General features: G+C 57.2%; 54 protein-coding genes and 1 pseudogene. 27 read left to right on the top strand and 28 right to left on the bottom strand.

What is annotated here, in order from left to right; genetic code table 11:
- On the top strand, window positions 1–359 hold a 359-nt coding region (locus tag M2305_RS15885), incomplete at its 5' end, for a VOC family protein (protein WP_264650014.1).
- A gap of 316 nt (window positions 360–675) precedes the next feature.
- On the opposite strand, the gene M2305_RS15880 is transcribed toward M2305_RS15885, so the two are convergent.
- Complete coding sequence (locus M2305_RS15880; RefSeq protein WP_264650013.1) at window positions 676–1,065, bottom strand: PIN domain-containing protein; 390 nt, start codon at window positions 1,063–1,065, stop codon at window positions 676–678.
- A complete protein-coding gene (locus tag M2305_RS15875; protein WP_264650012.1) occupies window positions 1,065–1,331 on the bottom strand; it encodes an AbrB/MazE/SpoVT family DNA-binding domain-containing protein in 267 nt (88 codons plus the stop codon). The genes M2305_RS15880 and M2305_RS15875 overlap by 1 nt, the downstream gene beginning before the upstream one ends.
- Window positions 1,332–1,539: 208 nt before the next feature.
- Here M2305_RS15875 and M2305_RS15870 point away from each other — a divergent pair, with 208 nt between their 5' ends.
- The gene (locus tag M2305_RS15870; RefSeq protein ID WP_064275330.1) at window positions 1,540–2,133 is read left to right on the top strand and encodes a recombinase family protein; all 594 of its coding nucleotides are present in this window, start codon (window positions 1,540–1,542) and stop codon (window positions 2,131–2,133) included.
- A gap of 325 nt (window positions 2,134–2,458) precedes the next feature.
- On the opposite strand, the gene M2305_RS15865 is transcribed toward M2305_RS15870, so the two are convergent.
- Entirely contained in the window at window positions 2,459–3,061 is a 603-nt protein-coding gene (locus M2305_RS15865) for a TetR/AcrR family transcriptional regulator (RefSeq protein ID WP_064275329.1), read from the bottom strand.
- A gap of 320 nt (window positions 3,062–3,381) precedes the next feature.
- Between M2305_RS15865 and M2305_RS15860 the strand changes: the two genes are divergently transcribed.
- From M2305_RS15860 to M2305_RS15835, 6 genes are all read left to right on the top strand, one after another.
- Complete coding sequence (locus M2305_RS15860; RefSeq protein ID WP_064275328.1) at window positions 3,382–4,068, top strand: type 1 glutamine amidotransferase domain-containing protein; 687 nt, start codon at window positions 3,382–3,384, stop codon at window positions 4,066–4,068.
- Complete coding sequence (locus M2305_RS15855) at window positions 4,065–4,373, top strand: DUF1330 domain-containing protein (protein ID WP_064275327.1); 309 nt, start codon at window positions 4,065–4,067, stop codon at window positions 4,371–4,373. Before M2305_RS15860 ends, M2305_RS15855 begins: the two co-directional genes overlap by 4 nt.
- Before the next feature lie 16 nt (window positions 4,374–4,389).
- Window positions 4,390–4,527, top strand: coding sequence for a hypothetical protein (locus M2305_RS15850; RefSeq protein ID WP_157091241.1), 138 nt, complete (start codon window positions 4,390–4,392; stop codon window positions 4,525–4,527).
- Window positions 4,528–4,589: 62 nt separating this feature from the next.
- Entirely contained in the window at window positions 4,590–6,044 is a 1,455-nt protein-coding gene (locus tag M2305_RS15845) for an aldehyde dehydrogenase family protein (RefSeq protein ID WP_253490648.1), read from the top strand.
- Window positions 6,045–6,140: 96 nt separating this feature from the next.
- Window positions 6,141–6,758: an FMN-dependent NADH-azoreductase gene (locus M2305_RS15840; RefSeq protein WP_064275325.1), complete on the top strand. Its 618-nt coding sequence runs from the start codon at window positions 6,141–6,143 to the stop codon at window positions 6,756–6,758.
- 45 nt (window positions 6,759–6,803) lie between these two features.
- Window positions 6,804–8,207, top strand: coding sequence for an NAD-dependent succinate-semialdehyde dehydrogenase (locus tag M2305_RS15835; RefSeq protein WP_064275324.1), 1,404 nt, complete (start codon window positions 6,804–6,806; stop codon window positions 8,205–8,207).
- 240 nt (window positions 8,208–8,447) lie between these two features.
- Here the strand turns inward: M2305_RS15835 and M2305_RS15830 are convergent, their stop codons facing one another.
- The 3 genes and pseudogenes from M2305_RS15830 to M2305_RS15820 form a co-directional block, all read right to left on the bottom strand.
- Window positions 8,448–8,579, bottom strand: a complete 132-nt coding sequence (locus M2305_RS15830; RefSeq protein ID WP_256445922.1) for a hypothetical protein — start codon at window positions 8,577–8,579, stop codon at window positions 8,448–8,450.
- Window positions 8,580–8,669: 90 nt separating this feature from the next.
- Window positions 8,670–9,857: pseudogene (locus M2305_RS15825) on the bottom strand (IS3 family transposase).
- Between the two features lie 428 nt (window positions 9,858–10,285).
- On the bottom strand, window positions 10,286–11,017 hold the full coding sequence (locus tag M2305_RS15820; protein ID WP_064275322.1) for an SDR family oxidoreductase: 732 nt from the start codon (window positions 11,015–11,017) through the stop codon (window positions 10,286–10,288).
- Window positions 11,018–11,158: 141 nt separating this feature from the next.
- On the opposite strand from M2305_RS15820, the gene M2305_RS15815 reads away from it, so the two are divergent.
- Entirely contained in the window at window positions 11,159–11,743 is a 585-nt protein-coding gene (locus tag M2305_RS15815; RefSeq protein ID WP_211579060.1) for a TetR/AcrR family transcriptional regulator, read from the top strand.
- A gap of 126 nt (window positions 11,744–11,869) precedes the next feature.
- On the opposite strand, the gene M2305_RS15810 is transcribed toward M2305_RS15815, so the two are convergent.
- Together M2305_RS15810 and M2305_RS15805 are read right to left on the bottom strand one after the other, a co-directional pair.
- A complete protein-coding gene (locus M2305_RS15810) occupies window positions 11,870–12,682 on the bottom strand; it encodes an SDR family NAD(P)-dependent oxidoreductase (protein ID WP_063905439.1) in 813 nt (270 codons plus the stop codon).
- Between the two features lie 39 nt (window positions 12,683–12,721).
- Window positions 12,722–13,699 (bottom strand): NAD-dependent epimerase/dehydratase family protein, encoded by a 978-nt coding sequence (locus M2305_RS15805; protein ID WP_064275321.1) that lies wholly within the window; start codon window positions 13,697–13,699, stop codon window positions 12,722–12,724.
- A gap of 107 nt (window positions 13,700–13,806) precedes the next feature.
- Between M2305_RS15805 and M2305_RS15800 the strand changes: the two genes are divergently transcribed.
- Both M2305_RS15800 and M2305_RS15795 read left to right on the top strand, forming a co-directional pair.
- Complete coding sequence (locus tag M2305_RS15800) at window positions 13,807–14,433, top strand: TetR/AcrR family transcriptional regulator (protein ID WP_063905441.1); 627 nt, start codon at window positions 13,807–13,809, stop codon at window positions 14,431–14,433.
- Between the two features lies 1 nt (window position 14,434).
- Window positions 14,435–15,421 carry an MBL fold metallo-hydrolase gene (locus M2305_RS15795; protein ID WP_063905442.1) on the top strand — a complete coding sequence of 329 codons (987 nt, stop codon included), beginning with the start codon at window positions 14,435–14,437 and terminating at the stop codon, window positions 15,419–15,421.
- 4 nt (window positions 15,422–15,425) lie between these two features.
- Here the strand turns inward: M2305_RS15795 and M2305_RS15790 are convergent, their stop codons facing one another.
- The gene (locus tag M2305_RS15790) at window positions 15,426–16,031 is read right to left on the bottom strand and encodes a TetR/AcrR family transcriptional regulator (RefSeq protein WP_063905443.1); all 606 of its coding nucleotides are present in this window, start codon (window positions 16,029–16,031) and stop codon (window positions 15,426–15,428) included.
- Between the two features lie 69 nt (window positions 16,032–16,100).
- Here M2305_RS15790 and M2305_RS15785 point away from each other — a divergent pair, with 69 nt between their 5' ends.
- Window positions 16,101–16,895, top strand: coding sequence for an inositol monophosphatase family protein (locus tag M2305_RS15785; RefSeq protein ID WP_063905444.1), 795 nt, complete (start codon window positions 16,101–16,103; stop codon window positions 16,893–16,895).
- Between the two features lie 14 nt (window positions 16,896–16,909).
- On the top strand, window positions 16,910–17,545 hold the full coding sequence (locus M2305_RS15780) for an NADPH-dependent F420 reductase (protein ID WP_211499412.1): 636 nt from the start codon (window positions 16,910–16,912) through the stop codon (window positions 17,543–17,545).
- Window positions 17,546–17,713: 168 nt separating this feature from the next.
- Here M2305_RS15780 and M2305_RS15775 read toward each other — a convergent pair whose 3' ends face one another.
- From M2305_RS15775 to M2305_RS15750, 6 genes are all read right to left on the bottom strand, one after another.
- Window positions 17,714–18,418 carry an IS6 family transposase gene (locus tag M2305_RS15775; RefSeq protein WP_211499413.1) on the bottom strand — a complete coding sequence of 235 codons (705 nt, stop codon included), beginning with the start codon at window positions 18,416–18,418 and terminating at the stop codon, window positions 17,714–17,716.
- A 100-nt stretch (window positions 18,419–18,518) separates the two neighbouring features.
- Window positions 18,519–19,301, bottom strand: a complete 783-nt coding sequence (locus M2305_RS15770) for a molybdopterin-dependent oxidoreductase (protein ID WP_211499414.1) — start codon at window positions 19,299–19,301, stop codon at window positions 18,519–18,521.
- On the bottom strand, window positions 19,294–19,953 hold the full coding sequence (locus tag M2305_RS15765; protein ID WP_211499415.1) for a cytochrome b/b6 domain-containing protein: 660 nt from the start codon (window positions 19,951–19,953) through the stop codon (window positions 19,294–19,296). The genes M2305_RS15770 and M2305_RS15765 overlap by 8 nt, the downstream gene beginning before the upstream one ends.
- Before the next feature lie 23 nt (window positions 19,954–19,976).
- The gene (locus M2305_RS15760) at window positions 19,977–20,639 is read right to left on the bottom strand and encodes a hypothetical protein (protein ID WP_211499416.1); all 663 of its coding nucleotides are present in this window, start codon (window positions 20,637–20,639) and stop codon (window positions 19,977–19,979) included.
- 114 nt (window positions 20,640–20,753) lie between these two features.
- Window positions 20,754–21,389, bottom strand: a complete 636-nt coding sequence (locus tag M2305_RS15755) for an NrsF family protein (protein WP_211499417.1) — start codon at window positions 21,387–21,389, stop codon at window positions 20,754–20,756.
- Window positions 21,379–21,909, bottom strand: a complete 531-nt coding sequence (locus M2305_RS15750; RefSeq protein WP_253490636.1) for a sigma-70 family RNA polymerase sigma factor — start codon at window positions 21,907–21,909, stop codon at window positions 21,379–21,381. The genes M2305_RS15755 and M2305_RS15750 overlap by 11 nt, the downstream gene beginning before the upstream one ends.
- A 236-nt stretch (window positions 21,910–22,145) precedes the next feature.
- On the opposite strand from M2305_RS15750, the gene M2305_RS15745 reads away from it, so the two are divergent.
- The gene (locus M2305_RS15745) at window positions 22,146–23,228 is read left to right on the top strand and encodes an IS5 family transposase (RefSeq protein WP_211579064.1); all 1,083 of its coding nucleotides are present in this window, start codon (window positions 22,146–22,148) and stop codon (window positions 23,226–23,228) included.
- A 90-nt stretch (window positions 23,229–23,318) separates the two neighbouring features.
- Here M2305_RS15745 and M2305_RS15740 read toward each other — a convergent pair whose 3' ends face one another.
- Complete coding sequence (locus tag M2305_RS15740) at window positions 23,319–23,588, bottom strand: alcohol dehydrogenase catalytic domain-containing protein (protein WP_264650011.1); 270 nt, start codon at window positions 23,586–23,588, stop codon at window positions 23,319–23,321.
- A 321-nt stretch (window positions 23,589–23,909) separates the two neighbouring features.
- Between M2305_RS15740 and M2305_RS15735 the strand changes: the two genes are divergently transcribed.
- Window positions 23,910–24,182, top strand: a complete 273-nt coding sequence (locus M2305_RS15735; protein ID WP_264650010.1) for a hypothetical protein — start codon at window positions 23,910–23,912, stop codon at window positions 24,180–24,182.
- Window positions 24,183–24,466: 284 nt separating this feature from the next.
- Window positions 24,467–25,342, top strand: a complete 876-nt coding sequence (locus tag M2305_RS15730; protein ID WP_264650009.1) for an arginase family protein — start codon at window positions 24,467–24,469, stop codon at window positions 25,340–25,342.
- Between the two features lie 42 nt (window positions 25,343–25,384).
- On the opposite strand, the gene M2305_RS15725 is transcribed toward M2305_RS15730, so the two are convergent.
- Window positions 25,385–26,275, bottom strand: coding sequence for a LysR family transcriptional regulator (locus tag M2305_RS15725; RefSeq protein ID WP_264650008.1), 891 nt, complete (start codon window positions 26,273–26,275; stop codon window positions 25,385–25,387).
- Between the two features lie 471 nt (window positions 26,276–26,746).
- Here M2305_RS15725 and M2305_RS15720 point away from each other — a divergent pair, with 471 nt between their 5' ends.
- On the top strand, window positions 26,747–27,400 hold the full coding sequence (locus M2305_RS15720) for a recombinase family protein (protein WP_456306141.1): 654 nt from the start codon (window positions 26,747–26,749) through the stop codon (window positions 27,398–27,400).
- Between the two features lie 165 nt (window positions 27,401–27,565).
- On the opposite strand, the gene M2305_RS15715 is transcribed toward M2305_RS15720, so the two are convergent.
- Window positions 27,566–27,850, bottom strand: coding sequence for a DUF2312 domain-containing protein (locus tag M2305_RS15715; RefSeq protein WP_015074983.1), 285 nt, complete (start codon window positions 27,848–27,850; stop codon window positions 27,566–27,568).
- A gap of 52 nt (window positions 27,851–27,902) precedes the next feature.
- On the bottom strand, window positions 27,903–29,147 hold the full coding sequence (gene repC / locus M2305_RS15710; protein ID WP_264650006.1) for a plasmid replication protein RepC: 1,245 nt from the start codon (window positions 29,145–29,147) through the stop codon (window positions 27,903–27,905).
- A 990-nt stretch (window positions 29,148–30,137) separates the two neighbouring features.
- Between repC and M2305_RS15705 the strand changes: the two genes are divergently transcribed.
- On the top strand, window positions 30,138–30,437 hold the full coding sequence (locus tag M2305_RS15705) for a hypothetical protein (protein WP_264650005.1): 300 nt from the start codon (window positions 30,138–30,140) through the stop codon (window positions 30,435–30,437).
- Between the two features lie 33 nt (window positions 30,438–30,470).
- Here M2305_RS15705 and M2305_RS15700 read toward each other — a convergent pair whose 3' ends face one another.
- Window positions 30,471–30,968: a hypothetical protein gene (locus M2305_RS15700; RefSeq protein WP_264650004.1), complete on the bottom strand. Its 498-nt coding sequence runs from the start codon at window positions 30,966–30,968 to the stop codon at window positions 30,471–30,473.
- Window positions 30,969–30,994: 26 nt separating this feature from the next.
- Complete coding sequence (locus tag M2305_RS15695) at window positions 30,995–31,867, bottom strand: thiol:disulfide interchange protein (RefSeq protein ID WP_264650003.1); 873 nt, start codon at window positions 31,865–31,867, stop codon at window positions 30,995–30,997.
- A 66-nt stretch (window positions 31,868–31,933) separates the two neighbouring features.
- On the opposite strand from M2305_RS15695, the gene istA reads away from it, so the two are divergent.
- Together istA and istB are read left to right on the top strand one after the other, a co-directional pair.
- Window positions 31,934–33,457, top strand: a complete 1,524-nt coding sequence (gene istA / locus M2305_RS15690) for an IS21 family transposase (protein WP_264648228.1) — start codon at window positions 31,934–31,936, stop codon at window positions 33,455–33,457.
- The gene (gene istB, locus M2305_RS15685; RefSeq protein WP_211564224.1) at window positions 33,447–34,232 is read left to right on the top strand and encodes an IS21-like element helper ATPase IstB; all 786 of its coding nucleotides are present in this window, start codon (window positions 33,447–33,449) and stop codon (window positions 34,230–34,232) included. The genes istA and istB overlap by 11 nt, the downstream gene beginning before the upstream one ends.
- Window positions 34,233–34,312: 80 nt before the next feature.
- Here istB and M2305_RS15680 read toward each other — a convergent pair whose 3' ends face one another.
- Entirely contained in the window at window positions 34,313–35,107 is a 795-nt protein-coding gene (locus tag M2305_RS15680) for a phosphoadenosine phosphosulfate reductase domain-containing protein (RefSeq protein WP_264650002.1), read from the bottom strand.
- Window positions 35,104–35,481: a hypothetical protein gene (locus M2305_RS15675; protein ID WP_041240861.1), complete on the bottom strand. Its 378-nt coding sequence runs from the start codon at window positions 35,479–35,481 to the stop codon at window positions 35,104–35,106. The genes M2305_RS15680 and M2305_RS15675 overlap by 4 nt, the downstream gene beginning before the upstream one ends.
- A 477-nt stretch (window positions 35,482–35,958) precedes the next feature.
- Here M2305_RS15675 and M2305_RS15670 point away from each other — a divergent pair, with 477 nt between their 5' ends.
- From M2305_RS15670 to M2305_RS15655, 4 genes are all read left to right on the top strand, one after another.
- A complete protein-coding gene (locus M2305_RS15670) occupies window positions 35,959–36,621 on the top strand; it encodes a ParA family protein (protein WP_061507245.1) in 663 nt (220 codons plus the stop codon).
- The gene (locus M2305_RS15665; RefSeq protein ID WP_061490698.1) at window positions 36,618–36,914 is read left to right on the top strand and encodes a hypothetical protein; all 297 of its coding nucleotides are present in this window, start codon (window positions 36,618–36,620) and stop codon (window positions 36,912–36,914) included. Before M2305_RS15670 ends, M2305_RS15665 begins: the two co-directional genes overlap by 4 nt.
- Window positions 36,915–37,027: 113 nt before the next feature.
- Entirely contained in the window at window positions 37,028–37,819 is a 792-nt protein-coding gene (locus tag M2305_RS15660; protein WP_264650001.1) for an ImuA family protein, read from the top strand.
- On the top strand, window positions 37,704–39,233 hold the full coding sequence (locus M2305_RS15655) for a Y-family DNA polymerase (RefSeq protein ID WP_264650000.1): 1,530 nt from the start codon (window positions 37,704–37,706) through the stop codon (window positions 39,231–39,233). The genes M2305_RS15660 and M2305_RS15655 overlap by 116 nt, the downstream gene beginning before the upstream one ends.
- Here the strand turns inward: M2305_RS15655 and M2305_RS15650 are convergent.
- Window positions 39,218–39,445 (bottom strand): hypothetical protein, encoded by a 228-nt coding sequence (locus M2305_RS15650; protein WP_264649999.1) that lies wholly within the window; start codon window positions 39,443–39,445, stop codon window positions 39,218–39,220. The genes M2305_RS15655 and M2305_RS15650 overlap by 16 nt on opposite strands.
- A 24-nt stretch (window positions 39,446–39,469) precedes the next feature.
- Here M2305_RS15650 and M2305_RS15645 point away from each other — a divergent pair, with 24 nt between their 5' ends.
- Window positions 39,470–42,610, top strand: a complete 3,141-nt coding sequence (locus M2305_RS15645) for an error-prone DNA polymerase (RefSeq protein ID WP_264649998.1) — start codon at window positions 39,470–39,472, stop codon at window positions 42,608–42,610.
- A 137-nt stretch (window positions 42,611–42,747) separates the two neighbouring features.
- Complete coding sequence (locus M2305_RS15640) at window positions 42,748–43,830, top strand: IS5 family transposase (protein WP_264650015.1); 1,083 nt, start codon at window positions 42,748–42,750, stop codon at window positions 43,828–43,830.
- 90 nt (window positions 43,831–43,920) lie between these two features.
- On the opposite strand, the gene M2305_RS15635 is transcribed toward M2305_RS15640, so the two are convergent.
- The 4 genes from M2305_RS15635 to M2305_RS15620 form a co-directional block, all read right to left on the bottom strand.
- Window positions 43,921–44,082, bottom strand: a complete 162-nt coding sequence (locus tag M2305_RS15635) for a hypothetical protein (protein WP_264649997.1) — start codon at window positions 44,080–44,082, stop codon at window positions 43,921–43,923.
- A gap of 85 nt (window positions 44,083–44,167) precedes the next feature.
- Window positions 44,168–45,220: a hypothetical protein gene (locus M2305_RS15630; RefSeq protein WP_264649996.1), complete on the bottom strand. Its 1,053-nt coding sequence runs from the start codon at window positions 45,218–45,220 to the stop codon at window positions 44,168–44,170.
- 275 nt (window positions 45,221–45,495) lie between these two features.
- Window positions 45,496–46,827, bottom strand: coding sequence for an autotransporter strand-loop-strand O-heptosyltransferase (locus M2305_RS15625; RefSeq protein ID WP_264649995.1), 1,332 nt, complete (start codon window positions 46,825–46,827; stop codon window positions 45,496–45,498).
- Window positions 46,828–47,140: 313 nt separating this feature from the next.
- A complete protein-coding gene (locus M2305_RS15620; protein ID WP_264649994.1) occupies window positions 47,141–49,864 on the bottom strand; it encodes a Hint domain-containing protein in 2,724 nt (907 codons plus the stop codon).
- Between the two features lie 736 nt (window positions 49,865–50,600).
- Between M2305_RS15620 and M2305_RS15615 the strand changes: the two genes are divergently transcribed.
- Entirely contained in the window at window positions 50,601–51,680 is a 1,080-nt protein-coding gene (locus M2305_RS15615) for an IS5 family transposase (protein ID WP_264649993.1), read from the top strand.
- Window positions 51,681–51,692: the final 12 nt, after the last annotated feature.

Raw genomic sequence — 51,692 nt, 5'->3', positions numbered from 1 at the left:
AATTATCAGCGCTCTGCGACAGACGCAGAGTGAAGTCAGACCAAAGAAGCATCAATCAGCACGCCAAAACTCTAAAATCACGAACCAGCCGCATCAATCAACGGTTTTTCGATCCCTCCATTTTCAATGGTGTGCCAGACCCGGCTGGGAATGTTCTTATGGACGTTCCTGTAAAACGCCCGGGCTATACGCACGCGGCGTTCATTGTTGAGAGCATGGCGGATCTGGTGCACTGGCTGGAACAGGAACAGATCGTCATTACGGAAGGGCCCGTCCAGATGGGACAAGACAGACGCATTGTTTGTTTCATTCGTGATCCGGACAGAAACGTCCTAGAGTTCAATGAAATCCTCAAGTAATCCGATGGTGCTCAGACCGTAGTGAATTATAAACGGGTGCAGGGTATCCTTGCCCATCCCAAACAAGGGGTTGACGCTGGCAGTTCAGGAAGAACTTTGCTGATGCGAAGTTCTCCAACTGCAAACGATGAATATGCTCGTGAGCTAGTTCTCCCGACATCTGTTGAAGGAGGATGTCAGCTTTTAGGGTGGCGCAAGAGAGACCCAGTGTCCGACATCTAGGCGAAACCGGAAGGTCCGCTTATTCCAAGCGGCCCCTCCTGGGGGCAAGTAGCCGTGGAACAGAAAACCTCCATAGGGTTTACACTGCGCACAACTATCGAATGAGAACCACTTCAACTCCGATTGCGTCCGAAATTTCAGCCCATGCCCGATCGGCCGTGACCGCGGGGAGACCCATTTTTTTGGCAAGCGCCAGACAGGCGCGGTCTCCGTGACTGAGACCAACCCGCTTGGTCGCATCGCGCATCAATCCGGCCGTTAAAGCCAGGTTGTGATCAAGAGGCCGCACGTCGAGGCGTAGAGCCGCGATCAGTTCCGATATTCCTTCGGCCGGGACGCCTTTATCAACAGCTTTAGAAACGATCTCCTGCAGGTTGATCGCGGAGATGGCTGCATCGCGCAGCCAGTAACGAGCTTCTTCAGCTCCTGTTTCCTCGTTCAGGTCCGCAAAGACAGCGGATGTGTCGATGACGCAAATCGGCATCAGCGCTTCGCCCCATCGTCATGGTTATCAAGCACATTTTCAGCGCGTCGCTCAGCAATGACTTCGTCGGCAATCGAGGTGCCGGCCGGGACATATTTTCGGAACAATGCTCTTGCCCGATCAAGCGAGGCATCAGGCGTCATTAAGCGAACCTGCCCATCTACGATCTCCGCCATGAGCTGGCCGCCTTTTTCGACGCCAAGCGACTTACGCAAGCCAACCGGCAGAACAAGTCGACCATTCGGCATAACGTTGACACGAATCATGTAACTGATCCCCTATTCGAAAAGGTTGCAACCTTAGTTTGGGTCATTTTCCGAGTTTAGGTCATTTTTATTGTTGGTGCCATAACATTCAGGTGTCCGAAAACGATCGTTTACGGACAGGGGGAAGGCGATCTGTCCGTAAATTACCTTTACAGTATTTCGAACATAGTCCATATTTCGGACATCCTATTCGGACGAAATGATCCCCATGCCACGCACCTTTGCCTATGTTCGCGTCTCTACAGTCGGTCAGACGACCGAAAACCAGATTCAGGAAATTGAAGCAGCCGGTTTTCGGGTTGAGCCGCGTCGCGTCGTTACCGAAACTATTTCCGGGAGTACCTCCATCGCGCAACGGCGTGGCTTTGCTCGCCTCATGGATCGACTGGAAGCTGGAGATGTTCTGATCGTGACCAAGCTTGATCGTCTTGGTCGCGATGCAATGGATGTCAGCACCACGGTTAAAATGCTGGGAGCCATGGGAGTGAAGGTTTACTGCCTCGCACTTGGTGGTGCTGATTTGACCAGTTCTTCCGGCACAATGACGATGCAGGTTCTGAATGCTGTCGCACAGTTTGAGCGGGATCTGCTGATCGAGCGCACGCAGTCTGGTCTCAGGCGGGCAAAGTCAGAAGGGAAGACCCTGGGGCGGCCTTCCACACTGTCAGAAGGTGAGAGGCAAAGCGTCCTCAAGGATCTGGCGGAGGGTATGAGCGTGTCTGCACTTGCCAGAAAATTCTCTACAAGTCGGCAGACCATCATGCGGGTTCGAAGTGAAAGCTTTTCCCCCGGCTCCGTCTAGCGGTAGGTCTGCTTACGCCCGCTTCTCAGACGTCTTGGCAATTTTTGCATTTTCCCGAAAGCTGACGTTGCTACACTCACGTCAATAGGCCGAAGTTTGGGACGAGCCCGTCGTTTTGCGCCAGGATATTAAACGGCATATATCGCTGAAACCGGCCATTACGGCGATACTCTTCTCACCCCATCAACCCCAAGTCATAAAAAACGAGAGCTCTCCTCTTGGTTGGATACAAATAAGGGGTGCACGTCAGTCGAGGATCTGCATAAGGGACCGCTCGCGTCTCACCGTAACAAGGTCGCTCCGCCACATCAGACTGCGATGGGGATTAGTGGTTCATCATTCCCAACATGGATCGGGTTGACAGAAGCGCGGTCTCGAACGGATCGTGAGTCCGCACGATCTTTACCATCACACTGGCCCCGAGCCACTGGTAGTACAGGCTCGCGGCCGCGTCGACTGGCGAGCCGGCGATCTTGATAGAGCCGTCGCCCAAACCCATCTCGATCATCGTCTTCAGCCGACCGATGATCCTGCTCGTGCCTGTTTTCAGTGCGAGGCGCATTGACTCGGACAGATCGGACACCTCCGCCCCGAGCTTGACCGCAAGGCAGCGGCCTTGGCAATCGAACGCCCCCTGAGACTCACGCCAATTCGCGAAATAGAGCATCACGCGCTCGCCGCCGGTGAGACCGGGCTTGGCGATGATGCCGTCGATCTCACCAAGATACTCTTCGAAATAGGCTTCCAGCATTGCCGCGCCGAAGGCATCCTTCGACGCAAAATAATGATAGAAAGAGCCCTTCGGCACGCCGGCCCCCGTCAGGATCTCCGTCAACCCGACCGACGAGAAGCCTTTGCGGCTCATCATCTGCTGGCCAGTGGCGAGGATGAGGGAACGGGTGTCTTTTTCGGTTGTATCGGTCGCCATGATCCATCACCAATAAACAATCTTAGACCAGTCGTCTATACCCTTTTGTCGGTCTCGGCCTTCCGAAGCATGTTGCTGAAAATAGCCTTCAAGACCCTCCTAATCGATGGAGGCGCATACAGGTTGGAGAGAAAAACGCATGGTGCTTCAGAAAAGCACTAGACGACCGGTCTAGTGGACGATAAGGATAGTGTCACCGGCAGCGGAATCATGAGTGCCGATCGGAGGCAAGCCAAAGGTTTCCCGTCAACATACAAGGCGACCGGTCTATTTTTTTTGCAAACTACCGCACCGATCACAGATCGAATGGAGATAACGACATGAAGATTTTGATGGTTCTCACCTCGCACGACCAGCTCGGCAACACCGGCCGCAAGACCGGCTTCTGGCTCGAGGAACTGGCAGCACCCTATTACAACTTCAAGGACGCCGGTGCCGAGATCGTCCTCGCCTCACCCATGGGCGGCCGTCCGCCGCTCGATCCCAAGAGCAACGAGCCGGCCAACCAGACCGACGCGACGCGACGCTTCGAGGCCGACGCGACCGCGATGGGCGAGCTCGCCGCCACGGTGACGCTTGCCAGCGTCGATCAGGCCGATTTCGATACGGTCTTCTACCCGGGCGGCCATGGTCCGCTGTGGGATCTGGCCGAGGACGCGACTTCGATTGCACTGATTGAAAGCTTCGTCGCCGCCAATAAGCCAGTCGCCTTCGTCTGTCATGCGCCGGGCGTGCTTCGCCACGTGAAGGCGGCCGATGGCCAGCCGCTAGTCGCGAACAAGAAGGTCACCGGCTTCGCCAACAGCGAAGAGGATGCGGTCGGCCTCACCGACATCGTGCCCTTCCTCGTCGAGGACGAACTGAAGGCGAAGGACGGCCTCTACTCGCGTGGTCCCGACTGGGCATCCTATGTCGTACAGGATGCCCTGCTCATCACCGGCCAGAACCCCGGCTCGTCGGCTGCGACCGCCCGCGCGCTGATCGACGCGCTCAAGGTCGCCGCTTGACCGCTTACGTTGTCATCGTGCGCGAGCGGACAACCGATCCCGATGCCCTGCAAAGGTATCGGGATCGGGCCCCGAAGGCGCGCGAGATCCATCCGCTGACGCCGCTCGCCTTCTACGGCCCACAGGACGTGCTGGAAGGAGAGGACGCGGAGGGCGTCGCGATCCTGAGCTTCGCATCGATGGCCGCCGCCCGCGCCTGGTACGCAAGCCCTGAATATCAGGCGGCGCTGCCGCACCGCCTCGCGGGGAGCGTCTCCAGAGTGTTTCTGGTGGCGGGGACCGACGAGACGGAGGCGGCCGCCTGAACCCTGGAGATCATCGATGCGCCGCCTGTTGCGATCTGCCGCGACCGTCATCGCCGCCCAACCCTTCTACGCAGAAGAGATGCGGGCGCTTCATCTGGCGATCGACCTGTATCGCCACAGGCTGCCGCTTCTCGATCGTCTTTTCCTGAACTGACCCCTTCACGCGCCCCGGCGACCCGGAGGTCGTCGCAACCGATGAATCCAAGGAGTTTACCCGTGGCTATCGCTCTAAAAGCCGATGGATCGGCCGATTTCTTCACCCGCCCTTATTATCTGAGCATCGCAGGCCGGAACGTCGGGGCTGCAAAGAGCTTCGATGTGATAAACCCTGCGACGGGCGATGTGCTCGCCAAGGCTCCAGCTGCCAGCGCCGAGCAGATGGAGGAGGCGATCGCTTCGGCCAAGTCCGCGTTCAAGAGCTGGTCCGCACTCAGCTATGACGAACGCCAGACCTATCTCGAAGCCTACGCCGACGCCCTTCAGGCACACCGCGACGAACTGGCCCGCCTGCTGGTGCTGGAACAGGGAAAGCCGCTCAAGACGATGGCCGAGCCCGAGGTTGATCAGTCGATCTCGTGGATCCGCCAGATCGCCGCGCGGCGCATCCCGGTCGAGATCGTCGAGGAAACCGACAGCCATTATGTCGAGCTACACCATACGCCGCTCGGCGTCATCGGCGCGATCACACCGTGGAATTTCCCGGTTCTTCTGGCGCTCTGGAAGGTCGCGCCTGCGCTGATCACCGGCAACACCATAGTGATCAAGCCGTCGCCCTTTACGCCGCTGACCTCGCTGCGTTTCGGCGAGATTGCGCAGAGCGTATTTCCGGCCGGCGTCCTTTCGGTCGTCTCGGGCGACAATGAGCTCGGGCCGCAGATGACGGCACACCCGGACATCGCCAAGATCAGCTTCACTGGCTCGACCGAGACCGGCAAGCATGTGATCCGGTCGGCAGCCGGCACGGTCAAGCGACTGACGCTGGAAATGGGCGGCAACGATGCCGCGATCGTGCTGCCGGACGCCGACTGGGAGGCGATCATCCCGCAGCTCTTCTTCGGCGCGGTCGGCAATTCGGGCCAGTGGTGCGTCGGCATCAAGCGGCTCTACGTGCACCGCTCCTTTCACGCCGATTTCGTGGAGGCTTTTGTGGCCTATGCGAAGACCCAGAAGATGGGCGATGGCCTTGATCCCGACGTGACGATCGGCCCGGTCCAGAACAAGATGCAGTTCGACAAGGTAAAGACCTTCCTCGAAGACATCCGCGTGAACGGCCAGAAGGTGGTGCTCGGGGGCACGGTCGACGAGAGCCGGCCGGGCTATTTCATTCCTGTCACCATCGTCGACAATCCGCCCGAGGATTCGAAGATCGTGCAGGAGGAGCAGTTCGCGCCGATCGTGCCGATCATCGCCTATGACGACGTCGACGACGTCATCGAGCGTGCCAATGACAGCCCCTTCGGCCTCGGCGGCTCTGTGTGGGGTCGGGACACCCGCGCAGCGGTCGCCGTCGCCAACCGCCTGGAGACCGGGATGGTGTGGGTCAATGAGATCCATACTCAGGGCGTCGACGTGCCGTTCGGCGGCCACAAGCAGTCGGGCGTCGGCACCGAACATGGGGCGGAGGGGCGTCAGCTCTTCACCAACCCCAAGACCGTGCTCGTCCATAAATAAGCCTGCCATGCTGCCTGGTTCACGCTGGGCCGCCGGTTACGCCGGCCAGGCCGTGTCTATCCGGGTGTGAAACTAACTTCGTCAGAGGACATTGCGATGCCTAAATTGTTGAACGTGACCGCCAGCCCGCGCGGCGCGCACTCCATCTCGCGCCGGCTGGGCCAGCTCTATGTCGATCGCTGGAGAGCGCTTCATCCCGGCGGGCAGGTGGTGGATCGCGATCTCGTCGGGTCCGGCATCCCCTATCTGGGCCTTGACTGGATCGCCGGGGTCTATGCGCCACCGGAGGTGCCGCGCACGCCCGACATGGACCGCGCGCTGGTGCTGTCCGCCGCGCTGATCGCGGAGATCGTGGAGGCGGACGAAATCCTCATTTCCGCGCCGATGTATAATTTCTCGGTCCCCGCCGTCGTAAAGTCTTGGATCGACTATCTGGTCCGGCCGGGGTTCACCTTCGAACTGGCGCCGGGCTGGCCAGGGCTTCTGCAGGACAAGCCGGTACGCGTACTCATCGCAACGCGCGACCATCATGTTGCAGGTGGCGAGGACGATCTGGTCACCCCGGTGATCCGGCGCGCCTTCGCATTCATGGGCGTGACCGATGTGGTGTCTCTGCTCGCGGGCGGCAGCCTGGGCGTCAATCGCGGCGAGGTCGCGATGGAGGATCATGTCGCGGGCTTCGCCAAGGCCGTTGCCGGCATGGTGCCCGCCTAGCCTCTCCTTTTTTGCTCATCAACACTCGATGTTCAGGAGATTTCCATGACGAATTCCCGGCCTCAGGCCGCTGCCGGCGCCGTATCGCGCAATCCGGCCGATGGCCTGTTTATTCAGAACTATCCGTTCGACAGTGCCGATCAGGTCGAGACGACACTCAGCGCCGGCCGTTCCGCCTTCCGGATCTGGCGGGATACCTCGATGGCGGAGCGGGTCGCGGCCTATCAACGCCTCGCCACCGTGCTGCGCGCACAGGCCGACACGCTGGCCGCGCTCATTACCGCCGAGATGGGCAAGCCGATCGGTGCTGCCCGCGCCGAGGTCGAGAAATGCGCAGCGACGATCGAATGGGTCGCGGAGAACGGCCCCGCGATCCTGGCCGATGAACCCGTCACCGTAGATGGCGATGACCGGGTCTATGTGTCCTATCTTCCGGTCGGCACGATCCTGGCCGTCATGCCGTGGAATTTCCCGCTCTGGCAGGTGGTGCGCGCTGCCGCGCCGATCATGCTGTCGGGCAACGGCTTCCTCCTCAAGCACGCGCCCAACGTGATGGGTGCAGCCTATGCTCTTCAGCGCGCTTATGAAGAAGCGGGCTTTCCGCAGGGCCTGCTCGCCAATCTGAACGCCGATAATGATACGGTGGCAGGCGTGATCGCAGATCCGCGCATCGCCGCCGTCACGCTGACCGGCAGCATGCGGGCCGGCGCGGCCGTTGCGGCGACAGCGGCACGGGCGCTCAAGAAAAGCCTTCTCGAACTGGGCGGAAGCGACGCCTTTATCGTGCTGGCGGATGCCGACATCGATCTGGCGGTAAAGGCCGCTGTCGAGGCGCGCTTCCAAAACACCGGGCAGGTCTGTCTCGCCGCCAAGCGCTTCATTCTCGAGCGTCCGATCGCCGAGGCATTTACCGAGAAATTCGTGGCGGCGGCGAAGGCACTGAAGGTCGGCGACCCCTCCGATCCGATGACGCAGGTCGGGCCGATGGCGCGCCACGATCTGCGCGACGAACTGGACAGCCAGGTCCAGCGGACGATCGCGCAGGGCGCCACTCTGCTGCTGGGCGGCAGCAAGGTCGAAGGGCCGGGTAATTTCTACGAGCCGACCGTGCTCGCGGATGTCGCGCCCGGTATGACCGCCTTTGTCGAGGAAACCTTCGGACCCGTCGCGGCCATCACGATCGCGGACAATGTGGAGCATGCGATCGAACTCGCCAACAACAGCGACTATGGCCTCGGCGGCAATCTGTGGACGAGCGACATCGGCCGCGCACAGCAGATCGCCCGGCGCATGGAAACCGGCGGGGTGTTCATCAACGGCTTCAGCACGACCAATGCCCGTATTCCGGTTGGCGGCGTCAAGCAGAGCGGCTACGGACGCGAACTGTCGCACTTCGGTCTACGCGAATTCACCAACGCGCAGACAGTCTGGATCAAGACAGTCGGCTGAACGTCAACGTCGAGCAGCCTTTACGCGCTGCTCGACGTCGCAATCCCCCGAATGCCTTGATCGAACTTTACAGTGGTGCACGCCCATGATCCGCTTCTACTACCACCGGACGCCGAACCTCGCGCTGTTCCTAAAGGGGACCGACAACATGAGCCACGACAACGCGATGGCCACTTTACCAATCTTACAGTCTGATAGCCGACATTCCGCATCCCCCCCTAAGCTGCCTTTCTGATCTTCTCAAACCAGCCCATAGCGGTGGAGCAGGCCACCAATTTCCGTTCCATCCGTGAAGCTCTTAACCATCCCCGCCATGGGCACCTTTTCCCCATCCTGCAGTCCCGCTGCTGCCTGTAGCGGCAAGCCGAACATCAAAGATGCCTCCCGATACAGAGGTGGTCCAGAGGTGGTCCCGTCCGTTCGGACAGTTTTTGGGTTTGAATAAGCTATACCCGGTTGTCGTTATGCCGCCCTTCTGACGGCGTTGCTGTTGGCCCTCTGGTCCGGGGTTAACCCCGGACCAGAGGGCCTCGGCACGTCATGATACGCCTCATCGGGCGTACGTCCAGCCAGCGCCGTATGCGGACGCTTCCCGTTATAATGGGCGATCCATCCGGCAAGCCCGGCCCGTAGCTCTGATCCGGTCTCGAACGCATGCAGGTAGACGCATTCATATTTCAATGATCGCCACAAACGTTCGATGAACACGTTATCCAGCCAGCGACCGCGCCCATCCATGCTGATGCGAACCTGGCGTCGTTCCAGAACCTCGGTGAACCGGGGCGTCGTGAATTGTGAACCCTGGTCCGTGTTGAAAATCTCTGGGGAGCCGTAGCGCACCAGCGCATCCCGGAGTGCCTCGACGCAGAACTCCGCATCCATTGTGTTCGACAGACGCCAGGACAGCACCTTGCGCGTGTGCCAATCCATCCACCGCCACCAGATAGAGAAAGCCCTTGTGCATCGGGATATAAGTGATGTCGGAACACCAGACCTGGTCAGGCCGATTGATGACCAGATCCCGCAGCAGATATGGATATTTCCGATGCTCCGGATGGGGCACGGTCGTGCGCGGCTTCTGGTAGATCGCCCGCAGGCCCATGATCGCCATGAGCCGCCGGACCCTCTTGCGGCCCACTTCATGTCCCAGGCGGCGCAGATGCCATGTCATCTGCCGTGAGCCATAATACGGCGTTTCCAGGAACTGGGCGTCGATCAGCCGCATCAGCTCCAGATTGGCCTCGCTCTGTGGCACAGGCCGATAGTAGACGCCCGACTGGTTGAGTTGCAGCAGCGTGCATTGCCGGATTATCGGCAGACGCGCTCGCTTCGGGTCAATCATCTGCCGCCTCTGATCACGCCCAACCGAGCAGAGGCATCGCGCAAAAAATCACGTTCCACCAGCAATTGGCCGATCTTCGCATGCAGCTTCTCCACATCGGCCGGGCTGGCTGTCGCTTCCGGTGCTGCCTTGCCAGAAAAGAGGCTCGCCATGCCCTCGATCGCCTGGCGCTTCCATTGGGCGATCATCGTCTGATGCACGCCGTGCTTCGACGCCAGTTCCGCCAGCGTCTGCTCACCACGGATCGCCTCCAGCGCAACACGAGACTTGAACTCACCCGAATACCGTTTCCGCGTAACCTTACCCATAAACCCGTCCTCTCTCAGATCGGATTATAGCTTATCGTCCTGTCCGAAAAATGGGGGCCACCTCTAAGTACGGAAATCTTGAGGCCATCGAAAAAGGCCACATCGTCGCAGGCTCACCTTCTCATGATGCCGATCGCTAAACTGAACGGTGGTGTTCGACCACTTCCAGAAGTCGCCGGCCAGCGCGTCAATGGCCGCTCCTTCCTAAACCCGCCATTCCCGTCCCATTGAGCGGTCTGGCAGCAGTGCATTCAAATTAAGTGGTTTAGGGCGGTGCGCCACGATCCTAAAACGCGCAATTTATTGATCTGCTTGTGGCGAACGTGGTAGTCAGGCTTGGCCGTAGGGCGCGAGGGAAGGTTGGTGACCGTATGCCTTGGCGGGTAGCCCGAGCGACCCGCCAAGTCCTGGGTAAGGCGAGGGCCGGTTTACCAGGGAGTCTCGCCGGCCGCTTCGACGAACCTCCCGGACACCGCATTCTCACCGAGCAGCGCATATTCGACCGGTAGCTTGGCGCCTTCCTCCGGCGTCATAAAGCCGGTGAAGCCGGTAAGGTCCGTCTTCACATAGCCTGGGCTGACCGAGTTCACGACGATCCGCGTGTCGAGCAGCTCTTGCGCAAGTTGTACCGTCAGCATGTTTACTGCCGCCTTGGAGGCATTGTACCCGATCAGGCGTGCCGAATAATAGGGTGATGTCGGATCGCCGTTGACCCATAGCGACCCTAGCGAACTAGAGAGATTGACGATCCTTGCGGCCGGCGCTGCGCGCAAAAGCGGAAGCATGGCCTGCGTCAGGGCCAGGGTGCCAACAAAGTTCGTATCCATGATCCGCCGGGCCGCATCGGCAGATGATGCGGTCGGTGGACCGTCCTGAGCATCGACGATTCCGGCGTTGTTGACAAGGATGTCGAGCCTGCCGTGTTCCGCACGGATCGTCTCGGCCGCCGCCGCGATGGTTGCGTGGTCGATGAGGTCGATCGGGACGAATTGCCCCCGCAATCCCTGCGAGGCGAGATCCGCGACCGCCGCCTCGCCGCGTGCCGGATCACGGGCGCCGATGATGACGAAGACGCCGGCCTGTGCCAGCTGGCGGGCGATTTCCAGCCCGATGCCCTTGTTGGCGCCGCTGACGAGCGCGATGCGGTTGGTGTCGGCCATAATTGATCCTAAAATGCTGCAGTGTTCCGAGATGCCTATATATGAACGATGCTTCAGTTTGAGGATTCGCTTATGGTCTCGCGCCCACCCATCGAGCTAACGCCCCGGAAAAGGCCGCGCCAAGCACGCGCAGCGGTGACATTGGACGCCATCTTCGAGGCGACCATTCAGGTTTTGGTGGCCGATGGACCCTATCGCCTTACGACGACGCGGGTGGCGAAGCGGGCCGGGGTTTCCGTCGGCACGATGTACCAATATTTCCCGCACAAGCATTCGTTGTTCTACGCCGTGAACGAGCGTTATCTGGATGTTTTGGCTGAAAAATTGGAAAGCTTTTGCCAGGCGCATCGGGGCGCATCGATCGAGCAGATGGTCGCCGGGCTGGTGAAGACCTATTGGAGCGCCAAAGCCGAGCGACCCGAGGTGACCCGTGCCTTGTACCGGTCTGTCGCCGAGCTGGACAACGAGGTGTTGATCGAGGCCTTTGGTCGTCGCGCCGACGCGGCCACTGCGGCGATGTTCGGCAGCGCTACCGATGCCGATTTTGCCGATCTCCCGACGGTGATCCTCACCCTTCTTTCCAGCATTTTCGGCACGGTCCGCAACGTGTTCGAGCGCGATCTTGAAGCTGCTCAAGTCGCCACATTACTGCGGCAGCTGAGATTGATGTGCATCGCTTATCTCAACGCGGTCAAAATGCCGTCGCTAAAAGGCGATGCTGAGTGAGCGAGGGCGAGTGACGAACCGCAGCAATGAAGGGGCATCGCTTCGAATACGGTCAGACTGGAATCGGTCACTCACTCTGCCCTCCCAAAAACCGTATGCTCTCCGACGCCAATTATAGCAGCGCGTTCAACCTCCCACTTTGTATCGTGAAGCTGTCGCTCCGCTCTGCGCCATGCCCAACATTGCGAAGCGCGCAGAGTCATAATCGGCAAGCAGGGGCGCCAGATCTTCCACTGATGGCAGCGTGATCGTTTCGCCGATGTCGAGACCGGCAAGAGCGGCGTCCACGCAATCGGCGACCGACATCACCGTGTCGGGATCAAGGGAGGCGAGTGGCAGGCCGGCATTGTCCCAGCCCTCCGTTGCGACAGGCGCGGGCAGCACAGTTTGCACCCGGATGTCCGTATTGGCCAGTTCGCCCGACAACCCACGCGTGAAGCTGAGGATGAAAGCTTTGGTGCCGCTGTAGAGAGCAGTCACGGGCAATTCACCGAGCGCGGCGACGGATGCGATGTTGACGATCGTGCCGCTGTTACGGGCGGTAAACCCGGGGAGCACAGCCAGCGTCAGGCGGACAAGGGCCGTGACGTTGACGTCGATCATCGCCTGAGCCGCCCCGTCGCCGATTTTGATGACAGGCGCAAAGGTGGCCGTGCCGGCATTGTTCACAAGCATGGTGATCCGGGGATCGCCGCCGATCTTGTCCACCACGCGCGTTAGGTCAAACGGGTCGGCGAGGTCAGCCGCCAAAGTCTCGACGGTGACGCCATGCGCGTCCCGGATCGCCTGGGCCACGCTTTCGAGTTGTTCCGCGCGACGGGCAACGAGAAGGAGGTCGTGGCCGCGACGTGCGAGACGGTCGGCATAGGTCGCCCCAATGCCGGCGGATGCACCGGTCACGACGGACGTGCCAAGTCCGCTATTGAATGAGCTTGTCATGATCGTCTGTTCCGATATCTGGCGTTTGGAAGAGTGGGTTCAGGCAGCGGCGCGCATCGCGGCCAAGCCCTGCGCCCAGTTCGTGACGGGGGCGTAGCCTAGCTCCTCACGCGCGCGGCGATCCGATATGGTGAAGTCATAGCCTACCATCCGCAGCATCTGTCGGGTCAACGGCGGCTCGCCCGAACGCCCGAACGTGCGCCAAACGAATTCCATCGCCCGCGCCATGAACCATGCAATTCCCAATGGCGCATTGCGGGCCTTGATCTCTACGTCCTTGGTCCCGACCAGCGCGGTCATCACCGCGTGCATCGACTGACTCTGTCCGTCGGTTACGAAATAAGCTCGGCCGCCCGGTGATCTCTCAGCGGCTAGGATGGCGCAGGCGCAGACATTGTCGACGTGTGCGGTCGACATGATCTGGTTGCCGCCTGCGGGCCATGCAAAACTGCCTGCCATCACATGCTCGACCATGTTGTCGAGCATGGGCATGCCCGCTCCCCAGATGAGAGGCGGCAGGATTACGGCGGTGCGCAAACCCCCGGGCCTGTTTGCGTCGAGAACCAGCTTCTGCGCGCGTGCTTTGGACGCGAGATACGGAGCCCAGGAGGGATAGGCGAGCGGCGTGTCCTCGGTGATGTCCGTCATCGGCTTGCCATTGCCCATCACGACGCCGGCGGCACTGATGTAGACGAAGCTGGAGACCCGCTCCGCCTGAGCCGCTGCCAGCATGTTGCGGGTGCCCTCGACATTCGCGCTCTCGAAGTCCTCCGCCGGTGCCCACATGGTGAACAGCGCGGCCGCGTGAAACACGGTATCTGCGCCTGCCATCCCCTTTCGGAGCGCAGCCGGATTGCCCAGCTCGCCCGCAAAAGGCTCCGCGCCGATCGCGCTCAGCTTTGCGGCATCACTAGGGTTGCGGTGCAGGGCGCGGACAGTCCAGCCCTGCTGAACAAGCCGTTCCACCAAATTACGACCGAGCAGCCCTGTGGCGCCGGTTACGAATGCAGTTGCCATATGCGGCCTCCTTATGAATGGAGCCTCATGTGGCATCAAATGTTTCAACTTACAATATCTATGCGATGTAACTTGTAGATCGTTATGGTGCAGTCTATGGAAGCGGCATGCGAGAAACACCTCTTCAGCCGCTGACGGCAGCCAACATCCTCGAGAGTGCGAAGGCGCAAATCCGTCGGTTCGGCGAGGCCAAGACGAATGTTACTGACGTGGCGCGTGACTTGGGTGTGAGCCATGCCGCACTTTACCGCTTCTATCGCTCCAAGAGCGCCATGATGGATGCGATCGTCCAGGAGGCGATGGACGACGAAGCTCAGTTGGCAGCGCAGTATATCGAAACCGATGGCCCGGCCGCCGAGCGACTGACGGCGATGATTCTCGACCTGCACCGACGCAAGCGTGATCGTTTTGTCGGCGACCGCGAAATACACGATCTGTATCGACGCATCGTCGTAGATCGACCCGACATGATCAACACTTATGCCGCACGGATCACCAATCTCGTCGCGAAGTTGATCGAAAAGGCGGTACGGCGGGGCGAGTGGGATATCGACGACATCGATGTCGCAGCGGGCGTCGTTCGCGACGCGGTGACGGTCTATGTGCATCCTGCCTTTGTGGCGCAACTCGTCACGGCAAACGCCCCGGTCGAAGCCATGTTGCACGCGACCGTCACCACACTTGCCCGCGCATTCGAGAGCGGCGTGCACTATGGAAGCATGAAAGGGGTCTGAGATGCCGCGCCAAAACCCTTGGTATCGGGGCCCTGTCAGCGACCATTTCGATGGAGCGCGCTTCTTCAATCCCGGTGAACCCGACACGGACCGGGGGCTGAGCGACATCGTGCGCTGGCGGCGTTCTGCCCCCAACAATCCATGGCCGAAGCATGTCGAGATCGCCCCGGTCGTGCCCGAACCGCACGTTGAAGGCTTGACCGTCACAATGGTCGGCCACGCGACCGTCCTTATCCAGATTGCGGGCATCAACCTATTGACCGACCCCTTATGGTCGCACCGGGCAAGCCCCGTTCGGTTTGCAGGCCCCAAGCGGGTCATGCAGCCGGGCATCCGACTAGACGACCTACCACCAATCAATGCCATTTTGTTGTCCCACAACCATTATGACCATCTCGACATCGCCGCGTTGCGTGACATCCATGCCCGTCAATCGCCACTGATCGTGACGCCGCTCGGGAATGACGCAATTATCCGGCGACATATTTCCACGGCACGGGTCGAAACAGGCGATTGGGGCGATATGGTCGCCATTGGTCAGCAGGCAGAGATCCACATCGTCCCGGCCCTTCACTGGTCCTCTCGGGGACCGGCCGACCGCCGCATGGCGCTCTGGGGTGGCTTCATGATTCGGGCGGGCGGAAAGCTGATCTATTTCGCCGGCGACACGGGATATGGCACCGGCACAATTTTCCGCGCGCTGCGACAAAAGTTCGGGCCGCCCGACCTCGCCATTCTGCCAATCGGCGCTTATGATCCCCGCTGGTTCATGGCTGCCCAGCATGTCGACCCAGAGGAGGCGATCCAGATCATGCGCGATCTGGACGCGCGCATGGCAATCGGCATGCATTGGGGCGTGTTCAAGTTGACCGACGAGGCGCGTGACGATCCTGCCGAACGATTGGCGGTTGGGCTCGCGGCGGATGGAATTGCACCCGAACGCTTCCGGGCCATGTTGCCCGGGGATGTCGTGCGCGTTCCGGGTTGAGCGTTCATCGCCCGGCCGTCGCGACCGCCATCATGGCAAACTCGATCCTGCGCGCCAGCGGCGCGATGTCCGTCTCGCCGCGATGCCCGGCCGCATCGGTCAATGATCTGGCGACGGCCATGAGATCGTCCAGCAATGCTGTGTCGGCATCGATCCCGTGGCCCAGCATCACGGCAGATAACAGCGCCATGATGCGCGCGCGCGCCGGGGCGAGGTCGTCCGGTGCCGCAACCTGCTCCTCCTGCTCGTCAAGGCGCCGCGCGAGAGCTGGCCGTCGCATCTGATAGGTGGCAGCGGCGAACGCGAAGTCAGCCAGCGCACCGGGCGCCATGGGTGCTGCGAAAACGGGGCCGAGATCATCCTCCAGCGATCGCAGTTCACGGCGGATCAGCGCGCGGGTGATCGCGTCCTTGTTCGGGAAATATTGGTACAGCGAGCCAATGCTGACCCCGGCCGTTCTGGCGATGGCGTTGGTGGTGTAGCCGGGCGCGCCCTTTCCCTCCAGAATGCGAGCAGCCGCCTCCACCACGGCATCCACCGTCGCCTCCGACCGGCGCTGACGCGCGGCTTTTCGGGGATTCGTGCTGGTGATGTCGTGCGATGTCGTCATGATGGAAGGCGAGTAGCGGTAATGAGGCCGAGATCATAGCTTATGTCCATCATCAAGTGAGACGAAAGCGTGACCGACAATTCAGAAAATGCGCTGCTGGAGATCGCGGTTGGCGCTGTGAAAGCAGCCGGGGATATCCTGCTCGACCGCTTCCGGATTCAGCCCCCGCCGACCGATCTGGCGACATTGCTGCAAGGCATCGCCGATAATGACAAGGCCGTGACCGCTGACCTGCGACAGATTCTGCTAGCAGCCCGGCCCGGCTCGCACTGGCTGGAGGACGAAGACGGCGAGGGTCCGCTGCCCGCCGGTGAATGGTGGGCGGTGGATCCGGTCGAAGGCAACGTCAATCATCTGCACGGCCGCGACGGCTGGGGCGTGACCGCGACGCTGGTACGAGATGGAGAGCCGTGGCTGACCGTCATCCATGAGCCGCTCAAGGGCGAAACCTATACCGCGATAGCCGGTTGCGGCGCTTTTGTGAACGGCAAGCCGTTGCACGTCTCCGGCAAGCGGGGGCTGGACGCGGCCATCGTTGCTACCGGTCAGGCGCGACCAGGCGAGACGGCGGCGATCAAAAAGCGCATGGCCCAATCTACAGCAGTGATGCTCGACGCAGCGTTGCTGGTCAGGGCCTCAGTTCCGACAGGGCTAGAACTGGTCGATGTGGCAGCGGGACAGCTCGATCTCTTCTGGCAATATGGCCATGTAGCCGCAGGTCTGATTGGCGGCGCGCTTCTGATCCGCGAGGCGGGCGGGGTCGCGATCAACCTTGCGGGCGAACGCTGGACCTCGGCGGCATCCGGCTTCGTCGCCGGTCCAGCAGAACTTGCCAATCTATCGATATCCATCCTCCCCCTCTAAAAGTTGAGTATCCTATGTCTGATATTGCCATTCTGGGTTCGGGCCGGGTTGCCGGGGCGCTTGCCACGGCGTTGGTTCGCGGCGGCCATCGCGTCACCATCGGCTCGCGCGACCTCGCAGCGACGAAGGCTCGCTGGCAAGGCCCCGCCGTCACTCTGGCCGATACGGCGCAAGCGATCGCCGCTGCCAACATGATCTTCAATGCCACGCCGGGCGACAGCAGCGTCGAGCGGCTCGCGGCACTAGCCGGTCCGCTGTCAGGCAAGATTCTGATCGATGTCGCCAACGCGACCTCCCGAGACGCTAATGGGCGACCGGCGGGCCTGCTCTACCCTTCCGACAGTCTCGCCGAGCGGCTGCAAGCCGCGCTTCCGGCCACGCGCGTCGTCAAGACGCTCAACACCATGCTATTTTCTGTGATGGCCGACCCTGCCGTCGTCAAGGGCGGCACCGCCTTCATCTCTGGCGAAGACGATGATTCCCGGAAACTGGTGGCCACCTTGCTTCTCGACATGGGCTGGTCTCCGAAAAGCATCGTCGATCTGGGAAGCATCGCCAGTGCACGCGGTCCTGAAGCCATGATGCTGATCGTGGGTGATATCGTCCGGGCCCGTGGCTTCGCGCCCTTTGCCATCTCCATCGCGACCTGAATAATGGGCATGACCTCGGATATCGCCATTCCTCCGCGTCCCAAGGGATAGTACCCTTAAAATTGTTGGCTTACCTGAAGAGACTACACCCCTACCTCATCTTCGTCAGAGGAAGGGGTGCTGTCACGTTAATTAGCTTGGGGTATTTTAAGGTCTTTGTCGAACTTATCAGGCAAGAAGATCGGTCGCGTTATTCCATTGGGCGAAAGCCCTGAGACGGTGCAGATGTCGGGATAAGGCATTATCGATGGAGGCTGGTGGGACAAACAGGTTGCGCACGGCGGAGAAGACAGAGATGAAGCGCGGACAAACTCCGGGTGATCGAAACTTTTGCAGGACACGCTCGCGTTTTCGCAGCGGCAGATGTGAGTTCTCCTCCCTGTTGTTCAGGCCTTTATGAGAGCGGTGTTCCACACACGCCATGAGCTGGCGCTTCGCTGCTCCGTATGATTTCAGTTTGTCGGTGATGATGCGTTTTGGCCTGGCGCCCTGCTTGTTGAGAAGCCGCGTTAGCAACCGTCTTGTCGCTTTCGTGTTGCGCCGCGTCTGCAGGATTTCATCGAGAATGTAGCCATCCTGATCAACCGCACGCCACAGCCAGTGAGGCTGACCACGAATCACGATCCTGACTTCGTCGAGATGCCACACGTCACCCGCTGACGCACGCTTGCGGCGCAGTCTGCGTGCAAATGCGGTCCCGAATTTCTGACTCCAGCGGCGGATTGTCTCATACGATATAAAGATCCCGCGCTCGAGCAGCATTTCCTCAATCAACCTGAAGCTCAATGGAAACCGGTAATACAGCCACACCGCATGCGCTATCAGTTCGCGCGGAAATCGATGGCGTTTGTAGCTGGCAGGGGCAACTCTCATGCAGAGCAGTCTACAACCCAGGAGTTAATGTGACAGCACCGCTTCAAAATACCCCACGTCAGTTCACGTGATAGCACCAAGAAACGTCCTGGAAATTGCACTACGATCCACTGAACCAGTTATAGCCCTGATCTTCCCAATATCCTCCAGGATATGTGTTTGTGACATATAAAGCCTGTATATATTTTGGGTTTTTAAATCCAAGTTTTGTTGGTACGCGCAAGCGCATGGGGGCACCATAAGCACCGGGTAGGGGCTCCCCCCCAAAGTCGAGTGTCATGATCGTTTGGGGATGCAGTGCTGTCGCCATATCGATGCTGGAATAGTATTTGTCCGCGCATTTCAAGCCCACGTATTTCGCAGTGGTGTCAGCGCCAATCCGTTCCAGAAAAGCTCTAAAGGGCACACCGCTCCATTGTCCAATAGCACTCCATCCTTCGACACAGATTAGACGTGTGATCTGACTTTCCTGCGGCAAGCCGCGTAAGCGTTGTACTGTCCACGGGGTTTTATCAGAGACTAAGCCGGAAACTTCCAGCTTCCATGCATCGGGGTCGATATCTGGTGCGTCATCGATTCCGTAAAAAGCGTTGAAAGGAAAGGGCTTTGTAATTTGGCTTGCAGCATATGTTGGTGCAAGACGATGCGGATTGAAAAGTAGTGCCTGCACGCGGTCGTTAAATCCCGACATGGCGCGAAGCAGGCGGTCTAACCCATCGTTCTCGGCCAGGGATCCGTAGTCACAGCCCGTCAACATGACCAATGCCCCAAGGGAAAGTCCCTGCCGCAAGAATAACCGACGTTGCAAACGTTCAATCTGAGGTTTGCTTGCGTTCAGAATTTCTTTCCCGGCCCGTGAGGGGCGTTTGATTTCATCAGTCATAGTGTGCCTTGAGTCCATCGGAGATAACACGGGTACGGCCAGTGAACATTGATGGCAGGGTTTTGGGAACGATCGCGACCAGAGTGAGGTGAACGATCAGAAACCCAACAATGCCGCTCATGGATAGAAAATGAATCCAACGGACTGCGGGATAACCACCCATCACTGTGTCCAGAACTTGCAATTGAACTGGTTTCCAAAGAGCGAGCCCTGATAAAACGGCCGCAATCCCTAAAAAGAGAACGACAATATACAGAAGCTTCTGGATCGCATTATACGCCCCGAGCGTGTGGCGAAGTCGAAAAGCCATCGCCTGACGCAGGTCGGACAGCACGAAGCGGGGCGACAGCGGCAGGAAATGATCCCGAAAATGCTTTCGGAAAATCCCATATCCGAAATAGATAAGTGCATTGGCGCACAGCAGCCACATTGCGGCCAGGTGCCAGGCAATGGCACCACCCAGCCATCCGCCCAGGGTCGCCCAAGGCGGGAAACGAAAAGGCAGGAGCGGAGAGGCATTATAGATGCCCCATCCACTTCCAACCATTATCAAAATCGCCACAGCATTGATCCAATGAGTGATTCTGACCACCAGTGGATGAACGAGAATTTTTCGGTCTGCCGAGCGGACAGACTGGGATGGACCCGACATTATGTGCTCCCCTACGATCGAGATCACATCGGTGGTTTTACGCCGTCTTCGCCAATGATAATGCGCTTTGCTTCGACGTTGGTGCCAGACACAGGCCCGAATACGACGACTTTCGCGCCTGCCTTGAGCAAACTCTTTTCGCCTGGTTCAAGCATCACAACAGGAATTGTTTCTGGAAGTGCCACGGTCTGGACTCCTCCCTTGTATGTGACTTTGATGGTGCGCCCCTGGGCGTCGCTCATACCAGTGACTGTTCCGTTGGTCATTGAACTGCCACCTACGGCCGCTGCTACCGTACCGTTCGTCATTGAGCTGACCGCACCATTGGTCATGGAACCGGATTTACCCAGATCCCATGGGTAACTGCCTTCACCCGCGCCACGCATGGATTCAGGGAAAATTGTGACCTCCAGCGCGCGCAGGGAACCATCGGCTCCCGGAACAGCCGCCGTGCCGATAAATGTGTTAGACTTGATGTCGTCGAGACTGGCTTTTTTGGCGCCAACAAAGCCTGTGTCGGGCGCGAGGGCCACGGTCACGCGACCCATCGGTGTGCGAACCACCGCAGAAGCATCACCTACGGAGACCACCGTTCCGCGTGTGCGCTGCGGCACTTGTGCGATGGCTACCGAGGATATGACCATAGCGCCTACAGCCGCTATGGAAGCGAGAGCATGGATACGCATATTTGTAATTTCCCAATCTGAACGGAACACCGTGATGGCGGCCCCGTGTTCATTCATTCGCGGCTGACGCGGATCGGGTTACACAACAGACAAGAAAAATTCAGTTAGTCGCAATCACCAGCGCGACATTCGAGGCAGGATCAGCCGCGCAGTCGCTGTCACAATTGCACACCCGACGAGATACCAGACAGCAATATACAAAGGATCATCGGCACGACAGGCGAGTGTGTAGACAAATGCCCCCCACGTTGCGCCTGCCAGCCCAACGGCAAGGCCACTTTGTTGTCTGTTGGTGGGGGCTGCACGCTTCATCAGTATGCCGAGCATGACAACCACAGGAATTGACAAGACGATCATACTTCCCGCGCAGATCAGGCCGTTCGGCCATGCCAGGCGCGCAATCAATGAAGCATCGTCCCGTCCTGATCCTATGCTGAGCCCAAGAAAAAGTGCGGCCCCAACAAGCAACGATGCCCAACGCAACGCACGACGCGCGGAACCTGTGGGAGAAAACGATTCAAGCGCACCCCATAGGCTGGGGATCGCAATTGCTAATAAGCTGCCCATTTTCCACCACATAAAGGGCTCATGGATAACGCGGCGCATGTCAGGTCGCATCAGGAAAGCGAGCACGAGCAGGAATTCCACTGTCACCAGAATGCCAAACAGCGCGGCTTCACGACCGATACTGCGATGCCGGACAGGTTGGAGGTCCGCGGCAAGGCTCTCGATCAGGCTGTTATGTGTCATCGCTACGATCCCTAACGCGCGCCATGAGGCGCGCTAGGCCTCTGTGGATGTTGATCTTTACCAACGAGGCAGATTGTCCAGTGCGGTTGGCCGTTTCTTCGACCGAATAACCTTCAAGTTTGACCATCCCTATGGCTGCGGCTTGGGCCGGTTTTACGTCACGCATCAGATCTTCGAGTGTCAGAGCACTCAGATGAGCCTCTTCCTGATCTGGGGCCGCCACGTAGTCCGACAAAGGCTCCGTTAGATCACGACCCATGGCCCTAAGACGATCGATCCATTTGTAGCGCGCAATTGCGGCAAGCCATGGACCAAAGGCCTTTTGTGGGTCGTAGGTGTGGCGCTTTTCGTGGATAGCCAACAAGGTGTCCTGCGTCGCATCATTCACGAGATCAGCGGGCAGACGCCGTCTGAAGTAGGCCTGCAGCCACAGGTCCACTTCGCTGAGCAAACGGGTGTAAGCAGCGCTATTTCCTGTCTGAGCAGCCCCCATCAGGCGTCCCCAATTATCCTGCCTCACATCCAAGAATTCGCCCTACACCCAATTGCTCATGGTGGGATATTCGCTCGCCCAAGCGGTTTGGTTACACGCCTCATCAATTTCCAGCAATTGTGCGACGCATTTGACTCCGATTTTATGAGCTCACAGTTTTACTATTTGGCTTCTTATCCCGATCAAGATGGAGGGTTCGAAAAACCCTCTGGTATTGAGGTTTGCTCTGTGATTCCATTTTCCTTGCGTTGATTGGAGTATGGATCATGAAGCAGCCGGGTTTCTTTGATGTTGAAGAGCGGCTTGCTCGATTGAGCGGACTTGGTGATCAGCTCGAAGCGTTTTCCCGGACTGTGGATTTTGAAGTCTTCCGCCCTGACCTGGAGAAGGCTCTGACGTATTCTGACGGAAGCAAAGGCGGACGACCGCCATTTGATCCGGTGCTGATGTTCAAAATTCTGGTGATCCAGACGCTCAACAATTTGTCTGATGAGCGGACGGAATATCTGATCAACGATCGCCTCTCCTTTATGCGTTTCCTTGGTCTGGGACTTTCAGATCGGGTGCCTGATGCCAAAACGGTCTGGCTGTTCCGCGAGCGTCTGACCCAGGCGGGTGCGATCGATGGGCTGTTCAACCGCTTTGATGCGACCCTGCGCAACGCCGGGTATTTACCGATGTCCGGCCAGATCCTGGATGCCACACTGGTGGCTGCTCCAAAGCAGCGGAACACCAACGCAGAGAAAGCCGATCTTCGGGAAGGACGTATTCCTGAAGACTGGCAGGACAAACCCAGAAAGCTGTCGCACAAGGATCGTCATGCGCGCTGGACACTGAAGTTCACGAAAGCAAAACGGCAGGATGATGGAACCATGCCACCCAGCGATCTCGCCATTCCATTTTTTGGCTACAAATCCCATGTCTCCATCGACCGGAAATACCGGTTCATCCGGAAATGGAAGACGACGGATGCAGCAGCCAGCGATGGCGCGCGCTTGAGAGAGGGGCTGCTGGATAAAAGCAACACAGCCTCAACGGTTTGGGCCGACACAGCCTATCGCTCGAAAGCCAACGAGGACTTCATGGAGGAGCATGGCTTTGTCTCGAAGGTTCACAGGAAAAAGCCGCACCTTAAACCCATGCCCCGCCATATCCAGAAATCGAATGCTGGAAAGTCGGTCATCCGATCGCGTGTCGAGCATGTCTTTGCCGATCAGAAATCGCAGACAGGACTGTTCGTCCGAACTGTAGGCATAACGCGAGCCACCATGAGGGTCGGGCTGGCCAATATCGTCTACAACATGCGTCGCTTTCTCTTCCTCGAAAGATTGAACGCGAGCGCGTAGTCATTCAGCAGGGGACAACACTCGATCTGCTCAAAACGCAGATCGAGTGTTGTCCCAGATAGCGTCAATCAGCACGCCAAAAGCCCAAAATCAAAACCAAGGTACATCAACCAATAGTTCTTCGATCCCTCCAGGTTGAAAGAGGTCTCTACCCTCTACTGTACCTGCGCCGTCATTACTCAGAACCAGAGGCGCCTTGGCTTTATTGAAAAGACCGCGACGAATTTGCCCCGAAAGTTGATTGACCGTCGCAGCATGCATTTTGATCAAAGTATAACCTGGCCTAGGCAAAGGTTTAGGACGTTCCTCAATAGCCATTGAGGGGGCTGTTCCAAAAGACGTGCAAACCAGAGACTTCATGATGCTTCCCTCATGCTGAAAAACGTTCGATGGTGACAGGCGGATTGCTGTTGATCGTTTTCGTAATTTTGAACCGTCCTCTCTTGCAGACGTATTTTCTCAACGAGAGCCCCTTACAAAATCACTCTGCTTTTCTATGGGTCGCCAGATAGAAGGCGCTCAGAATGACAATCAAAGCGCTCATCCAGAAATTTGCTCTCAATCCGAAATGATCGACTATCGCGCCTCCAACACTTGAACCGACTGCAATGGCAACCTGCGAGCAGAATAAGGGAGAGCCATAAAATAATCCTGCGACGATCTGTGCGTCCGGAAAACCACATGACTCCAGGAGCGGAAAGTGCTGCCATCATTCCAGGAACTGTCATGGTACGCCCCGCCATTCCCGGACTTACAGAAAATGTTCTCGAAATATCAGGCAGGATACCGACAGGAAGAAATTCGGTGGTGACTGATGCAAATGAACCCAACGCCAGAGACAGAACAGCCAGTTTCTGGCGGACAGGAGAAAGCTCCTTAGGAATCAAATTCTGCATGATGAAAGCATTAATTTCAGAGCGGAAAGATGAATTGGGATACGATCAATCCACATGAGGTGGATTGCAGCCTTGACCTTGCTTGGAGATTTTCCAGTCTTAAAATCGAATTTTCCGCAAGACTATAGCGTTTTTCATCAAAAAGTTTGTGAGAAAATTTCAGCAATAAAGATCTATCAATTATACACCGCTCATGAAATGCTCTGTTGTATGAAGCGGTTCGGGAAATCTCGATCTTTTGCGAAAGACAAAAAATAAGCGCCTTTACATCTGGCCGAGATGGCGAGTTATCTGATCGGTACCGAGGCAGACCGCATGCACTTACCTGAGAGGAGGTCTTTCATGGCGGATCAGGATTCCAAAACGTTGAGGCTTATTTTCCCTCAGTGGCAGGGCGGTGATAATCCCCCCTATTATCTGGGATCAAAACTTTTGGCCTGGCTGGCTCCTCCTTCTGCTGGCCCTGTTGAGGAGGTTCCGGTTGACGCTCCAACGGACGTCCCTCTGCCAGTCGAAGATAAAATGCGTGGACGCAGTGTTCTGCTGAAACAAATCAGAGAAGCCCGGAAGATCATCGAACGTTATCAACCGGAGTCTTTGGCTGTTCTGGGTGGGGACTGCCTTGTCTCGCTCGTGCCTTTTTCGTGGCTCTCGGAGCGCTATGGCGACAGGCTGGGTGTGCTCTGGATTGATACCCATCCAGACGTTCAGACGCCAAAGCAGTATATGAACGCACATGCACACGTTCTGGGGGCTCTGTTAGGTCATGGCGATCCTGATCTGACCAAGGCAGTGACGAAGCCGCTTCCTGCAAAGAATGTGATGATTGCAGGTATCCATGATCCACTTCCGTTCGAAGCCCAGTTCATTGCGGATCATGGAGTGCGGACATGTTCACCCCAGCAGGTGCGTGATGGCGCACAGCCCGTCATGGAGTGGCTAAAAGACAGTCAGATTGAAGTCCTTGCCATCCATCTGGATCTTGATGTGCTGGATCCGCACAACTTCCGGTCTCTGCTTTTTGCAAAACCGGGTCGTGGCAAGCATGATTTCGGAGATGTTGCCGAGGGCAAACTCAACATTCCGGATGTTCTGAAATTAATTCAGGAAGTGACGACCGAAAAAGAAGTGGTCGGTATGACGATTGCCGAGCATATGCCCTGGGATGCGGTAAACCTGCAGGAAATGCTCAAACAGCTTCCTCTTATCGGCAGTTAAACCTTCGCGCCAGAAAGCCTGTATTCTTATACGCAGGCTTTCTCATTTTACTTTCATTTCCTCGACGAACAGCGACAGAGGCATCGAATGGCGATGGTGTCGGGGGTAGAAGAGATGAAACCCGAGATGCGTCGGACAGAATGGCTCCAGAACTGATATCAGTTTGCCATTCTGGATGTGTTCTTCGGCAACAATTTTGGGAATGTAAGCGAGGCCAATACCGTCCAGGCAAGCATCGCGTGCACCGAACACATTGTTGCATACAAATTGGCCGACAGGCTGAAACTTCAGGTCTTTACCCTTCTGTCTGAAACGCCACGGATAAATCTTTCCATGGGTTGGTAGACGAACCCCGATACAATTGTGCTCTTGCAGATTGGCCGGGTTTTTTGGGACGGCGTGGCTTTTGAAATAGATCGGGGACCCAACAACAGCAAATGGGATGTCAGGGGACACAGGCACTGAAATCATCCCCTGAGTCACCAGTTCCCCAAGGCGCACGCCTGCGTCGAAGCCTTCATCCACAATATCAATCAGGCGCAGATCCGTTGAGATCTCCAAGGAGATTTCGGGGTAGTTCTTTAGAAAATCTGCAATGCGGGATCGAAGGAAAAAGCCCAGAGATTCATCTGTCACGGTAATCCGGAGATTGCCTCTGGGACATTTGCGGAACTCGTCTAGGCTGCTCATCCGGTTCTCGATTTCGTCGAAAAGCGGCTGAATATTCTGCAGAAGATAATCTCCCGCAGGCGTGGGAACGACACGACGTGTTGTTCTCGTCAGAAGGGTGACGCCCAGTCGTTCCTCCAGAAGACGCATGGTGTGGCTAATTGCGGAGGGCGTGACGTCTCTGCGAGCCGCTGCCTTTGTAAAGCTCCGCTCCTGAGCAACTGCCAGAAAAGAAAGCAGTTCGCTAAAATTTTCCCGTGACACTTGCTGTGTAAAGTCCTGTTTTATCGCGTGTTATTAGCGATAATCTTAGTGCGAAATGCCTTTGGGGTCATAGTTTATCTGCCTTAACTGACTGGATTTCGCTCATCAACTGGGATCCTTTTGATTTCTTAGAGGTCCGCTTTTCTATATTTTTTGCACAAAAGGAGACATGCTGCTCCCCCTCCATCGCTGCCGATAAGCGACCATATACCGTGGCTAAAAAGCGGATATCTAGCTGAATATCCTGAAAGATGCGTGAGCGGACATGCCGCTAAACTTGTCCTCTAAGCACACCACAGACCTCTTGCGTCTGTCGGGGCGCATCTGTTTTCAGACATGCCCTACGTCTCGGATCACGGTCATGGGGCCTCCTAGCCTAAAATGAAGTGAAAACTGACGACAAACCCCGTCGCTTTGGTATAAGTGACCAAAACACAAAAAACGGGGTTTTCCGACATGCTGATCGGCTACATGCGTGTTTCTTCGCTCGATGAGCGTCAGTCTGTCGACCTCCAGCGCGACGCCCTTCTCGCGGCGGGGGTGGACGAACGGAATATCTTCCAGGACAAGGCCTCGGGAGCACGCGACGACAGACCGGGTCTGAAAGAATGTCTCTCTTATATAAAGAGTGGAGACGTTCTCGTGGTCTGGAAGCTGGATCGCCTGGGCCGATCACTTCCGCATCTCCTGTCAATCATCGCAGGTCTCAAGGAGAAATCTGTCTCCTTTCGGTCGTTGACGGAGCAAATGGACACCACGACGCCACATGGTGAGCTGATGTTCTCGCTTTTCGGCGCCCTAGCGCAATACGAGCGGGCTCTGATTCATGAACGGGTCATGGCAGGGCTTGCCGCTGCGAAACGTCGAGGCCGTAAGGGAGGAAGACCGCCTGCAATAAGTCAGGAAAAGCTGGAAATGGCGCTTGAAGCCCTGAAAAAGGGAGCAAGCAAAATGTCCGTCGCCCGCAGCTTCCAGATTCCTCGCACCACCCTGTTGAACACTCTGGAACGGATTGGATGGCAACCGCCTTCAGAGGAGGAGAAAACCGACGGCAATATTCAGGATCGCCCCGCAGAATACGATCAGAAGAAGCCGCTCGGTCGTCGCGGCCGACAGGCCAGGTGAGGCTGGGTGAGACCGAAGATATTTCAGCCGCGCATATCCCGCGAGAATCAGGCTGATTCCAACGGCTCCGGACACCATGGCCACGCGGTAGGATAAGGCCGCAACTGTTGGCGTAGAAATTCGCTCTCTCCTAAAGGGTGTGTCCGCAATGGACACACCACTGATTCACATTCCTAAAGCACGGCGATAAATGTCCAGAAGGGTCTCCTGCTCCTCGACCTGGGCGGGCTCCATTTTCCGAAGTTTCAGGATCTGTTTGATGATCTTGACGTCGAAGCCAGCCGACTTGGCCTCGCTGAAGATGTCTTTGATGTCGCCAGCCAGTGCCTTTCGCTCTTCTTCCAGTCGCTCGACACGCTCGATAATGGATCTGAGACGATCGGCCGCAATTCCTCCGGTCTGAGCTGCTGTCTCGGCAGGTGCTACGTCCTGTTCCTCATGTGCCAACATACAATTCTCCTTTCACTCGCCCATTCTGCAGATCCCATCTGCGACTGACACCTCAATGGTAGATGCGGTCGGCCGAAAGATCTGACGCCAGGCCATAGAGGGTCCGGTCCAGAGCCAACGTACCGTCGAGGTGGCGCTCGATCATGGCTCGTAGCAGCCCACCGGCCGACCTGACCTTGCCCTTTCGCGCCTTGGCGGAAATGACGCACACCGCGACAGCCGCCTCATATCGGCCCATCACACTGCAAGCCTGACGCCAGGCATGAGACGAAATCCCCAGAGAGCCAGTGAGCATCTCCACGGCCTCGATCAGTTCGGCCTCATGGGGACGGCTGCCGGTGCAGAGATCGCGCAGATCCGGGACGAGCTGAAGGAGGAAGTTCGGGCCGGCCTTGAAGCCCCGAAGCGGCGAGGCCTTGGCAGGGGAGGCACTGTCAGACCCAACTACTCCTTCCTCTATGCCAACGCCGGCGCAGCCGGCTCCGCTTACAGTAACTTTAGTTATTGTATTTGGGTTTGTATCAGTATTATGGGGTCCATCAGTGCGCCCCATGGGGTCCATTTCCACAGGGTCAACGCCTGCGATCAGGGCCTCCAGACGCTCGACCAATCCCTCCATCTGCTCAACCAATGGCGACAGGATGTCCACATCGTGGTCATTGCCACGCAGCGCCAGGAGCTGATGCCCGTTCTGCTGGATGCTCATGACCTCTGCCTTATTCCCGACCGTCTCAAGGGCCGTGGCGGAAAGGGCCGTGATGCGGCGGCTCAGGATCATGGCGCGCTTGTGCAGGCGCTTTCCTTCGCGCTCCCGCTCTCTGAAGGCCTCAACGCGTTGGAGCATTTCGTCGTAGCGCCGAGACAGCGGCGACAGATCGAACCCGTATCCCTCAAGGATGGCCCCATTGCGGCCGTCACGTCTCAACCAGCGCTGTTGATTCGGACTATCGCGCATGATGATCCAGCCTAACTCGCTGAGGCCGCGTAACCAGCGTTTGACCGTGGACCTCTCGATGCCGAACCGCTCGCAGATGTCACGATTGCGCACGGCGCAGATTGTGAGGTTGTCGTCCTCCCAGTCCACCGGCTTCGTGCGGCTGATTAGAAAGCCAAGCAGATCGGACTGGCGCGGCTGAAGGCCAAGCGCACGAGGCTCTGTGTGCAACGCACTGAGGATCTGCGCCTTGCTGGCACCACTTCGCGGCAGGGCCTCACACTGCATCTCGGCCAGGATCATGGCCGGGGTAATGCGTCTCACCCCGGCCTGATGGGGGTCATGCGAAAGAGAATAGGTCATGGAAAACTTCTCAGGATTTCGGGATTTCCGAAGCCCTGCTCTCCAACCCTTCAAACAAGCCCCTCCCGTTTGCAAGAAACTCTTGCATTCGAAGCTGAAATGTAGGATTGAAAAATCAGCAGTGAAATTTTCAATCCAGTTCAATCGGTTTGGCGACCGATGGGACTACGTTCTAGGGCCTCGTGAAAGCGGGGCCTTAAACGTATCTGGGCTCTGGCTAACTCACTCAAACAATTCCTTCTTCAAGCCCAAATAGGCGATTTGCCTTTATGCTTCTCCTGTAGCGAGAAAGAAAGGCCCTTTTCAGAGTCTCTCGGCCGCTCAGAGATCGCCACAGGGATCTGCGACTTTCATCTGTAACATGAGTCTGTTCCACGCTCTCAAGGGAGTGATGAGAACAAAAGCGGCCTTCCGTAATTTTTTTTCACAATTCGTTAAGGAAACCTTTTTTCTTTGCGCAAGCCCGTGCTAGAGCGAAAGGGAAGAGAGAGCAGATAAAGTCCGTAAAGAGACTGTATCCAGAACTCTGGTGCGATCTGACCTCAGGTTCATCTAGTTGTTGTAAAGGTGTCGGATGGGTTCGGTTGTACGGCAAGAGAGTAATCAGTCAGGTTCTCTAGTTAATAGCTTCGATGCATTGTCTTTTTGCGCGAGAACACAATCTTGTGTTGATAGCGTTATTCATACTCTCGCTATACTATCCACAATGACCTTCACCTCTTCTGCCTTGATAAATGACTATGTTAGTCAAGTCGAAGAGTGCGAGCGCAATGTGGTTAAGCTCAAAAATTTGGATTGTCCGGACACCGTGTTCCTCGAACTCAGGAGCGAATGTCTGAAGAAATTCAGCTCATTTGAAGCGGACAGAGCTGGAGAGTTCTGCGTCGCTCACAAGGACTCCGTCTTTGATTTCGAAGCCTAATACGGCTTTTCGGTCTTAGTCGCAGATGATTGTGCCAGTTTTCGTGTTGTCAAAACGGAGACTGGTCAATGAAACTAAATTTTCTTCCTGTAATCACTTTTTTTGCTTTGGCTGCTTGCTCAGGAAACGTCTCGGCCGATCACGGCCATGGCCCAAAGCCGCCTCCGCTTAAACATGCTCGCTACGAGCCGGGCGCGGCCTACGGGTCGTCAAGAGCCGTCTGGGCACCGCCTGTCTATGACCGGCAGGGCCACATCGTAAAAATCGAAGATCCCCGCAATTCGGGAGGCCGTGAAGACTATGAGCACGCGGGCTGGGCCGTTGGTGGCCCCAACAATAACTCTACGCACCCACCTGGAACCTTCTAAAAGAAAAGCGGCCCGCCTGGGCCGCTTTTTGTTTCAGGGCCGTCGAGGGAAAAGGGTGTCGGCCTCTCTGATATAGGACAACATTCCGGCCTTTCGCCGCTGGCGAAACTGCCAGTTCATCCAGCCATTCTGCAGAACATAAAGCCCCAGAGCGAACCAGAACGGCATCATTTCGATCGCTGTCACGAGAGTCTGGCTGTGCCATGAACCGCTGAGGCCTACGATGATCCAAGCTGCGAGCAGAAAAGCCCCGATGAGGGCGGCGGCCCAGGCGCGCTGATACGTCTTGGCCTGCTGGTTCTGGAGATAGATCTCTACTGCGGCCGGACTGACATCATACACTTTTGCCGTCGCAACCAGGTCGATGCGACCCGACTCATCCACCTGAAATCCGTCCTCCGCCTTAGGCTTTCTCCGGACGATGCCCCAGAGCGTCCGAAGCAGACTGTAGCCATCCCGAATACTCGTGGCCCCGACTGCGACGGATGGAGAGCCAACAACAAACCGGGCGGCCCGGCCTGTTTTAGCCAAGACTCCCTTCTTTTCGCTCGCCCCGCTCACTGGCTGACGTCCGCAAGGAACTTGTTCAGATCGGGCGGCATGCCATCGAGACGTCCCAGAGATCCGTCATGGTGCTTCCAAAAGAAGGTCGGAGTGCCTGTTAGCGATACCGCCTTCGCGGCGGCCATGTTCGCGTCAAGTCGTGACTGTGCTTCGGCAGAAGGCTGATCCAGAGCAGTCGAAAGGCCTCCAGACGTCCAGGCCTGAACCATACTGGCATCCTCAGGCAGCGAGGCCATGGCCTTTGCGTAACGGGTACTTGCGCCGCCATCCTCATAATCCAGGAGCGAAAGCGGCACGACCCTTAGACGCAGCTTGCCGCTATCAACGGCGGGCTGAAGGAGCTGCATGGCCCGGATCGAGAACGTGCAGCGCGGATCAATGAACATGACCACTTCCGGCGCGCCCTTCTGGCCGATCACACCAGCATAGATCTGCTCGGACAACGAACCGGCCGAGGCCTTTCCGCCTCCCGGGACGTCGATCCGAACCGTGGGAACGGCCCCTGGAATGTAGCGGATCTGCTGTCTTGTGATGTTTTTGCCTGCGGTGTCCCACACCGTGCCGGCGATCGCGGCCTGACCGTCTGGCGTCGCATAAACTACTTGGAAGCGGTCGCCGTTGCGCACAAACATGCCCCTGGTGCCATGCCAGACCTCCAGATCTGTCGCCCGTTTGCCCATCAGCTCGTGAAGGCGGTCATAGGGAACGGGAATGAGCGTCCCGCCAATAATGAAGCTGTGATTTTCAGGCGTGAAGAATACCAGAAGCTGGTTATCGCCATGAGCAACACCTGTCTGTAGTCCGTGCTGCGGCTCTGCCTGTTGATTTTCACTGAGAACTGACCCTGGGAGCGGGGAAATTTTCATTCAGAATTGACCCATGCCTGACACTGCTCCCGACGCATGAGCGCGGGAGGCGAAGGAGTGATCAGCATGGACTTGTTGAGTGTAATCCGCCGTTGGCACTATCGGGATCGTCTGCCGATCCGTGAGATTGAGCGCCGGACGCACCTGTCGCGGAATACGATCCGCAAATATCTTCGATCCGAAACGCTTGAGCCGGTTTTTGCGAGCACTGTCCGGATGAGCAAGCTGGACCCGTTTGCACAAAAGCTGACGAACTGGCTGATGCTTGAGGCTTCGAAGTCGCGCAAACATAAACGCACAGGGCGCCGCTTTCATGCGGATCTTGTAGCGCTTGGCTATACGGGGTCGTATGGCCGGGTTGCCGCCTTCATAAGAGAGTGGAAAGCCGAGCAGCAGAAGGTGAAACAGACGACGGGGCGTGGCGTGTTCGTGCCCCTGAGCTTTCAGCCAGGCGAAGCCTTCCAGTTCGACTGGGGTGAGGACTGGGCGGTTATTGGGGGACGGCGGATCAAACTGCAGGTTGCCCACACCAAGCTTTGCTATAGCCGTGCCTTCATTTTGCGGGCCTATCCACTCCAGACGCATGAAATGCTGTTCGATGCCCTGACAGAGGCTTTCCGCGTTCTGGGAGGCGTTCCCCGCAGAGGTATTTTCGACAACATGAAAACAGCGGTGGATTGTATCGGGCAGGGCAAAGCCCGTCAGGTCAATCTGCGTTTTTCTGCCTTGGTCAGCCATTACCTCTTCGAGGCGGAATTCTGTAATCCGGCCGCAGGCTGGGAGAAAGGACAGATCGAGAAGACCGTTCAGGACGCGCGGCGGCAGATCTGGCAGGACATGCCGAATTTTCCAGACCTGACAGCTTTGAATGCCTGGCTTGAGACGCGTTGCCTGGAGCAGTGGATCAGCCTGCGTCATGTCGAACTGCCTGGCAATGTCGCCGCGGCGCATGCGGCGGAGATGCCTCACCTGATGGTGCCGGGACGAGCATTTGACGGGTTTGTCGAGCACACCAAGCGTGTATCGCCGACCTGCCTCATTCAGTTCGAGAGCAATCGTTACAGCGTGCCAGCGTCCTTTGCCAATCGGCCTGTCAGTCTGCGCGTCTATCCTGAGCGGCTGGTTGTTGCAGCCGAAGGCAAAGTGCTTTGCGAGCACTCCCGGATCGTGACGCGCTTCCATGGGCTGCCTGGACGAACGGTCTATGACTGGCGGCATTACCTGGCTGTACTCCAGCGCAAACCGGGTGCCTTGCGCAATGGCGCACCTTTCACGGACCTGCCCGAAGCGTTTCGCATTCTCCAAACCCATCTGCTTCGCCGTCCCGGTGGTGACCGGGAAATGGTCGAGATCCTTGCTCTGGTTCTCCATCATGACGAGCAGGCCGTGCTTTGTGCTGTCGAACTCGCAATCGGGGATGGCGTGGCGACAAAGACCCATATCCTCAACACACTGCACCGTCTGACCGACGCCAAGAAAACGGATGGTCCAAGGATCGATGCGCCACAGGCGCTGAAGCTCGAACACGAACCCCGGGCCGACACAGGGCGGTATGATACTCTGCGTGGAGCGACCCGCCATGCGTCATGATCCTGCTATCGGTGCTCTCGTCGTTATGCTGAGGGGCTTGCGCCTGTACGGCATGGCGCAAGCCACAGAAGAGCTGGGCCAGCAGGGAGCACCAGCATTCGAGGCGGCCGTTCCTGTCCTCGCGCAGCTCCTCAAGGCCGAACTGGCCGAGCGCGAGGTGCGCTCCATTGCCTATCAGATCAGGGCGGCGAAGTTTCCGGCCTACAAGGATCTGGCAGGCTTCGACTTCTCGGCTGCCGAGATCAATGAAGCCACAGTTCGTCAGCTCCATGCAGGAGACTTCGTGGATCGCGCTGAAAACGTCGTGCTCATCGGTGGACCCGGGACGGGTAAAACGCACGTCGCTATTGCCCTGGCCGTACAGGCAATCGAATATCACCGTAGAAAAATCAGGTTCTGGTCTACCGTCGATCTCGTCAACGCCCTGGAGCAGGAAAAGGCCGCCAATCGGGCCGGACAGATTGCCGAACGCCTCCTGCGTCTCGACCTGCTGATCCTTGATGAGCTGGGATATCTGCCATTCAGCGCATCAGGTGGCGCACTTCTGTTCCACCTGCTCAGCCGTCTCTACGAACGTACCAGTGTTATCATCACCACCAATTTGAGCTTCGGTGAATGGGGCGAGGTCTTCGGCGACGCCAAGATGACAACCGCCCTTCTCGATCGCCTCACCCATCACTGTCATATCCTCGAAACAGGCAATGACAGCTACCGCTTCCGCGCCAGTACAGCCGCCCCAAAGGCCAGAAAGGACAAAAAAACCTTATCCGCTTGACCTCTCCATAAAACACAGGAGAGATAACCACAGGCCGGGTCAATTCCTGATGAAAACCCAGGGTCAGTTCTCAGTGAAAATCAACAGCCGAACTGCTGCTCGTACTGCACGAGGCGTTCAAAGCGGGCAGGATCGAGCCAGCGGATCGTTGCAAACTGCCGCGCATCGCCAAAAATACAGGTGGCACAGGACAGCCTGGAGAAGCCGATGCGGTATGGCAGCGCCGGCATCACGTTCCAGCGCTTCAAACTGTCCCAGACCTGCGTCTCGCTCCACTGGTGAACCGGCCGCCAGTGATCGACGTGCCGGCGACGGCGGGTGCCATGTCGCGTGTCCGTGCGGTGCGGCTCAAAGGCCGCATAGCGGGCACGGTTGGGGCTTTCTTCGGCCCGCTCGCCCGTTACGAACAGCGTGCGCCGGTTCAGAAAGCGCTCCTGCCCCCGCAAGGAGCGATCGGCGACGTCAATCTTGGTGACACCGGAGCACCAGCGTGTCGTCAGACTGGCGGAGACCTGGGGGAAGCGCAGGCGCGTCCCGATCGGCCCCTCCCCTCCCACGCGGATCAGGCCGTCTGGGCTTTCGAAAAGGACAGGCGCCGTTGGGGCAGCGTTGCGCAGCATCTCCCGCTCGAAGCCGCCCTCTCGCCAGGAGCGATAGAGCGGCAGCCCGAAATCCTGCGCCAGCGCGCTCACATAGGGCGAGGTGGAGGGCCAGTCCATGAAGGATGGCCCCTGCCCGTCCACCTCGTGGTGCCACAGTTCCAGGCGGTCCTTCGGAGCCCCGGCTTCAAGGAGGTCAAGGAGGCAGGCGGTGCCGTCTTTCCCGCCCGACACGGCCACGATGATGCTGTCATAGGAGGTCAGATCCGGCGTCATGGCACAAACCTGCTGACAGGAGCACCTGTCCGGACAGAGCGGCACATCAGGGCGGTGGGGACAGGAGCGGCCCGGAGCATGAGTGGCTTTACATGCCGGTTGTCCCAGCTCAGGCCTTCGCAGCGTGAGAGGAGTCCAAGCTGGGTGGCCGCCTCATCCCGGCACGCACACACCCGCTCATTGCCGCCCGCACTGCGACGGCAGGGCTCATGGGCTGGCGCGTTGCAGCCCGTGCAGGCGATTGTCAGCGCCGGATCGCCACCTTCCCAGTGCTCGTTGCACTTGCGGCAGGACACAGGCTCCTGGGTGTCGGTCCAGCGCATGGGCGGCCGACCGCGTGGAGTTGGGACATAAGGAAGGTAATGACGGCGCATGATGCTCGATCCATTTCTGGTTTTTGAACATCGTCGCGTCCGGCTGGGGGCTGTTCAGACTGCAACAGTGCCGCGTAGCGGCAGGATCAACGCGGCCCGCAGTCACGCGCAGGCGGCGCAGCCGGCGAGCATGGCGAGGACACGCGTTGACCCACCTGTTGCGGGCTGGGCAGCTCCCAGCCAGCCCTTCCCTTTTTTTTATCGGGTTTTTCTTTTTACCCGGTTTTTCTTTTTATCTGGTTTTTGTTCTTACCGGGTTCTTGCTCTTATCCGGTTTTTTGCCTTGATCCCGCTTCAGAAGCCGCCAGTGGAAGGGTGAGTTGGAACACTCCTGTTGAAGTCCTGGGAAGATATTACCCGGTTATTTTTATTACCGGATATATTTTTTTATCTGGTTTTAATATTTATCCGGTTTACTAAAACAGGAGGCGGCACTACGAACGTAGGTCAGCACGGCTTCTTTGAGCGGAGAACACAATGCCTGTCATCGCTATCGCGTCCCCCAAAGGAGGCGCTGGAAAATCGACTACTGCTGTCATCTTGGGAACCCAGCTCGCACACTATGGAGCAGAGGTAACTCTGTTAGACTGCGACCCGAACGAAGCGCTGACTTTATGGGCTGACCGCGCGCCGAAGCCGCCTAGAATCAGCCTGATAACGAAGGTCTCTGAAAGCGACATCATAAAGACGATCAAAAGGCACGATGCTGATGGGAAAATCGTCATTGTTGATTTGGAAGGCGTCGCATCGAGATTGGTTTCGCGCGCGATTTCTCAAGCAGATTTGGTCTTGACGCCCATGCGAGGAACCACGTTGGACGCGACAATCGGAGCGAGAGCCCTTGCTCTAGTAGCAGAGGAAGAAGAGTCTTTAGGGCGCAAAATTCCTCACTCAGTTGTTTTCACAATGACGCGGGCAATTCGCTCCAAACAGCATTCAGGCATTGAAGCTTCACTCAGGGAATCAGGCGTGGACGTGATAACGCCCCCTCTAATGGAGCGTGCTGCGTTTTCCGCTCTTTTCGAGTTTGGTGGAGATCTTCACTCGATCCCACCACAAGGTAACATGGTGGCAGCGATCGAAAACGCCGATGGCTTTGCACAAGCTGTGTACCGACGCCTTACAGGAGCAGCAGAATGACAGAGAAAAAGCCTTTTGCGATTGATGTTGGAAAGCTCAGGTCGCGAGAAAAAGTCGCATCTGCCTCCGCTGTTGAGCGAGTTGATCGTGTCGCTGCGGATCATGGTTTCATAGCCAGAGAACCTGCGAAACGTAGAGGACGCCTACCCAGCCCACGAACAGGACAACTGCACGCTAAGGTATTTCCCAACGTCTCCGACGAAATCGCTAAGGAGGCAACCAGGCGAGGCGTTACCCAAGGCGTTGTCATAGAAGAAGCTTGGAAGCTGTATAAAGAAAATAATCCGGTTTGATAGTTTATCGGGTTTTATAATAAACCCGGTAATTATATTTACCGGGTAACTTCAAAAAAACTTGCAATCGCGTCAGGTTTGTTCTCTTTATGTTCTCGTTAAGGAGAACAAAGATGACAACGGACGCCGTGGCGCGACTGCGCGAGCAGGTCCGACGCCTGGAGCGTCGAAGCCTTCCTCATTCCCATGCTGACACCCTGCCTACCGGGCATTCTGCCGTCGATGACCATCTCGGCGGTGGCCTCGAAACGGGTAGCCTGCATGACTTTCTGATCTCCGATCCTCTGGAGACGGGGGGCAGTCTCGCCATGCTGCTGCCCATCCTGAAAGAGGGCAGGGGGCCGGTCTTCTGGATCAGCGACACATCTGCCGAACTGAACGCCTGCGGGCTGCATCAGTCCGGTGTTTCACTGGAACATCTGGTCTGCATTGAAACGGACCCGGCTAACCTGCTGTCGGTCGCCGAGGACATCTTGCGCGGGCCAGAACGCGCACTGGCCGTGATCGCAGGACGTCACGTCCCAACGCTCAAGGAAATCCGCCGCCTCAATCTGGCTGTGGAGGCGAGCGGGAACACAGGCTTTTTCCTGCGCTCTGCGCCTCTCGCACAAGCTCCTGGAAAAGACCCCTGTGCGTGCGCCACGCGGTGGCGGGTCCTCTCCCATCCTTCATCGCCTCAAACGCTTCCGGGACTGACCATGCCGCGTCCCGGTTCCCGACGCCTTTCTGCCACGCTGCTGCGGGTGAGGGGAGGCCGCCCTGCTCACTGGATCCTCGACTGCACCGATCATGCGCCGCTTTCTCGCTCTCTGGATGCCCTTCTGGCGCACCGAGCGCCTCCAGCTCTCCCGCCCGGGAGACTTTCCGACCGACAGGCCGCTCGTTGTGCACGCGCTGGCACATAACCGTCACACCGTCACCGGTGTCAGTCCGGCTGCGCTCGCTGTCGGACTGGCACCCGGAATGCCGCTGGCACAGGCCCGCTCCCTGGTGCCGGATCTTTTGACCGCAGAAGAGGACGCCGACGCACAGAGGGTCGCGCTGACCGATCTGTGCTGCTGGCTGATCTGGCTGTCGCCGCTGCCCGCGTTCGATGCTCCGGACGGTCTCTACAGCGATACCACCGGATGCGCCCATCTATACGGCGGCGAGGCGGCGATGCTTGATCTCGTCAGGGAACGCCTGCAGGCGAGGGGGCATTCCTGCTCTGTGGCGCTGAGCGATACGGCCGCTGCCTCACGCGCCCTGGCCCGCTCGGCGATCGACCGGATCTGTCTCGTGCCTCCCGGTCAGCAGAAACAGGCGCTGCACCCTTTGCCCTGTTCAGCGCTTCCGTTACCCGAGAAGACGCTCTCCAGCCTCACCCGACTTGGACTGAACACCATTGGCGCCCTTGCAGACCTCCCTCGCGCGCCTCTGGCCAAGCGATTTGGGGCGCAGCTTCTCACCTGTCTCGATGGGGCTCTTGGACGGCAGGCCAGCCCGCTCAGCGTGTTTCAACCTGCGGACCGGATTTCCCTGACCCGGTCTTTGGTCGAGCCCATCAGCACACCGGACGCCATTGCCACGGTGATTGCCGCACTCGTGCCGGTTGTCTGCGAAAAGCTGACGGCGCGAGGGGAGGGGGCGCGGCAGCTCGACTTTCTCTGCGTGCGCGTGGACGGATCCATTCAGGCCGTCCGCGTGGGGACGTCCGACCCAACGGCTGACGTGCCGCGTCTGACGCGCCTGCTGCGAGACCAGATCCCTCAGATCGCGCCCGAGTTCGGAATTGAAACCGTTATCCTGACAGTTAGCGCAAACGAACCGCTCGAAGCCGGGCCTGAGCGGTCTGTCCTTCCGGACGGAGCAGGATCCTCTGAAACGGGCCTCCCGGCCACTCTGATCGACCGGCTGCTAAACCGCCCGGGCGTTATTTCGGTTCACCAGCTTGCGCCCCGGTTTACCGCCTGGCCAGAGGACGGACAGTCTCGCGTTTCTCCGGGCGACATGGCAAAATCGCCTTTCGCGAGCCAGATGCTCTGGGCGCGGCCGAACAGTCTGTTCGATCTGCCCGTCCGGGTGCAGGTGACTGCCCTGCTTCCGGACGGTGCGCCCCGCCAGTTCATCCTCAAACGCCAGACGCATCGTATTACAGCGGCCGATGGCCCGGAACGTCTGATTGGCGAGTGGTGGCAGACCGCCGAAAACTATGGCGCGATCCGCGACTACTGGCAGGTCGAGACTACGACCGGCCTGCGCCTGTGGCTGTTTCGCAAAGGGGATGGCTCCCACGACTGGTCCGGTTCGGGCGACTGGTTTCTTCAGGGGGTCTTCTGATGGACCCCCGCGATGACCTGATCCCGGCCAGCACTTCGGACGTGGCCGAAGTCCTGATGCACGCGTTGTGCTATGACGGACGCAGGCGGACGCATGACGCCGCCGAACTGATGGCGCGTCTCGTAGCCGAGCGTCTGGTCGCTTATCTCGAACGCTCCGGCTTCGTGGTCATGCGCGCGCCCACCAGCAACGCGCCTGACAGCAGCCGACACCCGCATCCGCACAGGCGCTAGGCCGTGAGCGTGCCTTACGTCGAGTTGGAGGTGACGTCCTCGTTTTCATTCCTGCGCTCGGGCAGCCAGCCGGATGAGCTGATGTTCCAGGCAAAGGCTTTCGGCTATGACACGATCGGTCTGACCGACTGGAACACTGTGGCCGGGGTCATTCGCGCCCATCTGGCGGCGCGGGAGGCCGGTCTTCGTCTCCTGCCCGGATGCCGTCTGGCATTGCGCGATGGCAGTGCGCTCCTGGCTTATCCCCGCAACCGTGCGGGCTGGGCAGGTCTCTGCCAGCTTCTGACGCTTGGTCATCATCGGGGCGAGCGGGACGTGTTTCTTCTGGGATGGGAAGATCTCATCGCAGCAGCACCGGACCTCATCCTGATCCTGTTGCCACCCGAAAATCTGGCTGCGCTTGCCGGGCACGTTCAAAGCCTGCTGGATCTGCCCGGACAAAGGGCGGGCGAAGAAGAGACCCGGTTTATCGCGCTGACAATGCTCCGGGAGCCCGGGGATGTGGCGCGCCTTCATACGATTACCGCTTTCTGCGAAGTCCGGGGACTGGCCTGCGTTGTGACGGGAGATGTTCTTTACCACGATGCGCGCCGGCACGTTCTTCAGGACGTGGTCACGGCGATCCGGGAAGGCTGCACCGTCGATGCTCTCGGCAACCGCCGTCACGTTCACGCCGATCGCCATCTGAAGGCCCCGGAAGAACAGGCACGACTGTTCGCCGCCTTTCCGGATGCTCTGGTCAACACGCGGAGAATTGCCGAGGCCTGTACCTTCAGTCTGGATGACCTCACCTATCAGTATCCGACCGAAACCGAGAAATCGGGCGAAAGCGCGCAGGACACACTGACACGCCTGGTCGAGGCCGCACTGCCGCGTCGCTATCCGGCCGGGGCGCCCCCTGAGGTCGAGGCGCAGATCGCCCACGAGCTGGCGTTGATCGGTTCTCTGTCCTACGCGCCGTATTTCCTGACCGTGAATACGATCGTGCGTCATGCCCGCTCACTTGGAATTGTCTGTCAGGGGCGCGGATCCGCCGCGAACTCGGCGGTCTGCTATGTTTTGGGCATCACGAGTATTGATCCGGTTCGCTCGGGCCTGCTGTTCGAGCGGTTCATCTCAGCCGAACGGCAGGAACCGCCCGACATCGACGTCGATTTCGAGAGTGACCGCCGAGAAGAAGTTATCCAGTGGATCTACCGGCATTATGGTCGTCATCGCGCGGCCCTGTGCGCCACCGTGCAGCGCTATCAGCCCAAGGGCGCATTGCGCGAAGTCGGCAAGGTGCTTGGGCTGCCAGAGGATCTGACCGGCCAGCTTTCCAAACACATCGCCTCCTCTCTCGCAGATCCCGATCTGTGCAAGGCGCGCGCGGCTGATCTTGGCCTGAACCTGAAAGACCGCCGCCTCAGCCTGACATTACACCTCGCGCGCCAGCTTCTCGGCTTTCCGCGCCAGCTTGGGACGCATCCGGGCGGATTTGTGCTGACCGAGGATCGCCTGGACGAACTCGTGCCTCTGATGCCGACCGCCATGAACGGACGGCAGATTATCGTCTGGGACAAAGATGACATCGACGTCCTGCGCTTCATGAAGGTGGACGTTTTGGGCTTGGGGATGCTGGGCTGTCTGCGTCGCGGGTTCGAATTGCTGCACACCGTGTATCAGACCCGCATGGATCTCGCGTCGATCCCGGCCGAGGATCCGCAGACCTATCGCATGATCCAGAAAGCCGACACGCTCGGGACATTCCAGATCGAAAGCCGGGCGCAGATGTCCATGCTCCCGCGCATGAAGCCCCGGACCTTTTACGACCTGGTGATTCAGGTGGCGATCGTGCGGCCGGGTCCGATCCAGGGCGATATGGTCCATCCCTATCTCCGCAGAAGAGAGAAGCTGGAGCCTGTCACCTATCCGTCCGAGACCCTGCGCGGCATTCTCGGGAAAACACTGGGCGTTCCCCTCTTTCAGGAACAGGCCATGCAGGTCGCGATCCACTGCGCGGGCTTTACGCCAGGCGAGGCGGATCAGCTCCGCCGCGCGATGGCGACGTTCAAAATGACAGGTGGCGTGTCGCCGTTCCGGGACAAGCTGGTCAACGGGATGCTGGCCAACGGGTATGAGCAGGACTTTGCCGAACAGACCTTCGCACAGCTCGAAGGGTTTGGCAGCTACGGCTTCCCGGAAAGCCACGCCGCGTCGTTTGCCCTGATCGCCTATGCGTCGGCCTGGATGAAATGCCACTACCCGGATGTGTTCTGTGCCGCCCTGCTGAACAGCCAGCCGATGGGATTTTATGCGCCGTCCCAGATTGTTCAGGACGCACAACGCCATGGCGTCGAGGTCCGGCCGATCTGTATCAATGCCTCCCGATGGGATTGCACACTGGAGCGCGGCCGGAACGGACGGCACGCGGCCGTCCGCCTGGGGTTCAGAACGGTGCGCGGGTTGGCGAACGGACACGGTGCCGCCCTGATCGCGTCTCGGATGCCAGATTATGAGAGTATTGATGACGTCTGGCGGCGTGCGGATGTGCCGGTCTCGGCCCTGGAATGTCTGGCAGAAGCAGATGCCTTCCGGGTGTTCGGACAGATGCGCCGTGCTGCACTCTGGTCGATCAAGGGGTTAGCGGACACGGCCCTGCCGTTGTTTGAAGCGGCGGATCGGGGTCGGAACTTTCCGCTTCCGGAAGTAATCGAGCCGGAGATTGCCCTACCGCAGATGTCAGAGCGGGCGTCGGTGCATGAGGATTACCGGGCGACAGGACTTAGTCTGAACGGGCATCCCGTCGCGTTTCTCCGAGAGGACTTACGAAAAGAGGGGATCGTTCGTTGTGGGGATCTCCCTTACCTGCGGGATGGGCGCCGGATCCAGCTTACAGGTCTTGTGCTGATGCGGCAGCGGCCAGGGACGGCCAACGGCACCATGTTCGTCACGATCGAAGACGAAACGGGCACGGCCAATCTGATTGTCTGGAAGGATGTGCAGGAGAAGCACCGGCTTCCTCTTCTCGCGTCCCGTCTTCTGGCCTGTAAGGGGCGGCTTCAGAAGGAAGGCGATGTGATCCATGTTGTTGTGCTCAGTCTGGAAGACCGCACGCCGTTGCTTCAGGGATCGGAGCTGCTGAAGGCTCGGGACTTTCGATAAGAGGGTAATCGGTTTGACCGATCTTATTTGAATAATAGAGAGAAACTTGTTGGTGTTGAACCTGGAGGGATCGAAAAACCCCTTGGCTCTGACCTGTTCTCTATGATTCCATTTCCCTTGCGTTGATTGGAGTATGGATCATGAAGCAGCCGGGTTTCTTTGATGTTGAAGAGCGGCTTGCTCGGCTGAGCGGACTTGGTGACCAGCTTGAAGCGTTTTCCCGGACTGTGGATTTCGAGGCGTTCCGCCCTGATCTGGAGAAGGCACTGGCTTATTCAGACGGAAGCAAAGGCGGCCGTCCCCCGTTTGATCCTGTGCTGATGTTCAAAATTCTGGTGATCCAGACGCTGAACAATCTGTCCGACGAGCGGACGGAATACCTGATCAATGATCGCCTGTCCTTCATGCGTTTCCTTGGTCTGGGACTGTCGAACCGTGTGCCGGACGCCAAAACAATCTGGCTGTTCCGCGAGCGCCTGACGCAGGCTGGTGCGATTGAAAGGCTGTTTGATCGTTTTGATACCACCCTGCGCAACGCCGGATATCTGCCCATGTCAGGCCAGATCTTGGACGCGACATTGGTGGCAGCTCCAAAGCAGCGCAATACAAACGCTGAGAAGGCAGATCTCCGGGCAGGACGGATCCCCGAAGGCTGGGAAGATAAGTCGGCAAAACTGTCCCACAAGGACAGGCATGCGCGCTGGACGCTGAAGTTCACGAAAGCAAAACGGCAGGAAGATGGAACCATGCCGTCCATGGACCTCGCCATCCCGTTCTTTGGCTACAAATCGCACATCTCCATCGATCGGAAGTTTCGACTGATCCGGAAATGGAAGACGACGGATGCCGCTGCCAGTGATGGTGCCAGGCTGCGCGAGGGCCTGCTGGATAAAGCCAATACCGCCTCAAGCGTCTGGGCCGATACCGCGTATCGCTCGAAAGCCAACGAAGACTTCATGGAAAAGCAGGGCTTTGTCTCAAAGGTCCACAGGAAAAAGCCGCATCTCAAGCCCATGCCCCGCCACATCCAGCGGTCCAACGCAGGGAAGTCGGTGATCCGGTCGCGTGTCGAGCATGTCTTTGCCGATCAGAAATCGCAGACGGGTCTGTTCGTCCGAACCGTGGGTATCACCCGGGCCACCATGAGGATCGGCCTGGCCAATATCGTCTACAACATGCGGCGCTTTCTGTTTTTGGAGAGGTTGAACGCGAGCGCGTAGCTATTCAGCGGGTGCCAACCCTCGATCTGCTCAAAACGCAGATCAAAAGCTACCCCAAAAACCGTCAATCACATCGCCAAAAGCCTGAAATCAGAACCAAGGCACATCAACCAACGGTTCTGCGATCCCTCCATCTGTTAGATCACGAGCCATCCCAAATAGGTCAGAAACGCCCCCCAGTTTTTCTTGATCGTGTTCGCTGTCGCTGTTCACGCCTGCTTTTCCTTCGGTTTTATCATTGTCTGTGTTCATCGCGACAATCCTTACCGCTATACCGGAGCATATAGGGGGGAGAGGTTCGGGCACGCTGTGACGTTAGTAATGGAGCCTTCACCCATTATACTTCTCCATACATATCGTAACTCTTCGCGAGTGCCGTGAGTGCTAATGGATCCTGATAGAAATCTCGAAAAGCGTCACGCACCGTACTGAAATCTTCAGCTTTCAAAGATACTCGAACCCGACCAAGTGCCAGGAAGCGATCTCGCGTTGGATAAATTTCACTAACAGTAATACACTTGCTCTCGAAAACCGCTTCTTTGCTCAGGAACGCTGCTGCAAATATATCAATTTCTTCAATATTATTTGCACAGAAAGACGCAGAGTTACGATCCCCGGGAAGAGAAACGATGAAGCCTGCCTGGAGACTCGACCACTGCGTTACATGAAGAATATTGCCGGTTCCGTAGAAGCCTTGAAAATTAGGCGCGTATTTTTGAGAAGCATCTACCTCCTCTAATGGGGATTGATTCTGATGAAAGTACGAACGTGTGGCAATACGGAATATCTGTCTGAAGTATGGACTTAACACTGAGGTAATCGCAAGCGGGTCTGTACCTGCTAGATCGTCACGGAGCATTACTTCAATATTGCGAAGAGCAAATTCCGCTGCCGATGTAGATGTATATTTGGAAACATCCTCCAGGAGATGAATTAAGCGCTCCTCAAGCGTTTTATAGCCCATCAGGCCGCCAAGATTTCCGAGGAAATAATGGTCATCACGAACTGCGGAATTGTCGGATTTCAGAAGTCCGTATGCGGCCTGCGTCATTTCAAGAATAGCTCTGATCGTCACCGGTTTTACGCTTGGCCCCTGAAAGCCTTTGATTGCCATCGACGCTCTCATCACGAGGAAGTACCAATCCACCCTCCTCAAGATCCCCGAAGCATCATATCTCTTTCGGATGCCTATAAGCGCGCTCTGGTGATCTCTGTCGAGCTCAACAAAGTCATCTATGAAAGTGTTCGTAGGGAGGGCGGCGAGCGCAATATTCATTGCGTCGTTCATGTTTTTTGGCTCCACGGACAAGGTTCGTAAAAATCTTTCCAAAGATGCAGCCGCACGCTCCGTAAAGCGGAAGGTCGATGTGGCATTCGCACGAATCTTCATTTGCTATGGCTTTCACACTCAGATCCGTCATCCGCAACGGAGCATTAGTATAGATATATTACACACATTGTCTTCTGTGAAACACTTTTTGGTTTGTCATACACAAATTTTACCTGTGTCGAAAAACATCTGTTTTCCGACACCGATGTTCCCATCTTTGGAGACAAAAACATCTGCCGAACACCAGAAACGGTCTTGTGAGACTATTCGAAAAGAATACTCAGGCTGCCAGATCTGGAAGATACTTATAGTGACCAGCGCTGCGCGGATGAACGTCACTTACCTTCAAGCAAGCCTTTATCCTTGATGAGACGCTTGAGAGTGTGGATGACCTGAGCCCCGGTGATCAGGCGGGTACATTCGAACTGCCGATCCGTCCCTTTATGCCGTGGGCACCAGAAGAAATCCTGATGATCAAACTGGTGCTGCGGGTCATTCCAGCAGGAATTGCAGGTATGCCAGTTAATGATGCGATACGGCGTGGCAAATTCGTTGTCTGGATGGGTAAAGCCTGAAATCATCACAACCGGAGTGCCTGCGGCATGAGCCAGCCATGCCAGACCGCTGGAGAGGCCAATAAAGAAGCTGGCATGTTTCAGCCAACGTGCCCGTTCCGACAGAGGCCGGTTGCCCGTTTCGTCCTCGGCGCCATGAGGAATGTAATTGTACACATACCCCGTTCCATGAAACGTCTTCTGATCAATGCAGATCACGCGATACCCTGAAGCTTTCAGAAACGCGATGACCTCCTGCCAGCCTGCCGGGTTGTTCCAGTATTTGCACTGCGTACTGGCCTGCGTGGCAATGACAACATACGGCCCCTCAATGGGAGGCGTACCGCCATCCTGGATCGTGATGGGTGGCGGAGTGTCATCCCAGGGATTAACCCCCAGAATATAGGCCGCCGTCCGATGCAGGCCGACATGGCGGAAATCCGTCGGCTGATGCGTGAACTCGGGGTCCGTAAAGAACAGACCGATATTATAGCTGGCGTAGAATGCGGTCGTGAAATCCTTGTTCGCCTTGGCTTCATCATGGCCCACAAGCGTAATGTCCGGATTGGCCTCCTTGACGAGTGGCAGGATGACATCCGCTACAGAACACGTCACCTTGGCACCACTTTCCCGTGCGAGCCGCAAAACCGCAGGTAGCCATGCGATCGTGTCTCCCAGTGTTCCAACGGGAAGCTGAACAAGAACGGGCTTCCCTTCCAGGGATAACTCATGGTGCAGCACATCTTCACGGGTGCCATCCGGCTTTTCCATCCAGGCATCAATCAGGAACGGAACAAAGAACTTCTTGGTCGAAGCCACCATGCCACCCTTGAGGCGGGCATCGAACAGAATATTTCCGGTAGCATAGTCCGACAACCTGACGTGCCACTGACCAATCTCAGAGGCAATTTCAGGCACCATGACCCGCGCACCGTCATTGAAGTCGAACCGCACGCCCTGACCGGCCTCGACAACCGGAACAGGAGAAATGGCAAGATAGGGAGATTTCGTCTCTGTCTCGACGGCAGAGAGGACGTCTTGTGAAAGAGAGGGAGCCGAGGCTGGCGCCTCTGCAGACGACACGGACACAGACGTCAGATCAGGCGCAGACATGCAGAGCTTTCAGATGAGGCAGCAAAACATCAGAAATGGATTTGTTCTCAGCCATCAAGAAGAAATCACAATGAGTTTGCGAGCCCGACTGCGAGAGGATTACTGTAATTTCTGAATCCACAGAGTGCCTTCACCTGCCGATCAGATCTGTCAGTATATCTGCAACTCTCTTGGTCTTATTCAGAGCAGTGTATAATGCGGAAAGAGGGATATCTCACCGGAATAAGACACAACACACGCAGGCAGTGGCTCGCGAAGCAGAATAGAGAACTGCTGGAGAGACGATGATCTCCCCAGCAGTGTTTAAAGCCTGTTATCCGACCTGACGCAGTTCAGTCTGAGTAACAGGAGCTTCCATCAGATAGGGGCCACTGGCCACGATCTGAACAGAGAGCACACTCGGATTTCTGCCGACCGTAGAACCGTCCTGCAGGTGCAGAGCCGCATTTCCATCTGTCCAACGGTATCTGGAGGATTCCAGCCCGTGCCATCCGGCCAGGTGAGGCAGGGAAAGATGCGCAGTCAGGTTGACTGTCTTGCGAGATGCAAAGAGCGATACGTCCCCAACCAGAACGCCGAGATCACGGCGATCATCCACAAACGGTCCGATTGTATCACTCGGACGGCTGGTCCGGGAAACGAGGCTCACACTTTCCACATTCGCAGGGATCATGAACATGACCCGATCGTTCGCCTGCCGGAGCGGACGAATGATCTCGCCAAAGTTCGTGATCAGGTGCAGGTCCGGGTCTGTGGTCAGTTCCGGCTGCGGCGCAGCACTGGTGGCGCGTGCCGCAATGGCTGCATGGATCGGCTCAACGAAAGCCCGGGACGTCTCAAGCGGTAGTGTTGTTGAACCGCCCATTTTTCTGGAGCCTCCGAAGAGGGTCGTTACGGTGTGGTTGTCGAACTGGTCACGGTTGCCCGTATCGAGATAGCTCTCGGTCAGTGCATTTTCAGCCCAGACCGCTTCATGGCTGTCCAGTTCAACGTGGTAGTAGGTGTAGCTGTTGATCGTGCGATCAATCAGGATTGAGGCGCCATTGACCAGCATACGGGCCGGAACCAGCTTGCCCTCGAAGACCATGCAATGTTCCTGCGTAACCAGCAGATCACGGGACGGAACGCCATTGGCGAGAGCGCCCTCGCGGATGCGAACGAGCCAGTTGTCTTCAGGGACGGGCTGGCTGGAGACGGTGATGGAGCGGTGGCCCAGCCATTTGACGGGCATGGCGCCTTTGGGTGTCATGACCAGTGTACCAGGCACGAGAGTTTCGACCGTTGCTTCGCCATCCGGCGTCATCAGCGAGGTGCCTTCTGCAAAGCACGTCGTGTAGATCAGGCCGCCATTGCTGTCGGAGGACAGGGTGTAACCGTAGCTGCTGGCGCCCGGCACGTTGAGTGAGTATGTGCCACCGGTCGTATAGAATGTGATGCCGGTGCTGGTTGTGGTGACACTGGTCACGCTGGCTTGTGGGATAGACGCCAGTTCGATCGTGTCCGTCGGAGACCAGCCAGAAATGGTATTCGTTGGCATTGTCGTGCCGCTGATAATAAGGCTCGCGCCATCACCCGCCAGATTCACAATGCCGCTTCCGGCTGTTCCATTCATGACTGCAGTACCGCCAGAAGAAACAGTGAGGCGGCTACCAATGACACCGCCACTTTCGATGTTGATACTTCCTCCGGACAACACAGTTGTACTTGCAACGGTTCCGCCACTCAACACATCGAGTAGAGCTGTAGAGCTTACTGTGGTATTTGGCAGGGATGCGCCACTTGAAACAACTGCATGAACGTTGTTATTGAGGTTCCAAGTCTGGGTGCCAGCATAACCGCTTTCGAAGTATAATGTACCCCCATTAGACGTAAAGGTTGTATTTGTTGTTGCGAGAGCGTTATTCAAATACATCTGGCCACCATCCAGTATAACACCAGAGGTTTTTCCGCCATCGACGACAAGAGTACCACCAGACAAAACGTGGCCGCCGTTTAACACCGCACCCGAATTAACGATGTAAGTTCCGCCAGAAGAGACCCAAAAAGAAGAAGACGTATTGGTAAATGTCACGCCGCTCTCGAGCGTGATTGTTCCCCCGCTGCCTCCAGACGTAAATCCGATCGAAGCTCCCCCGGAAGTCTTGACGACATCGACAGATCCACCGTTGACTGACATATCTTTGGCGAGGCCGTTATTGATAACGGCACTTCCACCCGTTTCAATCACCGTGCTGGATGCAGTTCCGCCTAGAACATTGAGGATACCACCGCTTCCGATCGTCTGGTTAATGACCGTACCGCCGCTCTGTGTAATGGTATTCCCGTCTGTTACTGCAGAAGTATTGGATCCGTTGAGCGTGCCACTGGAGATCGTAATAAGGCCATCTGACCCTTGGAACTGATAACCTGAAATCGTATTGCCATTCAGGTTAAGGGTACCGCCACTGACGATGATATCAGACGAGTAAGTGCTTCCGTAAAAATTGGCGACACCGCCGCTGGCAACGATCTGGTTCGTTGCGGACGCATAATAGGAGATATTTTCAACGACCCCGGAGCCGATTGTCCCTCCTGATACAGTTGCAGACTGCGTTGCACTGATTGTGCCACTCAGGATTGCCGCATTATCGAGGATAATCTTAGCATTCGTGCCCGAAGCATATGCGCTGTTGACGATAGCCCCTGCCTGCGCACTCAGAACACCGCCGACGCCATTGGCGCTTGTGACAAGGCCGCCTGATGAGACGACGATTGTGCCACCATTGCGAAGATATGGATTGACTGCGGTACCACCTGACTCAACGTAGCGGACACCACCGCTACTAATCGCAGTCTGGTATGACGATCCACCAGCCTCGATATAGTCTACACCGGTGCCAGACAGGACACCGCCTGACACTACTCCCCCTGATTGTACATAGCGCGTACCATAATTGGTTTGACCCGCAGCAGTGCCGCCGTTCTGGACGTATTCAACGTCTCCCGCATTAACTTGGCTACTAGCAGTTTGTCCGGAAGTAACAGATGTCGTCGCCATTTGATCAAGCTCCAGCTTTTCGGGGGAGTTAATAACAAATCAACATTACCCTCCTATGGCCTGTAGACAGCAACAGTAGGAAATAAAAGGAGATTGTTTTTGGGAACTTTTTAACCAAATGGAAACTAGTATCATTTCCGTGAAGAAAAATGCTTGTTTTCAAAACGTTATAAAAAATATCACACTCAAAAAAATAAATTCTGGGATTATTTTTTTGGAGTCCTGCAAAAAGAATTACGGCCAGAACTGGATAATCGGAACTCCAATCTAGAAATAATGAGGACTCCAATACAATTGTTACAATATATCGTTAGGATGGCCGCTAATTTGATTGGATTTATAAACCTTTATAACTCGTCATGATGGTGATTTTATTTTCGGACATTCGAGAACGATTCTTTTTGCACCCGGTTTCTGATAACGATCGAAATTTGATATTCTTCTTGAGCCCGTATTTAAATTTTTCTGAATATTTCTCAGGTTTTTCCAATTAGACTTCGAGAAATCCGCAGAACGTTTTCTGACTTGTCTGCGGGTTTATTCATCAGAGATTAATGATAGTGTTTAATACCCCATGCATGATACAGAGGCTTCGCGTTGAACGACGTGAGAAGCCGCTTTTTCAGGATGCCGGAGTAATCCGGCCAGAAGCTGCTTGGAGGGTTCGAAAAACCTCTTGGTTTTGAGGCTTTCTCTATGATTCCATCTCTTCTGCGTTGAGTGGGAGAGATGGAAGATGAAGCAGTCCGGTTTCTTTGATGTTGAAGAGCGCCTTGCTCGGCTGAGTGGGCTGGGTGATCAACTCGAAGCGTTTTCCCGGACTGTGAATTTTGAAGCATTTCGTCCTGACCTGAATAAGGCTCTGGTCTATGCAGACGGCAGCAAAGGCGGTCGTCCGCCATTTGATCCGGTGCTGATGTTCAAAATCCTGGTGATCCAGACGCTGAACAATCTGTCTGATGAACGGACAGAGTATCTGATCAACGACCGCCTGTCGTTCATGCGCTTTCTGGGACTGGGGCTGTCGGACCGGGTTCCGGATGCCAAAACGGTCTGGCTGTTCCGTGAGCGTCTGACCCAGGCGGGAGCCATTGAAAGGCTGTTTGATCTTTTTGATGCCACTCTGCGCAACGCCGGTTATCTGCCGATGTCAGGCCAGATCCTGGACGCGACACTGGTGGCCGCGCCAAAGCAGCGCAATACAAATGCTGAGAAAGCGGATCTCAGAGCAGGACGTATTCCCGAAGACTGGCAGGACAAGCCCGCAAAGCTGTCCCATAAAGATCGCCATGCACGCTGGACGCTGAAGTTTACCAAAGCAAAGCGTCAGGATGACGGAACGCTCCCCACAACGGATCTCGCCATCCCGTTCTTTGGCTACAAATCCCATATTTCAATCGATCGGAAGTTCCGGTTCATCCGAAAATGGAAAACAACGCATGCCGCAGCCAGTGATGGCGCGCGATTGAGAGAGGGGCTGCTGGATAAAACCAATACGGCCTCAACCGTCTGGGCAGATACAGCTTATCGCTCAAAAGCCAATGAAGACTTCATGGAGAAGCAGGGCTTCGTTTCAAAGGTCCATCGCAAAAAGCCGCATCTCAAACCCATGCCCCGGCATATCCAGAAATCGAATGCTGGAAAATCAGTGATCCGATCCCGCGTTGAGCACGTCTTTGCCGATCAGAAGTCACAGACAGGACTATTCATCCGGACCGTCGGCATCACCCGGGCCACAATGAGGATCGGACTGGCCAATATCGTCTACAATATGCGCCGTTTCCTCTTTCTGGAACGGCTCAACGCCGCAGCATAGCAATCCAGAGCT

The sequence above is a fragment of the Gluconobacter cerinus genome (genome assembly GCF_025961355.1).
GTDB classification, from domain to species: Bacteria; Pseudomonadota; Alphaproteobacteria; order Acetobacterales; family Acetobacteraceae; genus Gluconobacter; species Gluconobacter cerinus.
Note: the sequence above shows the minus strand (reverse complement) of the source record. Positions and strands in the feature narration are given on the sequence as shown.

Excerpts from the sequence above, each read along its gene's own strand:
- M2305_RS15880 (WP_264650013.1), bottom strand. The coding sequence starts at position 1,065 with ATGCCGATTTGCGTCATCGACACATCCGCTGTCTTTGCGGACCTGAAC.
- M2305_RS15875 (WP_264650012.1), bottom strand. The coding sequence starts at position 1,331 with ATGATTCGTGTCAACGTTATGCCGAATGGTCGACTTGTTCTGCCGGTT.
- M2305_RS15870 (WP_064275330.1), top strand. The coding sequence starts at position 1,540 with ATGCCACGCACCTTTGCCTATGTTCGCGTCTCTACAGTCGGTCAGACG.
- M2305_RS15865 (WP_064275329.1), bottom strand. The coding sequence starts at position 3,061 with ATGGCGACCGATACAACCGAAAAAGACACCCGTTCCCTCATCCTCGCC.
- M2305_RS15860 (WP_064275328.1), top strand. The coding sequence starts at position 3,382 with ATGAAGATTTTGATGGTTCTCACCTCGCACGACCAGCTCGGCAACACC.
- M2305_RS15850 (WP_157091241.1), top strand. The coding sequence starts at position 4,390 with ATGCGCCGCCTGTTGCGATCTGCCGCGACCGTCATCGCCGCCCAACCC.
- M2305_RS15840 (WP_064275325.1), top strand. The coding sequence starts at position 6,141 with ATGCCTAAATTGTTGAACGTGACCGCCAGCCCGCGCGGCGCGCACTCC.
- M2305_RS15835 (WP_064275324.1), top strand. The coding sequence starts at position 6,804 with ATGACGAATTCCCGGCCTCAGGCCGCTGCCGGCGCCGTATCGCGCAAT.
- M2305_RS15830 (WP_256445922.1), bottom strand. The coding sequence starts at position 8,579 with ATGTTCGGCTTGCCGCTACAGGCAGCAGCGGGACTGCAGGATGGGGAA.
- M2305_RS15820 (WP_064275322.1), bottom strand. The coding sequence starts at position 11,017 with ATGGCCGACACCAACCGCATCGCGCTCGTCAGCGGCGCCAACAAGGGC.
- M2305_RS15810 (WP_063905439.1), bottom strand. The coding sequence starts at position 12,682 with ATGACAAGCTCATTCAATAGCGGACTTGGCACGTCCGTCGTGACCGGT.
- M2305_RS15805 (WP_064275321.1), bottom strand. The coding sequence starts at position 13,699 with ATGGCAACTGCATTCGTAACCGGCGCCACAGGGCTGCTCGGTCGTAAT.
- M2305_RS15800 (WP_063905441.1), top strand. The coding sequence starts at position 13,807 with ATGCGAGAAACACCTCTTCAGCCGCTGACGGCAGCCAACATCCTCGAG.
- M2305_RS15795 (WP_063905442.1), top strand. The coding sequence starts at position 14,435 with ATGCCGCGCCAAAACCCTTGGTATCGGGGCCCTGTCAGCGACCATTTC.
- M2305_RS15790 (WP_063905443.1), bottom strand. The coding sequence starts at position 16,031 with ATGACGACATCGCACGACATCACCAGCACGAATCCCCGAAAAGCCGCG.
- M2305_RS15780 (WP_211499412.1), top strand. The coding sequence starts at position 16,910 with ATGTCTGATATTGCCATTCTGGGTTCGGGCCGGGTTGCCGGGGCGCTT.
- M2305_RS15775 (WP_211499413.1), bottom strand. The coding sequence starts at position 18,418 with ATGAGAGTTGCCCCTGCCAGCTACAAACGCCATCGATTTCCGCGCGAA.
- M2305_RS15770 (WP_211499414.1), bottom strand. The coding sequence starts at position 19,301 with ATGACTGATGAAATCAAACGCCCCTCACGGGCCGGGAAAGAAATTCTG.
- M2305_RS15765 (WP_211499415.1), bottom strand. The coding sequence starts at position 19,953 with ATGTCGGGTCCATCCCAGTCTGTCCGCTCGGCAGACCGAAAAATTCTC.
- M2305_RS15760 (WP_211499416.1), bottom strand. The coding sequence starts at position 20,639 with ATGCGTATCCATGCTCTCGCTTCCATAGCGGCTGTAGGCGCTATGGTC.
- M2305_RS15755 (WP_211499417.1), bottom strand. The coding sequence starts at position 21,389 with ATGACACATAACAGCCTGATCGAGAGCCTTGCCGCGGACCTCCAACCT.
- M2305_RS15740 (WP_264650011.1), bottom strand. The coding sequence starts at position 23,588 with ATGAAGTCTCTGGTTTGCACGTCTTTTGGAACAGCCCCCTCAATGGCT.
- M2305_RS15735 (WP_264650010.1), top strand. The coding sequence starts at position 23,910 with ATGACTCCAGGAGCGGAAAGTGCTGCCATCATTCCAGGAACTGTCATG.
- M2305_RS15730 (WP_264650009.1), top strand. The coding sequence starts at position 24,467 with ATGGCGGATCAGGATTCCAAAACGTTGAGGCTTATTTTCCCTCAGTGG.
- M2305_RS15720 (WP_456306141.1), top strand. The coding sequence starts at position 26,747 with ATGCGTGTTTCTTCGCTCGATGAGCGTCAGTCTGTCGACCTCCAGCGC.
- M2305_RS15715 (WP_015074983.1), bottom strand. The coding sequence starts at position 27,850 with ATGTTGGCACATGAGGAACAGGACGTAGCACCTGCCGAGACAGCAGCT.
- repC (WP_264650006.1), bottom strand. The coding sequence starts at position 29,147 with ATGACCTATTCTCTTTCGCATGACCCCCATCAGGCCGGGGTGAGACGC.
- M2305_RS15705 (WP_264650005.1), top strand. The coding sequence starts at position 30,138 with ATGAAACTAAATTTTCTTCCTGTAATCACTTTTTTTGCTTTGGCTGCT.
- M2305_RS15695 (WP_264650003.1), bottom strand. The coding sequence starts at position 31,867 with ATGAAAATTTCCCCGCTCCCAGGGTCAGTTCTCAGTGAAAATCAACAG.
- istA (WP_264648228.1), top strand. The coding sequence starts at position 31,934 with ATGGACTTGTTGAGTGTAATCCGCCGTTGGCACTATCGGGATCGTCTG.
- istB (WP_211564224.1), top strand. The coding sequence starts at position 33,447 with ATGCGTCATGATCCTGCTATCGGTGCTCTCGTCGTTATGCTGAGGGGC.
- M2305_RS15680 (WP_264650002.1), bottom strand. The coding sequence starts at position 35,107 with ATGACGCCGGATCTGACCTCCTATGACAGCATCATCGTGGCCGTGTCG.
- M2305_RS15675 (WP_041240861.1), bottom strand. The coding sequence starts at position 35,481 with ATGCGCCGTCATTACCTTCCTTATGTCCCAACTCCACGCGGTCGGCCG.
- M2305_RS15670 (WP_061507245.1), top strand. The coding sequence starts at position 35,959 with ATGCCTGTCATCGCTATCGCGTCCCCCAAAGGAGGCGCTGGAAAATCG.
- M2305_RS15665 (WP_061490698.1), top strand. The coding sequence starts at position 36,618 with ATGACAGAGAAAAAGCCTTTTGCGATTGATGTTGGAAAGCTCAGGTCG.
- M2305_RS15660 (WP_264650001.1), top strand. The coding sequence starts at position 37,028 with ATGACAACGGACGCCGTGGCGCGACTGCGCGAGCAGGTCCGACGCCTG.
- M2305_RS15655 (WP_264650000.1), top strand. The coding sequence starts at position 37,704 with ATGCGCCGCTTTCTCGCTCTCTGGATGCCCTTCTGGCGCACCGAGCGC.
- M2305_RS15635 (WP_264649997.1), bottom strand. The coding sequence starts at position 44,082 with ATGAACACAGACAATGATAAAACCGAAGGAAAAGCAGGCGTGAACAGC.
- M2305_RS15630 (WP_264649996.1), bottom strand. The coding sequence starts at position 45,220 with ATGAAGATTCGTGCGAATGCCACATCGACCTTCCGCTTTACGGAGCGT.
- M2305_RS15625 (WP_264649995.1), bottom strand. The coding sequence starts at position 46,827 with ATGTCTGCGCCTGATCTGACGTCTGTGTCCGTGTCGTCTGCAGAGGCG.
- M2305_RS15620 (WP_264649994.1), bottom strand. The coding sequence starts at position 49,864 with ATGGCGACGACATCTGTTACTTCCGGACAAACTGCTAGTAGCCAAGTT.
- M2305_RS15615 (WP_264649993.1), top strand. The coding sequence starts at position 50,601 with ATGAAGCAGTCCGGTTTCTTTGATGTTGAAGAGCGCCTTGCTCGGCTG.